Source organism: Bradyrhizobium sp. Leo78 (assembly GCF_059512425.1).
On record NZ_JCAMOT010000014.1, the window covers coordinates 111,412 to 167,620 of the forward strand.

Genomic DNA, 56,209 nt, shown 5'->3' on the forward strand with positions numbered 1-56,209 from the left:
AAGATGACCGAAGTCGAGCGCTTCGAGATGACCCCGCATCCGGTCGAGTTCGACATGTACTATTCGCAGTGAGTTTTTCGGCGGCGCTGCCGCCGATCTCGCTGTCACGACGATGCGAAGGCGCTCCATCCGGAGCGCCTTTTGTTTTTACGGAGTGACGACGACCAGACCAGTCTGTAGCTTTCCCGACGATGGATTCTGGAGGAGAGAACGGACGCTGGCTCAAGCAATCTATCAACCCGCCCTCTGCGCCATAGCGATGATTGGCGCCATCTCGGCCGCCCATGGTCTGAGCCTGAAGGAGATTGGAGCGAAGCTCGAGCGTTATTCGCAAATCCGGGAAATGAAATCCCGAAAGATTACTACTTTCAAGGCCACGAAGAACGGCAAAGTCGTATCGCTCGTTGTTGATTGCAGCGGCCACATCAAAGAGCTTCCATAAGATACTATCTTCGCGACAGCTCGTCGGATTCCGAAGTAGGGCATGCACTCATAAAGGCATAGATGTCAGCTTCTGACGACCCCGCGAAAATCTTCTGCTTAACCAGCGCATACCGCTCGTGACCCCAACCGGACTTCCGGCAAAGTGCAACCAACCACGTCACGTACTAGCGATGTAATCGCGGATCGGGAAGTGTCACAGAAAGAGACTGCACAATCCTACGATTGCGAGAAGGTAGAACAGTGCAGCGATCGGCGCGAAACAATCAAGGTCTACGCCAATCTGGCCGTTCGGCAGCCGCTTGTAAGGAGCAAGCCGGAACGGCTCGGATGAAGTATTCTGCGGCATAAGGATCACTCGACCGCCTGACACCCACGGAAGCAACCGTTTGCCGGTGACCAAGCCACAACCTGCAATAAACCAAATATCGCTTCACCCATTGTGCTGAGCCTTTCTACCACTATCATAGGCTCTCAAACCGTTAAGTACAATTTCGCGAGGCCCATGCCCGTGGAGCTCGTATTTGTGGTTACCTATTGGGGCTGTTACATTGTTTGGCCAGTTCTCTTTGGCTGGGCGGTGATGCTCTGCTATACGATCATTCCAGGGTTTGCGTTGGGTTGGCGGCTGCCATTGCCAATGCGAGCATTCGGACCTATATTTGGTCGGCTGAACTGCTTTTAGTAAGTTTGTTCGCGTCGATTTTGATCATCGAATCTTTTTTCGTTGGCATGCGCCGGTTCGAAAGCATGACTGCTCAGCCGCAAGGAGCGCTCTTGCTTCTTGGCTTCGTTCACGTGATCGGGTTGGTACCGGTGCGCGTTTCGATGTGGCTCGGCTGGCGCGTTGCAACAATGCTCAAGGGACATGCCAACCCTGCGTAAGAAAGCCCACATCGAGTCCGGAATGGCAGTTCCCCGCTGGCCCATCAAGGCGGCCACGATCATCGTGGCGGCGATCGGTGAGGACCAAGTGTGACTCCCGTTGATCCGGTTTGGTGGGGCGTTCTTGCTGTGCTGGGTGCGTCCGTGCTCATGGTGTTGCATCCAAAATGCTTCTTCGGTCGAAAGTTGTCATTGGAGGAAGCGCTCTCGGTTTGCTGGGTTGCGTGGTCGATCTATATGGGGGCGTTCTTAATTTACATAGGGCTAAAGCTACCATTGGGTCTTTCGCGCGATGCGCATGCTCCGGCTGTCGGCGTGGCCGTTTGTTCATCCCTGCCTGCCATTTTGTGGTTGGGGCGGGTCGTTACCGACTGGAAGAGCGCGGTGACCAAATCAATTTTCGGGCTATTGATTCTCACTCTAGTAGTGGTTTCCCTCACGCTTGACTTGGCGCTGTCTCGCAATTGAGAACTCGTGCACTTCTGCAATTGGCCCGTCGGCGAAGTGCCCGCACAGCGCGTCGAAGGCCGGAGTGTGGAGTATAGCAGATTAGATTTGCTCAGATTGAGTTATTCGCATTTTGGACCCGAAGCGGTCACTGACAGGTCTAGCGCACAGTATCAATTTTCGGCATCTAGTCTTCTTCACACATACCGGCTCACTGTCGGAAATGTCCTGAGGAAACCGCCGCCGCGCACACGGCTGGGCCGCCGGACACGAATATCGGCAACAAGTTGCGCCTGACCGTCCTGCGGGAAACCCGAGCTAACCCGACGAGTGCTTCTCCAGAGCCACCGCGATCTTCTCCAGGGCGGCATTCCTGTGCTTCATGTCGACGATCTGTTGTTCGCACATCTCGATCATCGTCCGGCCGGACCAGCGTCTGCGCGCATGCACATCTAATCGGGAACAAAGCCAGCCCGCCACCGCGAAGAGGCCTATCGTGGCGAGCCACGATAGCACCTGCCCCTGACCGAAGTCCGCGATGGCACGGCGGAAATCGCCCCTGGACAGGTACGCGCTGGCGCGACCGCTATGGGCGTCGCTATCGTTCGGATTGAGCGCGATCATCTGATCGTAGTCGGCGATGGCGCGGTCAAGATCGCCCTTGGCTTGATAAGCGTAGCCGCGGTTATAGTAGGCGTCCCTGTATCTCGGATAGAGTGCGATCGCCTGACTGCAGTCGGCGACGACGCGATCGAGGTCACCCGTTGCCCTGTACACGAGGGAACGGTTGTAATAGGCGACCGCATATTTCGGGTCGCGCGCGATCACCTGGTCGTAGTCGGCGATGGCGCGATCGAGGTCGCCTTTGCTATAGTAGGCATTGCCGCGGGCGGTGAGGGCGACATTGTTGTTCGCATCGAGCTCGAGGCTGTCGGTATAGTCGGCGATGGCACGGTCGTTGTCGCCCTTGGCCTGATAGGCGTCCCCGCGCTCGCCGTGTCCGACCCGTTTTCCGTAGTCCGACAGACCGCTTTCGAACGCCCGGTTCACGTCCGCTATCGCCCGATCGTAGTCTTGCCGCTGGTTGTAGATGCGCGACCTGTTGAGCAGTGAGCCGGCGGCTTTCGGTTCGAGCCGGATCGCCTCGTTGTAGTCGTTCAAAGCGCGGTCGACGCGATCGGCGACGCTTGTCCACGACCAGGAATAGCCACGCGCATGATACAAGCTGGACAGATCTTGGTCATCGTAGTCGCCGCTTTCGATCGCGCGGGTACAGGCGGCGATGGTCGTTTCAGCGGTTTCCTTCGATCCGTGCAAGCAGTCCTGTCGATCGTCCGCTGCCGCGGGCCGGATGACGGCAGCGGTCGTTGCGAGTGTCAACGCAACCAGCCAGAGATGCGCGGAAATCGCCAAGCGCATATCGTTCCTCCCCACGATGCGCCAGCGTTCGAGCTCTAACCCGCAGACTGCTTTTCGAGAGCCGCCGCGATCCTCTCCAGCAATGCGTTCGTGCGTTGGGTTTCTACAACCTGCTGTTCGAAGAGATCGACCCAACTCGCTCCGGATGATGCACGCCCATTCCTGCGCGAAAACCACAGCCAAACGCCGATCAGCGCCAGGAACGGCAACCAGGACACGATCAGACTCACCGGCGTACCGCCGCGTGCTGTGAGCGTAAACCAGGCGAAGAAAGCTCCAACGAGAACGATCCACACAGCGGCGGGCAGAAACCAAGAGCGAAGCTTGGTCATTCCAGGCACGGCAGTTCCCTTTGGTTGATCTAGGGATACAGACGCTATCATTGGTTGATTGACCTTTCCATGCCTCCCCTCTGCAGCCGTCGCAATGTGGTTAGCCGTTTCTTTGCGAAGTGCCCTCAGCCACCATGAAAAGCTCGGCGCAAGCTAGCCCATGGCAGCGCACGTCGCTGGCTTGTCGGGCGCCCTCAAGTTTCGTCTACCGGACGTGAGGTCTCCTTGTGGCCCAACTCGGACCTCTGGTGAGATCCGCTATCGCGCCGCTATCAGGCGTACAACGGACATCATACGCACCCTGATCTTCGGAGCCGGATTTATGAGTACGTGCCCTAAGGAACGACACCTCGGCAGGCCCACGCGACGTTCGCAAACGATCTCGGACCGTCGGGCCGGCCGGCCTCGTAGGCATCGTGCACGGCGGCGCTGGTGCGGCCGCGCTCGGCAGCGTCGAGCGTTGCCATGTATTTGCCGAGCGGCCCTTCGCCTGGGCAATCGGCGCCCAGTAGTCGTCGAAGCTGAGGTAATCCATGCGGATCATCAGCTGCCGGCTTCGGGAACGAAGTGAAGCACGAGCAGCGCCAAGGCGCGGTCGAACGTGTCGCTTTCGAAGGGCAGCGCGCAGGCATCGGCTTGCCGGATATCTATCCGCGAATCGGTGTTGCGGCGGATGGCATCCTCGACAAAGACCGGCGAATAGTCGATCGCGGCAATCTCGCTGAGGCCGGCGGCCCTGGCGAGCGCGAAAGTCAGGCTACCAGTCCCGCAGCCGACGTCGAGGATCTTTTCGCCGTCGGCGACCCCCGCGAAACCAATGAATAGGGGCGCGAGCCTTTGGCTCCAACGGCCCATGAGCTGTTCATAGTCAGCGGCGTTGCCGACGTTGAATTCTGAGGCCATCGAAACCTCCTCGGCAAATGCAAATCCCCGAGCGGATGGTTGCCAAGGCGCCAAAGCACCGCACTGCAGGAACAGCCGCTCGCGACACGCTTCATTCAATCCCCCTCACCTGTGTTGCTCAGCGGATCGGTCGCATCAAACAGCGGGACTGATGGCGCTTGTGTGGATTGCTCCCGCTTTCCCTTGACGGATGACTTGCAGAACTGCGAGTGACAACGCAAACTGCAGCAAAATAAAAAAGGGAGTGAAAAGATGAAACGGCGCACATTTCTCGCTGGCCTTGGTGCCACGGTCTTCTCGCCGGCGATTGTCCGCGCCGCCGGAGATACGCCGTTAAAGTTCGGTGTCCTGACGGACATGAATGGACTGTTCGCAGATAATAGCGGTAAGGGATCGGTGGCGGCCGCCCAATTGGCGATCGAGGAGTGTGGCGGCAGCGTCCTGGGCAAACCCATCGAGCTGATTTCGGCCGATCACCAGAACAAGCCCGACCTCGGCGGAAATATTGCGCGGCAATGGTACGATCAGGATGGCGTCGACGTCATCCTCGACGTGCCGGTGTCATCAGTCTGCATTGCGGTCCAGAACTTCGCCAAGGATCGAAACAAGATGTTCATCACATCCGCGGGCGGCTCCGCGGATCTGAGTGGAAAGCTATGTTCTCCTAATTTCATCCAATGGACATACAATACCTACGCACTCGCGAACGTAGCCGGGAAAGCGTTGCTGAAGCGTGGAGCCGACACGTGGTTCTTTGTTGTTGCTGACTACACTTTCGGCCATGCGCTCGAGCGCGATGTTACGGAAGTCGTGACCAAGGGCGGCGGGAAGTCACTGGGGCATGCGCCGCATCCGATCAATACGGCGGATTTCAGTTCGGTCCTTCTGACGGCCAAGTCTTCGGGCGCGAAAGTCATCGCACTCGCGAACGCCGGCGCGGACACTCAGAACGGCATCAAGCAGGCGGAAGAATTCGGCCTCACCAGTGGCGGCCAGCGGATGATCGCCCTCTTGATTGACGTCAATGACATCCAAAGCATTGGCCTGAAGAGCGCGCAGGGCCTGCTTGCGACCATCGGCTTCTATTGGAACATGGATGACCGGACGCGCGAATTCGCAAAGCGCTATGCCGCCAAGATGGGAAAGCCGCCGAGCATGATGCAGGCGGGCGTGTATTCGTCCGCGTTGAACTACATCAAATCGGTCCAGGCCGCGAACACCAAGGATCCTGCCGCCGTGGTCAAGGATTTGCAGGGCCGCACCTTCAATGATGCCTTCGCGCGAAACGGCAAGCTTCGCGCCGACAACCTGATGGTGCACGACATGTACCTCGCCGAGGTCAAGAAGGCGAGCGAGGTGTCCGACCCGTCCGATGTCTTCAGGATACTCGCGACCGTCGAAGGCAAGGACGCATTTCCGCCGCTCTCGAGCAGCGCTTGCCCGATGGTAACGGCGCAGAAGTAATTCGGGCAGCCGCGCAAGCTGTGCTGCAGAATCGTCAAGGTCTACCGCAATCTTTCGCGGTGGACCTTGTTCGTATGGATTACGTTCCGCGGCCCGCTGCAATCTGATCGTGGGCGATAGATCAGGCCTCGCGCGACCGATCAGCGGCGAGCGCGGCCGAGCTGTGATCGTCACTCTTTGTCATCGGCCACGCACGCATGGCCAGCCGGCCAATTTCAGACAATTTCGTCCGCGTAGCCCCATCGCGCGCTTGCACCGCAAGCCCGCGTGCGACCGCGCTGTAGTAGGCGGCCAGCATTTCGCAATCGACATCTCGGGCTACGTCGCCATCCATCACGCCTTTTCGGATGCGTGCAGCCATCGCGCCTTCAGAAAAAGCGCGATGCTCGGCCATCATGTCGCGAATGTTCTTCATTCCCGGTGCGCAATGCGTGCCCGCAAGCGAGATCATGCAGCCGAGCGGATGATCGCCGCGGGTGAACTCTTCTGCGGTCGCCTCGAACAGGCGAGCGAACGCGGTCCTGGTGTCGATTGAAGGATCGTTGAGAATGGAAAAGAACCATTGGCCGGACCATTCGAGAAAGGAATGCGTGGCTTCGCAATAGAGATCTTCCTTGCTGCCGAACGAGTTGTAGAAGCTCGACGCACTGATCCCCATCGCGGCGATGAGGTCGTTGAACGACGTGCCCTCATAGCCGCGCTCCCAGAACAGCTTCATCGCCTCCTGCAGCGCGGCGTCACGGTCGAATACGGCCGGCCGGCCCCGGCCGCGCCTCTCGTCCTGAGCGTTCTTTGCCTGAATTTTCTTCCCTTGATTTATTTTTGGTGTCATCACTCCAAAAATCCTTGAACAGCGCCTCCCCAAGTTTATATCTCGCGAAGCATATTGGAGTTCCCCCTCCAAATTTCAACCCCGAACACAACTTATCCGCTTCCGAAATAACTGCCTGGCGAGACCTCCTCCCGAAACCTGGACTGGCCGGTGTGATTCGGCAGGCCGGCAGAGCTTCGGCCGAACTGCCGGCATGGCAAGGACTGATGGTAGCCTCATGGATCAGATCAGCGATCATTCGAACATTGAACGAGAACCGCTGAAGCCGCCGGCTCCGCGCCGGCGGACATGGAGAACGGCCGCAATCGCTGCAATAGCGGTGCTTGCCGCGCTCCTTGTTTACCTGGGCTTTGCGCCTCGCAACGCAGACCAGGCGGCCGCGTCAGCGCCTCCCCTGCCGGTGACGGTGAGCCAGCCCTTGCAGCGTGAGGTCGATACCAGGGTCGGTTTCCTCGGACAGTTCTCCGCTATCGACCGCGTTGAATTGCGAGCCCAGGTGGGTGGCACCCTGACCGAGATTCATTTCAAGGATGGCCAGATCGTCCACAAGGGCGACCTGCTGTTCGTGATCGACCCGCGGCCCTACGAGATCAGGTTGGCGCAGGCGCAAGCCGCGCTTGAGACCGCAATGGCCCGCGTGGCGCTTGCCAGCAACCAGCTTTCGCGCGCGCAATCGCTCAAGCGCAACGAGTTCGCAACGCAGGAGACGGTCGACCAGCGCACCAACGACCAGGATGCGTCGCGGGCCGCGGTCGAAGACGCCAAGGCGCGGGTGCGGGATGCGCAACTCGACCTTGAATACTGCCGCGTACGGGCGCCGTTCAGCGGGCGCATCGGCGCGCGCCAGGTTTCGATCGGAAGCCTGGTCGCGGGCAGCCGTGCCGCAACCAGTCCGACCACGCTGCTCACGACGCTGGTCTCGCTCGATCCTCTTTATCTCGATTTCGACATGAGCGAATCGGATTTCCTGACGTTCTCGCGCGAGCGCGCCCGCGTTGGCGGTCCGCTCGCCAACAAGGTCGCGATCAGCCTCAGCGACGAGAACAGTTTCATCCGCGAGGGCACGCTGGACTTCATCGACAATGCGCTCGATCGCTCCAGCGGCACGATTCATGCCCGCGCCACGGTGCCGAACCCGGATCTGTTCCTGGCGCCAGGCCAATTCGCACGGCTGCGAGTTGCGATCGCGCCGCCGAGCCAAGTTTATCTCCTGCCGGACGCCGCTGTCATGCTCGACCAGTCGCAGCGGCTGGTCATGACCGTCGGTCCTGACGCGACCGTGAAACCAAAGATCGTAACCACCGGCGATCTTCGCGGCGGATTGCGCGTGATCCGGTCGGGCCTCGAGGCGAGCGACCGCGTCGTCATCGACGGCCTGGTACGCGCCATTCCCGGCACCAAGGTGGCGCCGCAGGACGGCGTCATCCACTACGACGCTGCCGCCGACGGCCAAGGTTGACGGCCAAGGTTAACGGCAAAGGCTAAAAACCAGGACCGAGAAGACAGGAGCTTCCTCGTGACCCACAGCTTCATCGACCGGCCGATTTTTGCGACTGTCCTCTCCGTCTTCCTGACGCTGATCGGCCTCGGCGCGCTCGCCATCCTGCCGATCGCGCAATATCCGGAGATCGTGCCGCCGACGGTCCAGATCACCACCACTTATCCCGGCGCATCTGCCGAGACGGTATCGCGCACAGTGGCGACGCCGCTCGAGCAGCAGATCAACGGCGTCGAGAACATGATCTACATGAGCAGTCAGTCCACTGGCGACGGCAAGCTCACCGTCACCGTGACGTTTCGCATCGGGACCGACCTCAACGTCGCGCAGATGCTCACGCAGAACCGCGTCCAGGATGCGCTTCCCCGGCTGCCGGAGGACGTCCAGCGGCTCGGCGTTCAGGTGCGCAAGTCGACGCCAAACATCCTGCTCGCGGTGCATCTTTATTCGCCCGACTCGTCGCGGGACCTGCTCTACACATCGAACTACGCGACCTTGCACGTAAAGGACGTGCTGGCGCGGCTGCCGGGCGTCGGCGACGTGCAGATGCAAGGTGGACGCGAATACGCCATGCGCATCTGGCTCGATCCCGACAAGGTCGCCGCGCACGACATGAACGCGAGCGAGGTGCTCGCCGCGCTGCGCGCCCAGAATGTCCAGGTTTCGGCGGGCGTGCTGAACCAGCCGCCGGTCGCCTCCAAGCAGGCCTATCAGATCAACGTGCAGACGCTTGGGCGCCTGTCGACACCAGAACAGTTCGCCGCCATCGTCCTGAAGTCGGATAACGAGGGCCGCGTGACGCGGCTGCGCGATGTGGGCCGCGTCGAGATCGGCGCTTCCGATTATGGATCGTCCGCCTACATGGATCGCGAGCCGGGCCTGCCGCTCCTGATCTTCGCCCAGCCGGGCGCCAATTCCCTCGCCGTCGAGCACGAAGTGCTCGATGCGATGGAAAAGCTGGGCAAGGACTTCCCGCCCGGCCTGCAGTACAAGATCATTTACGACCCCACCATTTTCGTTGGCAAATCGGTCGACGAGGTGATCAAGACCATCTTCATCGCGATCCTCCTGGTGGTTGGCGTCGTGTTCCTGTTCCTGCAGAGCTGGCGCGCTGCGATCATTCCGGTGATCGCAATCCCGGTGTCGCTGGTCGGCACTTTCACCTTCCTCTACGCGCTCGGAATATCGCTGAACAACCTGTCGCTGTTCGGCCTCGTGCTCGCGGTCGGCATTGTCGTCGATGACGCCATTGTCGTGGTGGAGAATGTCGAACGCAATCTCGAACGCGGCATGACGCCGGCCCAAGCCGCCCATGTCACAATGGACGAGGTCGGCGGAGCGCTGATCTCGATTGCGCTGACGCTATGCGCGGTGTTCGTGCCCTCCGCCTTCCTGTCGGGTATTACCGGGCAGTTCTTTCGCCAGTTCGCGGTCACGATCGCCGTCTCCACCCTGATCTCGTGCTTTGTCTCGCTGACCCTGAGCCCTGCCCTGTGCGCGGTGTTGTTCAAGGCTCACGAGCACGGCCAGAAGCCGCGCGGCCCATGGATCGCCCGGCTGGTGCAAGCTGGATTTGCGCGGTTCAATCTCGGCTTCGAGTGGCTGTCGACGAGCTACGGACGCCTGACGCGGCGGCTGGTGCAGATCACCAGCGTCGTGCTTGTGGTCTACGGCGGGCTGATCGGCGTGGCCGGCTTTCAATTCGCCCGCGCTCCTACCGGCTTTATTCCGGAGCAAGATCAGGGCTATCTCATCACCGTCGTGCAACTGCCGCCCGGCGCTTCGCTCGAGCGCACGGAGGCGGTGGTCAAGAAGGCGATCGAGATCATCATGACCACGCCCGGTGTCGAGCATGTCGCGCCGTTCGCAGGACTGGATGCAACCACCTTCACCATCGCCTCCAACGCCGGCACGATCTTTTCCGGCCTGCCATCGCTCTATAACCATGATGTGCCTGGCCTGACGGCACCGAGCGTGCTCGCCGATCTGCGCAAGCGCCTCTCGGTGATCCAGGAAGCCTATGTGCTGACGATCCCACCGCCGCCGGTGCAGGGCATCGGCAATGCTGGCGGCTTCAAGATGATGCTGCAGGATCGTGCCGGTCTCGGCTCGGAGGCGCTGTCGAAAGCGGCACAGGCACTGGTCGCAGCCGCCAACAAGGATCCGAGCTTCTCGGGCGTCTTTACTCTGTTCGGTACGCGCTCGCCTTCGGTCTATGCCGATATCGATCGGGAGAAAGCCGAGAAGGTCGGGCTGACGCCCACCGACGTCTTCAACACCCTGCAAGTCTATCTCGGCTCGCAATATGTCAACGACTTCAACTATCTCGGCCGAACCTACCAAGTCATCGCGCAGGCCGACGGCTCGTTCCGCCAGGATCCGCACGACATCGCGCGGCTGAAGGCGCGCAACGCCTCCGGCGAGATGGTGCCGGTCGGCACGGTGGCGCGGTTGAAATCCGAGAACGCACCCTATCGCGTGCCTCGTTACGATCTATTCCCCGCTGCTGAAGTGATGGGCGTCGCGGCGCCAGGCGTCGCGACCGGCACCGCGTTGCACCGCATGGAGGAACTGGCGCACGAGGTGCTGCCGCCAGGCATCGGCTTTGAATGGACCGAGCTTGCTTTCCAGCAGCAACAGCCGGGGACCTCGTCCTTGCTGGTGTTCGGCGCAGCCGCCTTGTTCGTCTTCCTGGTGCTCGCTGCTCAATATGAGAGCTGGAACCTGCCGCTCGCGGTGGTGATGATCGTTCCAATGTGCCTGCTCGCCTCCGTGACAGGACTTTTGATGCGCGGCATGGCGATCGACGTGCTGGCGCAGATCGGCTTCGTCGTGTTGGTCGGACTCGCTGCAAAGAACGCGATCCTGATCGTGGAATTCGCACGGCAAACCGAGGAAGCCGGCGCCACGCCCGGCGAGGCCGCCGTTAGCGCGGCGCGCACGCGGCTGCGGCCGATCTTGATGACGTCGCTGGCGTTCATCTTCGGTGTTGCACCTCTCGTGGTCGCAACCGGGGCGGGTTCGGAAATGCGTCAATCGCTCGGCACGGCGGTCTTCGCGGGAATGCTGGGAGTGACCGCCTTCGGCCTCTTGTTTACGCCGGCCTTTTATACAGTCGTCCGGAAGCTCGGGCGCAAAAAGGCGCTCGCTGCAGCGGAAACAGTTCGGCAAGTCGACGCTGATCGCAACGACCGGGCAAAGGACGTGCCGGCAGCTCGAGCTTAGCTGCTGCAATGCGTCACAACCCGACGGGGCAAATCACCAAAAGTCTGTCCAGTCTTGCTGCGAAAAATATTCCGCTTTCGCCGTCGGGAGAATGCGGATTCACATCCTCACGCTATTTGAAATTTGAATCAGAACCCCACCCCACGTCGTCCGGGCTTGCGCGCCGCGGCGAAGCCGTTGTCGTGTGCTCCGCTGTAACCGCTTGCTCGCGCCACAACACCTTCCTGTGGTTATGGGTCCCCGATCCCGGGCGCAATTGCGCCCTTGGCGGGGACGACAGCGGTGCGAGGTTCATCGGGATCGTAGGATGGGTAGAGCGAAGCGAAACCCATCATCGCGCAACTTGCTCCATCGCGATGGGTTTCGCTTCGCTCTACCCTCCTACGCAATCGCTGTTTGACAATGAATCAGAACCCAATCGCCCTCATGGCGAGCAACGCAGCTACGCCGCCGCGCGCTGCCGTTCGCGCAACGCTGCCCCGAAAGCCTCGAACAACTTCTTGTTGATCGGGTTGCGCTGCGGGTCGTACTCCGCGTGCCACTGCACGCCGAGCGCAAAGGCCGCCGCGTCGGCGATGCGGATTGCCTCGATGGTGCCGTCCTCGGCGACGCCTTCGATCACGACGCGTTCGCCGGGCTCAAGGATGCCCTGCCCGTGCAGCGAATTGACACGGATGGTCTCGCAGCCCAGGAGCTTCGCGAACACGCCGCCCGGTGTGAGCGTCACGTCATGCCGGTCAGCGAACACGACCAGCGGATCCGGATGGATCTCGCCATTCTCCAGCCGCGGCATGCGATGGTTTATGCGTCCCGGCAGTTCGCGGATCTCGGGATGCAGCGAGCCGCCAAAGGCGACGTTCATCTCCTGCAGGCCGCGACAGATGCCGAACAGCGGAATACCGCGCGCGACGCAGGCTTCCGACAACGCCAGCGCAACCTCGTCACGATGGATGTCATAAGGCTCGTGACTGATATGCGGCTCGCACTTGAAGCGGGTCGGGTGCACATTGGCCCGCGCCCCGGTCAGGACCACGCCGTCGACCACGTCGAGCAAGGCGCCGACGTCGGTAATCTCGGGCGAACCGGCGAACATCAGCGGAACAGCGCCGGCGACATCGGTGATCGCGCGCAGGTTGCGCTCCCCAACCATCTGAACCGTGAAACGATCTTCGATGCGATGGGCGTTTCCGATCACGCCGACCACGGGCCGTCTCATTGCTCAGTATCTCGCGTAGGAATGATCTTCTATGTTTGTCATGGTTCCAGAGAGATAATGCCCCCGACTGGATCATGGATCAACATATTATGCTGGCGGAGCACATTGGCACGAGACGCAGGCGCGGCGGGGTCAAGGGACGAACGCGGCCCCGCAGGCTGGCCCGGGCGGCCTGCACCTATCCCGTGGGAAGGCCTGCCCGACCGGCAGCGGCAAACCGGCACACGGCTTGATCCCGACGGGATTTTGGCGACAAGGTGAGATCAATCGATGGCGAAGGAATCAACGTGAGGCTACCCGGCGGCGACCACCTGCAGGCCCGCAACGATCTGGCGTGGGCGATCAGCGTTGGCGGCATCGGCATCGTGCTGTTCGCGGCGCTCTTGGCGCTCGCCTGGCATTACGCGGCGACGCTGTTCCTGATCTTCGCCGGGGTCCTGCTCGGCGTCGCGCTCAACGCCCTCACCAACCTGCTCGGCCACGGAGTTAAGCTGCCCCATGCACTTCGGCTGACCATCGTCTGCCTGGCGCTGGCGGCGCTATTGTCGGGCGTCGTCTTTCTCGGCGGAGCGACCATCGCCCAGCAGGCCTCCGCGCTCAGCGACACCATCAAGTCGCAACTGGTGAACGTGAAGTCCTTCCTCGAGAGCCACGGCATCGACACCAGCTATCTCGATTTCAGCAACCAAGTCTCCGCACCGACGGACTCGACGACACCGACGACCCCAGGCGCGGCGGCGACCCATAATCTTCCGAGCGCCGGCGCGCTCGCCTCCAGCGGCGGCGCGATCATCAGTCAGACCCTCAAGGTGCTGCTCGGCACCGTGAGCGCGGTCGGCAACTTCTTCATCGTGCTGTTTCTCGGGCTTGCCTTCGCCGCCCAACCCAGCATCTACCGCGCCGGGCTATTGTTCGTGATGCCGGCCCGGCACCGCGAGCAGGCCACCATCATCGTCGACCGTATCGGGGACACACTGGAGCGCTGGCTGATCGCCCAGATCATCACCATGGGCGCGGTGTTCTTCGTCACCTGGATCGGGCTCTCGATCATCGGCATCCAGAGCTCGTTCATCCTGGGTATCCAGGCCGGCCTGCTCGCTTTCATTCCGACGGTGGGCGCGATCCTCGCGGGATTGATCGTGGTGCTCGCGAGCCTTGCCTCGGGCTGGATCGCGGCGCTCTCCGCCTTCGTGCTGTTCCTCGGCGTGCACGCGATGGAGAGCTACGTGCTCACCCCGATCATCCAGCGGCAGGCGCTCGATATTCCGCCTGCCACGCTGTTTGCGTTCCAGATCCTGCTCGGGGTGGTGTTCGGCGTCTGGGGGCTCGCGCTTGCGCTCCCCCTGATGGCAATCGCCAAGGTGATGCTCGACCACTTCAAGGCCGAGGAGCCGACTGCGGCGGCGTGAGGAGCCTCAGGCCGTCACGACGATCTCGGTATGCTCGACCTCCGGCGGCGCGGCAAAGAACGGCCCGACCAGCGCCCGCCAGGCGGCGAAGTCTTCCGAGCCGCGGAAATCGACGGTGTGGTTCTCCAGCGTCTCCCACTTCGCAACCAGCCGGTAGCGCGACGGCTTCTCGATCGACTTGTGCAATTCGAACCCCTTGCCGCCCTTGGCGCGCAGAAACAGCGGTCGTGCCTTCTCCACCGCAGCTTCGAAATCCTTCTCGCTGCCGGGCTTGACGTCGATGAGTGCAATTTCGGTGACCATTGGGCTTCTCCCTGGAAAGGGCCCGTCTCTAGCCCAGCTTGTGGAAAAGAAAAAGGCGCCTCGCGGCGCCCTCACCGATACGGGATGTTCCCGTTACCTAATTGAACACGAGCACCGTGCCGAGGACCATCAACGTGATGCCCAGAAACATCAGCATCGGCCAAGGGCTGCGCGGGCGGCCGTAGCGGCCTTGGGCGCGCCGCTCGGCGATCAGCGCGGTCTCGTATTCAGCCGAGCTCGAGAACAGACAGGCGAACCCGCCGCGGGCGGTGGTGGCGGCGGCTTCGAGCGACAGCAGGGCGGATTGGGCATTGTGAAGGCGGGTCGATTCCATGGCCCGGATCATAGGAATCGAATGGTAAATGGAATCCTACCAACATCGCTCAAATCGCTCTCACGCCGCGATCGGCGTCTCGCGCGCCTGCGGTGCGAGACCGGCGGTCTTGCGCCGCCAGTTCTCCAGCGACAGCGGCAACTCTTCCGCGGCCTCGACGCGGTTACGGCCGCCGCGCTTGGCTTGGTAGAGCGCGGTATCGGCGGCCGCCAGCAGCACCTCGAGCTCGGTGCCTGCCGGTCCACCCGCAACGCCGATGCTGACGGTGGTGTCGACCGCCCCCTCGTCGCAGACGATGCCGGAGGCCTGGAAGCACTCGCGCACGCGCTCGGCGGCGAGCACGCCCTCCTCCAGCGAGCACGGCAGCAGCGCCGCGAATTCCTCGCCGCCAATGCGGCCGGAGAGATCGCTGATGCGGAGGTTGTTGACGACGACGGCCGAGAACAATTTCAGGATCTCGTCGCCGGCGGGATGGCCGAAACGGTCGTTGATCGATTTGAAGTGGTCGATGTCGAAGATCATCACCGTCACCGGCCGGCCGGCGCTTGCCTCGCGTTCGATTACCCGCGTGCAGGCCTCGGCAAAGCCACGGCGGTTGAACATGCCGGTCAGAGGATCCATCGAGGCCGCCGTCTTGTGCGCGGTCACCTCGCGGTCCGATACCAGCATGAAGATCACGAAGACGGTGCCGATCGCATAGAGGATGAGTTCGACAGCGAATACCGTCACCCAGGTGCTGTCGCCGAACGCCGCATCATGCGGGCGCAGGAAATTGCCGACCAGGATCGGCAGCAGCAGCACGCAGCCGTGCAGCACGGGCACCGCGAGTGCGGGCCATCGCCTTTGGGTCGCGCGCCGCCGCTCGCTCCACAATTCGGCTGCCGTGAGGCATGCGTAGATCGCGATGATCGCGGCGCCGATGGTCAGCTTCAGCGTGGGCAGCTCAGGCGGCAAGGTCAGCGCGGCGCCGACCCAGGCGATCGCGCCGAGCACGAGACCGGCGACATTCGGCTTGCGGCCATGAAACACGCGTGCCGCGTTCCACACCATGCCGCAGGCGATGAAGCCCACCGCATTCAGCGCCAGCGAAGCAATTTCGCCCAGCATCGAGCCCGCGATGGTCGATGCCGCGACCGCAGCAGCACCGAGCAGATACGCGCTGCCCCACCACTTCAACGCCGGAATCTTCTCTTGATTGCCGAAGAACAACAACATGGCGCCGAGCATTCCGGCCACCATGGTGGCAAACAGATAAAGCGTCGAAGTATCGAACGACATGAGCCCTGCCTGGTGCGTGCGATGAAAGCGTGTGATGCCACGATCTCAAGGGCGCGATCCGAAAAGGATTGCGCGCCGTTAATGCTGCTCAGGCTATGCGTGGCGCGTTGGCAATCCGTTTGCGTGCACACAAAAGTTTTCGGGAAAAACTGCGACAATTGATGCGCAAAGGCGCAGCAAAAAGGGCGCCTCGCGGCGCCCCTTCGCAATTGGTGCAAATTGCAGTGAAGCGGTTAGCGCTTCGAGAACTGGAACGACTTGCGCGCCTTGGCGCGGCCGTACTTCTTGCGCTCGACCGTGCGCGAGTCGCGGGTCAGGAAGCCGCCCTTCTTCAGGACGCCGCGCAATTCCGGCTCGAAATTGGTCAGCGCCTTGGAGAGACCGTGGCGCACCGCACCGGCCTGGCCGGACAGGCCGCCGCCGGTGACCGTGCAGATCACGTCATACTGGCCGGCGCGGGCGGCGGCGACCAGCGGCTGCTGGATCATCATCCGCAGCACCGGACGGGCGAAATAGACTTCGACGTCTCGGGTGTTGACGGAGATCTTGCCGGAGCCCGGCTTGACCCAGACGCGGGCAACCGCGTCCTTGCGCTTGCCGGTGGCATAAGCGCGGCCGTACTTGTCGATCTTCTTCACATATTTCGGCGCATCGGGAGCCGCCGGCTTCAGCTGCGCAAGCTGATCGAGAGACTGCATGGTATCGGACATCTTATGCGGCCCTCATGTTCTTGCGGTTCTGCGAGGCGAAATCGATTTTCTCGGGGTTTTGCGCTTCATGCGGATGCTCGGCGCCGGGATAGACGCGCAGATTGCCCATCTGCATGCGGCCGAGCGGACCGCGCGGGATCATGCGCTCAATGGCCTTCTCGACCACGCGCTCCGGGAAGCGACCCTCGAGGATCTGCTTCGCGCTGCGCTCCTTGATGCCACCGATATAGCCGGTGTGTTTGTAGTAGACCTTCTGGTCGCGCTTGCGACCGGTCAGCACAACGTGAGCGGCGTTGATGATGATGACGTTGTCGCCGCAATCGACATGCGGCGTGTAGGTGGGCAGGTGCTTGCCGCGCAGGCGCATCGCGACCATGGTGGCGAGCCGGCCGACCACCACACCCTTGGCGTCGATCACGACCCACTTCTTCTGCACCTCGGCGGGCTTGGCCGAAAAGGTTTTCATGTGAGCTGTCCGTGGAAAGGAGTTTTCGGCGCAAGACTGCCGCGCCGGACTGGCGGCTTTCTAGAGAAGCGAACGAAATTCGTCAACGCCAATTGGCGCGATTTATATTAGTCAAAACAATGGCTTATAAATAAGGTGTAATAATACCTTCAGAAACTCTATTTATTTGGAATGGAATAGGTCGCCGTCACATGCGCAATCGGATCCGCCGAATCGCCCGAAAGCAGGTTGACCTCCCCGACCGCCAGCCGCTTGCCCAGCTTCAGCAGCCTCGCCGCCGCCAGCACGTCCCGCCCCGGCTGCCCCTTGCGGAGGAAATTGATGTTGAGATTGGTGGTGACCGCCAGACCCACCGGGCCGATCGCCGACAGCAGCACCACATACATCGCGAAATCGGCCAGCGCCATCAGCGTCGGACCCGACACGGTGCCGCCCGGCCGCAGCATCCGCTCGCTGTAGCGCTGGCGCAAGAGACAGGTCTCGCCGTCGGCGCTCTCGATGATGATGTCGTTCCCGCTGAACGCCTGCGGAAACTCCTCGCGGAGGAACCTCTCCACTTCAGCCACGCTCATTTTCGCCAGCGCCATGCCGTCCCCACCCTCGATTCAGTCAGCGTGTTACATTAAGTTGTAGCCAAGCCTTAATTGACAAAAAGCCTTAGTGGAAATCTGGAGATGCCCCAAGCAGCCCGTGCCGTCGCGCCGCAATCGCCGATCCTCCTGCGCGAGCAGGTCGGCAGCATCGGCGTGCTGACGCTCAACCGTCCCGCCGCGCGCAACAGCCTCTCCGAAGGCCTGATCGCCGAGCTGCATGGCGCGCTGAAGGCAATTCATGACGATCCAGCCGTGCGCGGCGTGGTCATTGCCGCCAACGGCCCCGCCTTCTCGGCCGGCCACGACATGAAGGAACTCACCGCGCGCCGCAGCGATGCCGATCGGGGCCGCGCCTATTTCGCAGAGATCATGAATGCCTGCAGCGCGATGATGCAGGCGGTCGTGCGCCTGCCGAAGCCTGTGGTCGCTTCCGTCCAGGGGATTGCGACCGCCGCCGGCTGCCAGCTTGTCGCAAGCTGCGATCTAGCGGTCGCCTCTGAGACTGCGACCTTCGCGACGCCCGGCGTCGATATCGGCCTGTTCTGCTCAACGCCGATGGTGGCGCTGTCGCGCAACGTTCCGCGCAAGCAGGCCATGGAGATGCTGCTGACCGGCGAGCCGATCTCGGCCGCGACCGCGCAGACCATCGGCCTCATCAACCGCGTCGTGCCTGCCGGCACCGAACGCGAGGCCGCGATTGCGCTGGCGCAAAAAGTGGCGCTGAAATCCGCCTACACTGTCAAGCTCGGCAAGGAGGCATTCTACCGCCAGGCCGAGATGACACTCGCGGACGCCTATCGCTACGCCGCCGAGGTGATGACCGAAAACATGATGGCGCGCGACGCCGAGGAAGGTATCGGTGCCTTCATCGAGAAGCGCGAACCGAAATGGCAGGATAGATAGTTTCCCGTCATTGCGAGCGAAGCGAAGCAATCCATCCATCCGCTTGCTGAAGCATGGATTGCTTCGTCGCTTCGCTCCTCGCAATGACGCAGCTGACATAAAGACTAGAGATGAACCACGACAGCTACCCCGATAACTACATCCGCGGCATTCTCAACGGCGTGAAGTCGATCGCGATGGTCGGCGCTTCGCCGGTCAATGTGCGGCCGAGCTATTTCGCCTTCAAATATCTGGCGGAGCGCGGCTACGACATGATCCCGGTCAATCCCGGCCATGTCGGCAAGAGCCTGCTCGGCAAGCCCTTCGTCGCGTCGCTCGCCGACATCGGACGCCCGATCGACATGGTCGACATCTTTCGCAACTCCAGCCACATCATGCCGGTTGTCGAGGAGGCGCTCAGGCTGTCGCCCTTGCCGAAGGTGATCTGGATGCAGCTCGGCGCACGTGACGATGCGGCCGCCGCAAAGGCCGAAGCTGTCGGCATCAAGGTCGTCATGAACCGCTGCCCGAAAATCGAATATGGCCGCCTGTCATCAGAGATTTCCTGGATGGGCGTCAATTCGCGGACGCTCAGCTCCAAGCGTGCGCCGATGCCGACGCAGGGCATGCGGCTGTCGCTGAATCGGATGAGCGTCGGCGGCGGCGAAACCGCCGCATCCGATCGTGCCGCAAAGAACAAGACCGAGACGACGTGACGCAACGGCGAAACAAATGTTTCGACATCGCGTCATAACGAAGCACGCTGTTCCCAACGCGCATATGGCTCGCAACTCGCCTTGACGGCCGTCGTTGCTGCCATCAGCATGCCGCGCATTTCATTTCCGATCCAAACACAGGACACTCAGAATGACCGATCGCCTTCCGGGATTTTCGACCCTCGCCGTGCATGCCGGTGCGCAGCCCGATCCCACCACCGGCGCGCGGGCGACGCCGATCTATCAGACGACGTCATTCGTGTTCAACGACGCCGACCATGCGGCCTCATTGTTCGGCCTGCAGTCGTTCGGCAACATCTATACCCGCATCGGCAACCCGACCAATGCGGTGCTGGAGGAGCGCGTCGCCGCCCTCGAAGGCGGCACTGCCGCACTCGCGGTCGCATCGGGACACGCCGCGCAGGTCGTGGTGCTGCAGCAGTTGATGAAGCCGGGCGACGAGATCATCGCCGCGCGAAAACTCTATGGCGGCTCGATCAACCAGTTCACCCATGCCTTCAAGAGCTTCGGCTGGAACGTCGCCTGGGCCGATCCGGACGAGATCGAAAGCTTCGAGCGCGCGGTGACGCCGCACACCAAGGCGATCTTCATCGAATCGATCGCAAATCCCTCCGGCAGCATCACCGATATCGAGGCCATCGCCGCGGTGGCGCGCAAGGCCGGCGTGCCGCTGATCGTCGACAACACGCTGGCAACGCCGTATCTGATCAAGCCGATCGACCACGGCGCCGACATCGTCGTGCACTCGCTGACCAAGTTCCTGGGCGGCCACGGCAACTCGCTCGGCGGCATCATCGTCGATGCCGGCACCTTCGACTGGTCGAAGGACAACAAATATCCGATGCTGAGCGAGCCGCGCCCGGAGTATCACGGCATCAAGATCCAGGAGACCTTTGGCAATTTCGCCTTCGCGATCGCCTGCCGCGTGCTCGGCTTGCGCGATCTCGGCCCGGCGCTGTCACCGTTCAACGCCTTCATGATCCTGACCGGCATCGAGACGCTGCCGCTCCGCATGCAGAAGCATTGCGACAACGCCAAAGCGATCGCGGAATTCCTGGCCGGCCATCCCGCGGTGGCGTCGGTGAATTACGCCGGGCTCTCCGGCGACAAGTACAACAATCTCGCGCGCAAATATGCGCCGAAGGGCGCGGGCGCCGTGTTCACCTTCAGCCTCAAGGGCGGCTATGACGCCGGCGTCAATTTGGTGTCGAACCTCAGGTTGTTCTCGCACCTCGCCAATGTCGGCGACACCCGCTCGCTGGTGATCCACCCGGCGTCCACCACCCACAGCCAGCTCGACGATGCCGCGAAGATCAAGTCCGGCGCCGCCCCCGACGTGGTCCGGCTCTCTATCGGCATCGAGGACAAGGACGACCTGATCGCCGACCTCGACCAGGCGCTGCGGGCTTAAGGTCCCCGTGTGCGGAACGCGCCAAGTTCTCTTCGTCATGCCCGGGCTCGTCCCGGGCATCCACGTTCTTGGAAGTGGCGAACAAGAGGACGTGGATGGCCGGGTCAAGCCTGGCCATGACGGTGAAGGCGCTGGTCTGATGTCGCGAGCCTCTCATTAACGGTCATTCCGCTATAAGGTGGCATTCTGTCGCCCTCTCGATTCGGAGACGACGATGCTACGCTCGATATTGTTCTCTTCGATCGCCCTGCTTGCGATTGATGCCGCCGTTGCCGCCGACGGCCCGGTTGCAACCAAGCGCGCGGCCTACCGCGCCGCCCGCCAACTGCCGCCCGGCCTGCCGCGCCCGCACTACAAATACCGAACGTCAGTGACATCAGCCCCCTATATCCGCCGTGGCCGCCAGATCGTCGTAGTCGAACAGGATCCGGACGTGCTGTTCACGCCTGCGGCCGTGATCCCTTACGTGCCATTCGTCAGTGGCGAGCCGATCCTGCCGGGTTCGTCGACCCTGCCCGGCTATTACGGCAATCACTTCTCCTACAGCTATGACGGTCCGTATTATGGGGGCCCCTACTACGGCGGTCCCTACTGGAACCGCCTGCCGTACGCCTGCGGCGTTTACGGCTATTGCTAGCCGCGACAGGACTCCCGCTTGGCAAAGGCATCGCGAAAAGCCGAAACATCGATCGACGCGATCGCCGCCGACCTCGTCGCCGTCCTGGTCGCGGTGACCGAGAGCGAGCCGAAGATCATGACGATCGCGAATGCGACCGCGCTGCCGAGCGGTCCGTTCCAGTTCGGGCACCGCTCGCTGCAGACCGGCCTGCGGGCCTGGGTCGAGGCGCAGACCGGACACCCGCTCGGCTATGTCGAGCAGCTCTATACCTTCGCCGATCACGGACGCACCGGCGACGCCAGAGCGCCGCATCGCATCTCGATCAGCTATCTCGGCCTGACCCGCGAGGACCAAGTCAGAGAAGGCTCGGAGGGCCACTGGTCCGGCTGGTATGAATACTTCCCGTGGGAAGACCATCGCGCCGGCACCCCGCCCCTGATTGCAAAGATCGTGGCGCCGAAGCTGCGGGCCTGGGCCAAATCGGCGGAGAGTACCTCCGTGCAGAAAGCGCGCTGGCAGCGCGCCGCCATCACCTTCGGCCTCGACGACCGCACCTGGAACGAGGAACTGGTGCTGCAGCGCTATGAGCTGCTCTATGAGGCCTCCCTGATCCCCGAAGCAGTTCGTGCCAAGGGCACCGGGGATGCCGTCGTACCCGGCCGCGCCATGATCTCGGATCATCGCCGCATTCTGGCCACCGGCATCGCGCGGCTGCGTGCCAAGATCAAATACCGGCCGGTCGTCTTCGAGCTGATGCCGGCCGAATTCACCCTGCTACAACTGCAACGCAGTGTTGAGGCCCTTGCAGGCCGCACTGTGCACAAACAGAATTTTCGGCGCCTGATCGAGCAGCAGGAACTCGTTGAAGAGACAGGCGCAATGGCTGCCGAGACGGTCGGTCGCCCCGCCAAGCTATTCCGCTTCCGTCACGGCATTGTGGCCGAACGGGCCGTCGCCGGCACCAAGCTTCCACTCTCACGCTCTTGACTTCCATTATGCTCAGGATAAGTATAATGCGAAATATACTCAAGGAGAGCATAAATGGCTGCAATCTCATCCGGTGCGCTCGCGCGCACCGCGCCGCTCTATGACCGCGTCAAACGGGTGATCCCGGAATTCGAATGGGCGACCTTCGCCGATGATGTCGACGCCATCCTAGAACTCAAGCGCACGCGCAATGCGGTGGTGCTGGCGCACAATTATCAGACGCCGGAAATCTTCCACGGCGTCGCCGACATCGTCGGCGACAGCCTCGCGCTCGCGCGCGAGGCGACCAAGGTCGATGCCGACGTCATCGTGCTCGCCGGCGTGCACTTCATGGCGGAGACGGCAAAGCTGCTCAATCCCGAGAAGACGGTGCTGATCCCCGACCTCAAGGCCGGCTGTTCGCTCGCGGAGTCCATCACGGCGGCCGATGTACGGCTGATGCGCGAGCGCTATCCGGGCGCCCCCATCGTCACCTATGTCAACACCTCGGCCGCGGTGAAGGCGGAGTCCGACATCTGCTGCACCTCAGGCAATGCACTCGCTGTGGTGCAATCGCTCGGCGTCGAGCATGTCATCATGCTGCCGGACGAATATCTGGCGCAGAACATCGCCGCGCAGACCAAGGTGAAGATCACGGCCTGGAAGGGCCATTGCGAAGTGCACGAGCTCTTCAATGCCGAGGATGTGCGCCAGCTTCGCGAGAATCATCCCGGCGTCACCATCCTGGCGCATCCGGAATGTCCGCCCGAGGTGGTGGCTGAGGCGGATTTCTCGGGCTCCACCGCAGCCATGTCCGGCTTCGTCAGCAAGGAGCATCCGGCACGCGTGGTGCTGCTGACGGAATGCTCGATGAGCGACAACGTCGCGGTGCTCCATCCCGACGTCGAGTTCATCCGCCCCTGCAATCTCTGCCCGCACATGAAGCGGATCACGCTGAAGAACATTCGCCACGCGCTCGAGACCAACGAGCACGAGGTCACGATCGATCCTGAGATCGCTGAGCGCGCGCGGCGCTCCGTCGAAAGGATGCTGGCGCTATGAGCTTGGATGTTTCGGCCTTGGCCGGGCAACCGGTGATCATTGGCGGCGGCGCCGCTGGATTGATGACGGCCCTGCAGCTTGCGCCCGCACCGGTCGTGCTGCTGTCGAAATCGCCGCTCGGGGCGGAGGCCTCCAGCATGTGGGCGCAAGGCGGGCTCGCAGCGGCGGTCGGTGACGACGACACCCCTGCCCTGCATCTGCAGGACACCATCGCCGCCGGCGCCGGCCTTTGCGACGAAGAAGCCGCGGGCCGCATCGTGGATGCAGCGCCCGCTGCCGTCGAGCGTCTCGCGCGGCTCGGCGTCGGCTTTGATCGCAGGCCAGACGGGAGCTGGCAGCTTGGACTCGAAGCCGCGCACAGCCGCAAGCGGATCGTTCACGCCACCGGCGACGGCACCGGGCGCGAGATCATGCGCGCACTGATCGCCGCCGTGCGGCGCTGCCCGTCGATTACGCTGATCGAGGGTTTTGAGGCGCGCCAACTCATCGTCGGGGACAACGCAGTCGAGGGCGTGCTTGCTGCAAACGAGCGTGGCTCGCTCGTCATCCCGACTAACCGCGTCGTGCTGGCGACCGGGGGCATCGGCGGCCTGTTCCAGGACAGCACCAATCCGATGGGCTGTTTCGGCCAGGGGCTGGCGCTCGCCGGCCGTGCCGGCGCCGTCCTCTCCGATCTCGAATTCATCCAGTTTCACCCCACCGCTTTCGACGGGCCGTCGCGACCGATGCCACTGCTGACCGAAGCGATCCGCGGCGATGGCGCGATCCTGATCGACGAGACCGGGCAGCGTTTCATGGCGAACGAACCGGGCGCCGAGCTCGCGCCGCGCGACATCGTGGCGCGCGCGGTCTGGCGCCGCCGCGCCGAGGGACACCGCGTCTTCCTCGATGCACGGCAGCATCCAGGCAAGAATTTCGCGCAGCGCTATCCCGTCATCAGCGCGTTCTGCAAGATGGCCGGTATCGATCCGGCCGACGATCCGATCCCGGTCCGTCCGGCGGCGCATTATCACATGGGCGGCATTGCCGTTGATGGCGAAGGCCGCAGCACGGTGACGGGCTTGTGGGCCTGCGGCGAGGTCAGCCGCACCGGCCTGCACGGCGCCAATCGGCTCGCTAGCAATTCGCTGATGGAAGCCATCGTCTCTGCGCAATGGGTCGCCGAGAGCGTCAATGGCGTGGCTAGCGGTGCCGCTCCTCTGCGCACGCCGACCGCGCTCCCGCCTGCATCAGATCCATCGACGGTGCGGCCGTTCGTCTCGCAGGCCCTCGGCGTGCTTCGTGATCGGCCCTCGATCGAGCGCGCCATTCGCAATCTCTATCCGATGGCCAGGGGGAGCGGCTCCGCCGCCGATCCGGCGCTGGTCGGATTGATGATCGCCGTCGCAGCGTCAAGGCGCGAGGAAAGCCGCGGCGGCCACTACCGCACCGACTTTCCGGACACGTTGCCCAAGGGCGTGCCCTCCACTTTCACCCTCGCAGGTGCACTCAGTATCGCCGGCGAGATCATCGAATCCGAACTGCCGATCAGGAGCGCTCAGTCGTGACACTCAATCCCCTTCTGCCCCTGATGTACGAACCCCTGGTGCGAACCGCGCTGCTTGAGGATCTCGGCCGTGCCGGCGACATCACGGCGGACGCGATCGTGGCCGCCGACCAGCGCGCTTCGCTCGCGTTGCGGGCACGCCAGCCGGGCGTCGTCGCCGGCCTCGATGTGGCGCGCTGCGCCTTTCAAACGATATCACCAGCGATCCGAATCGAGATCGAACGGCCCGATGGCAGCGTCGTCGCGCCCGGCGACACGATCGCGACCATCAACGGCCCGGCGCGCGCGCTGCTGACGGGCGAGCGGACCGCACTCAATTTCCTTTGCCACCTCAGCGGCGTCGCAACGGCAACGGCGTCGCTGGTTACTGCCGTGAAAGGCACGCGCGCGCAGATCGTCTGCACTCGCAAGACCACGCCCGGCCTGCGCGCATTGGAAAAATACGCGGTGCGCGCCGGCGGCGGTAGCAATCACCGCTTCGGCCTCGACGATGCCGTGCTGATCAAGGACAACCACATCGCGCTTGCCGGCAACATCCGCACCGCGATCGAGCGTGCCAAGGCGCATGTCGGCCATCTCGTCAAAGTCGAGGTCGAAGTCGACACGCTGGCGCAGCTCGAAGAAGCTCTGGCGCTCGGGATCGACGCGGTCCTGCTCGACAACATGACGATCGACGATCTCAGGCAGGCCGTGACGATGACGCGCGGCAAGGTTATCACGGAAGCATCGGGCCGCATCACGGCCACCACTGCGCCCGCGATCGCGGCGACCGGCGTCGACCTCATTTCCGTCGGCTGGGTCACGCACTCCTCGGCCGCCCTCGATATCGGGCTGGATTATCTCTAGCGGGTGATGAGGCTGCGTTTCGGGCACTCTGTCAAAGAGCTGCCCGCGCGCCTTCCTTGCGATAGTAGAAAACCTGCCGCGCCCTGACCTCGTTCTCAACAACCCCGATCAGACCGACCAGCTTTTCGGAGGTGCGAACCTGCACAATGTCGGGCGTAACCACGAATACCGTCGCCTCATCGTAGGGATTGGCGCTCATAATCATATGGCGCGTTTCAGCGACGACGTTTGCCCATGCCTTGGCGTGGCGCTCGGACCTCGCGAAATATGAGGTGCATGTCTTGAGCGCCAGATCATAGGTCGCTTCCATGGACGGAATTGCCATCGACGGATATTCCCGATCGAAATAGACCAGCGCTTCGGTCAAATCTGATGTCACCGAGGGGCGGAGCGCTTCGGCGAGCGCCTGCGCGTGGTTGAAGCAGACGTTGTTGAACATCCACGACCGCTGCGCAAAACTTGTTTCTGCGAACGCGGCTGCCGCCTTGGGCACGAAACTGAACCACCAGCGCGCGATCTCGAGTAGCTGGAATCGGACGTTGTATTGCTCCCGCTCGAAATCGCCGGGCGCAAGTACGGCAAGCGCCGCGATGCGATCCGTATCGAGCACGCGCAGGCTGGTCGCCGCAACCGTGGCGGCGGCTCCGAGATTGATCAACAGGGCCGCGGCGCGATCGGGCTCCTCAAGCATCGAATCGTTGAAGGCATCGGCAGCCAGGAACGAATCCCACAGCGCATTGGCCATAATGAGCCGGATCAGGGAATGCTCCTCGGTAGCCGCCAGGAGCGGAGACGAGGCACGCGGAACGTAGCTCACGAGAGAGGGATTGTGCCCGACATAGGGACAGGTGATCGCCGTGTTGATCCGTTTCGATCCGGCCGTGAAGCTGCCCCAGAAGGCATTGAACGCAGGCGACAAAAAGTTCGCCAATATGGTCTCACGGGACTGCGCTAGCGATGCCGATGTCCTCTCGCCCGCAGCCGATCTCATCCGCTCGCGAATATCACGCGATGTCGCATCGATCAGCGCCCGGCGCATTTCGCCGTCGCCGACGAGTGCAGGATAGGTATCGCGCGTTTCGAAGAAATACTGGCCGCGCAGCGACCCGTTGTCCCGCAGCACGGCGATGCCATGTCCCATCACAAGCATGCGCGAGCCGGCCGACGTGCTCAGCGTCCAGGCGATCTGACCATCGCCCACCGGTAGGCCCGCATTCACGCCTTCGAAGGCGATGCGCTCCTGCGCGCAGGTCGCACGCGCTGCCACCTGGATCGGGTCAGAGGCGCTGAAACGCGCTTTGGCCCGCCGCAGATAGTCCTGGCGGGCGGCAAGCAGGGAATTGCGCACAATGACCGCTTCGCGCTCGGCCGTGAGCCGATCGTTTGGCAGCGATCGCAGGGCCGGCAGCGTGCGCAGCCAGGCTGCGTTGAGCTTGGTCATGTCGCCGAGCGCAAAGAAGCGTTTGTCGAGCAGTTCGATCGCGGGATCGATTTTCCCAAAACCGCTGCCATCCTGTATGGCTTTTGCCCGACGCGGATCGCCCTCCATGATGGCCATGAACTCGTCGAAGATCGCGACGTAATCCTTTGCGCCCATCGCGACGAGCCCGCGGCGACAATTGTCGAGCGTCTGCTCGCTCATTCCACCGTTATGGGCAAACTGGCCATGGCCGCCGTTGTTGACCTGGGCCAGATAATAGTCGGCGTGATAGCTCCAGAATGCCTCCGCGACGATCTCGCCGGAGACCAGGTGGGCCGGGCCAATCGCCCAATTCACGAAATCGACGACGGTGGCGACCAGATCGCCGTCCTCTGCCACATCGGCGTCGGGGATAAGGATTTCACGTGCAATCACCCCCTGAGGCTGAAGCGCGCGCCGAGCCTCCTCGTTCTCAATCATCTGCATGCACCGCCCCAAGATGCCCCCTCTTCTACAGACACTTCAGCGACGCGGAATCCGCAATACAAACGAGAAAAAAATGTCACATGGTGTTTTGATACCGCGAAAGGTCGGAGCGGCCCCCTTTCGCGGCCATTCGCAGCGCGGCGGAACCGGCGGCGCGCGATCTTCGGGCTGGATCGATGGCGTGTGAGATTATTCAGCTGCTGCGCTGGTCGACGCCTTGCTCTGGCGCGTCAGGCGACTGTTGCGCTGGAACACCGAATAGGTCCCGAGCGCGAACAGGATCACGAGGAGCTGCAGCGACAGCGCTTCCAGCGTCGGGTTCAGGCCGAGATCGGCGAGCCAGGACAGGCTCTTCAGTTCCGTGAACGGCAGCAGAGCCTGCTCCTGGAATTCCTGCACGGCCTCGCCGATGAACTTGATCGCCATCACGAACAGGAAAGCCGAGGTCAGGATGAACAACGGCCGCAGCGGAATCTTCTGGGCGATCAGGTTGATGAAATAGAACAGCACCGCAAGCGCAATGGTGGCGGCGCCGAGGCCGGCAAACAGGCCTGCGCTCCAGCCGCCTTCCGTAGTGGCCAGCGCGTTGATGAACAGCACGGTCTCGGCGCCCTCGCGGAACACCGCGAGGAAAGCGAGCGCGCCGACCGCCCACACCGTGTCCTGCGCCAGCGCCGTGTCGGCCTTGTGCGCGAGATATTCTTTCCAGCCCTGCGGGTCCTGCTTCACCATCAGCCAGCCGCTGACATAGAGCATGAGGCCCGCGGCAAAGAGGATGATGACGCCCTCGAGGATGTCGCTGTGCTCGCCCGAATTCAGCACCGCGAACAGCCAGGCCGCGATGATGCTGGCGCCGACCGCAGCCAGCGCGCCCCCATAGAGCGCCTGGATGCGATGACCGGCGCCAACCTTCGACAGGTAGCCGGCGAGCGCGGCGATCACCAGCATCGCCTCTAGGCCTTCGCGTAGCAGGATGACCGCGGCCTGAATGAATGCAGACGACATGAGCGAACCCATTTTTCGCTCGTTCTATCGCCAGGGATTTTCAAGTAAAGCGATGTCGGGCCGCACGATTTCGTCAACTGCCGGAACATTCAAAAAGCCCGTGCAAAACGGGCACCTCTGGCGGCAACGATAGATTAGAATAGCTCCACTCAACCGGGTTGACCGACCGGCACGGCAAGCTTTGGCCGTCCCACTTCGCGGCGTCGCGGCAGCAGCCGCTCGACCTGCAGGACCGCCAGCGTGAGCACCACGATCGCCACGGCCTGGTGCATGAGCGCGAGATCGATCGGCACCTGGTTCAAGAGCGTCAGGATCCCGAGCGTCGCCTGTAGCGTGATCGCCGCCACCAGCCACCAGGCGCCGGCGATAGCCGCGCCGCTTGCGCGCGAACGGATGGTGTCGATCGCATGCAGGATCGCCAGCACCAATAGCGCGTAAGCAGTCATGCGGTGCTCGAACTGCACCGTCAGCGTATTGTCGAACAGGTTGCGCCACCAGGGCTGCTCGAACAACAGACGCCCCGCGGATGGAATGAAAGCGCCATCGATCTCTGGCCAGGTGTTGTAGACCTTTCCCGCGCGCAGCCCCGCGACCAGCGCGCCGAAATAGAGCTGCAGGAAGGTCAGCGCCAGCAGCAGCAAAGCGGTGATCTTCAGCCGGAGCGGCGCCGGATTTGGCGGCCGGTCGGAAAGCCGCCGCAGCGTCCAGACGATCGCCGAATAGATCAGCAGCGCCAGTATCAGATGGACAGCGAGGCGATATTGCGAGACCTCGACCTTCTCGGAGAGGCCTGAGGCGACCATCCACCAGCCCACCGCCCCCTGCAGCGCGCCGAGCCCGAAGATCAGCCAGAGCCGCCGCTTCAATTCGCCGTCGGTGACGGCGCCGCGCCACAGGAAATAGAGGAACGGCAGCAGATAGGCGATCCCGATCACGCGCCCGAGCAGGCGATGGCTCCATTCCCACCAGTAGATCGTCTCGAACTCAGCGAGCGTCATCCCGGCATTGAGCTCGCGATATTGCGGGATCTTCTTGTAGCCCTCGAAGGCTTCCGCCCATTGCGCCTCGGTCAGCGGCGGCAGCGTGCCGGTGACCGGCTTCCATTCCACGATCGAAAGCCCGGATTCGGTGAGCCGGGTGGCCCCGCCGACCAGCACCATGATCGCGATCAGGGCTGCGACCGAAAGCAGCCACCAGCGAAGGTGAGCATTTTGGGAGGGCTCGGGGGCGGAACGTGCGGTCATCGGTCCTGCTTGATCGGATTGGCGCGCCCCTTATAGTCCGCCTCCTCGCAGGCGCAAGGCGCGCTTTGCCTCACGAGTTATCGATCGACCGGCCATGAATATACGCACCCGCAAGCTGCTTGGAACCATCTTCCTGCTGATGCTGGTGGTGGTGTGGTCGCTGCTCGGCATGACGGTCGCGCAGACGCCTTGGCTCGCCAATTCGGGCTTGCTGCAGGCGATTTTCTATGTCGTGGCCGGGCTCGGCTGGGTGCTGCCGGCGATGCCGATCGTGGCCTGGATGTCGCGGCCCGACCGCATCTAGAACATCAGCCCCGACAACAGCACGCGCATCATCCGCAGCGAGCGCTGGCGCCCGTCCCAGCACATCCGCGGCAGCGCGTGCAGGTTGGTGCGCGCCTGCGCTTCCACGATTCCTCCGATGCTCGACACCGCGCTGTCAAAACCGGCCTCGCCCGCCATCAGCACGTGCTGACGGCGAAAGCTCTCGCGGTCTCCGAACGGATAGGCAAAATGCCTGACCTCGCGGCGGATGCCGGCCTCGAGCACCGCCTTGCCCATCGCCGTCTCGCGCTTTGCATCGACATCGCGCAGGTTCGACAGCGCCGGATAGTTCACGGTCGCGCTGCCGATCGTGACATTGGGATCGGAGGCGAGCATCGTGAGATCGCTCCAGTCCATGGAGGCGCCGCGCGAAAGCGCAGCCAGATCGACGCCGTAGCGCTTGCAGAGATCGTTGATTGCGACGGAGAGATCCGGCAGCGCCAGCGTCCGCATCCATTTCGCCAGGAAGTCGTAGAGCTCGTATTTCTCGGCGACATCGGAAACCGAAAAATGCAATTCCTTGCGCTCGATCACGAGGCTGATGCGGCTCTCGCGCGCGATGATCTTCTCGAGCGCCAGCCACCACGCCTCCCCCAGCCCATCCGGAAACGCACTCGGCAGGTAGATGGCGAAGGGCACGCCATACTTCGACAGCACCGGATAGGCGTTCGTCGCCAGATCCTTGTAGCCGCCGTCGAACGTCAGGCAGGCAAAGCGGCGCGGCAGCGGCAAGGTGACGGCACGGCGGCAGGCTTCGTCGATCGAAACGATATCGTAGTTCCAGCGCCTCAGCGCCCGGATCGTGCGATCCAGGAACCGAGGGGTGATCTCGCGCGAGGCCAGCGGCTGAAACCGGTCCCGACGGCGCGCACGCACGCGCTCGAAGCGCAGGATGGCGCCGGCCCCGCCGGCCTGCCGTTGCCGCAACCGCGCATAGCCAGAGAAGTAAGCGAGCTCCATCTGTGCCCGCTTCAAGAAAGTGATTTCCGACACCACGTCCCGCCCCCCGATCCGGCGGTTCCCCGGCGCCGTCTAATGATTGTTATTACTCTTTGTTGACATTTCCCTGCGAAGGTCGCCCGAGCGGAATTGTAAACAATCGATTAATACCGGACTCGGCAATGACCATGGCTGCCGCGATCGAAGCACGAACGGCGGAGTTGGAAGCGTGGTCGAAAACAAGCCGCGTCGCCGGTGTCGAGATCATTCGCGATCTCGAAGCCGCCGAACCGACATGGCGTGCCTTCGAAAAGCAATTCTGCACGCCGTACCAGCGCTTTGATTTTCTCGCCGCCTGGCAGCGGCAGGTCGGCGCACGCGAGGGCGTCGCCCCATTCATCGTGATCGGCCATGATGACGAACGCCGGCCGTTGTTCGTGCTGCCGCTGACGCTCGAAAGCGCGCTCGGCGTGCGCTGTGCTAAATTCATGGGCGGCAAGCATGCGACCTTCAACATGGCGCTGTGGGACCGCGACTTCGCCGCGGGCGCCACGGCCGCCGATCTCAGGACCATGGTGTCGGCGATCGCGGCACGCGGCGCGGCCGACGTGCTCGCCTTGCAGCAGCAGCCGCTCAACTGGCGCGATCTGCCCAACCCGCTGGCCCTGCTGCGGCACCAATCCTCGGTCAACGACTGTCCCGTGCTCGCCATCGAGCCCGGCGCCGACCGCACCACCCTCATCAGCAATTCGTTCCGGCGGCGATTGAAGGGCAAGGAACGCAAGCTGCAGCAGCTAGCCGGCTATCGCTATCAGATCGCCGCCACGGACGCCGATGTCACACGAGTCCTGAACTGGTTCTTCCGCGTCAAGCCGCAGCGCATGGCCGAACAAAAGCTGCCCAACGTCTTTGCCGAGCCGGGCGTCGAGGATTTCATCCGCTCCGCCTGCCTCACCGGGCTTCCCGGCGGCGGCCGCGTCATCGACATCCACGCGCTCGAATGCGACGACGAGGTGATCGCGATCTTCGCCGGCGTCGCCGACGGCCATCGCTTCTCGATGATGTTCAACACCTACACGATGTCTGCCAGCGCCAAGTTCAGCCCTGGCCTGATCCTGATGCGCAACATCATCGATCACTATGCCGCGCTGAACTACCGCGCCATCGACCTCGGCATCGGCTCGGATGAATACAAGCGGCTTTTCTGCAAGAGCGACGAGCCGATCTTCGACAGCTTCATTCCGCTCTCCTGGCGCGGCAGGCCAGCTGCAAGCGCCATGTCCGGCCTCGTCAGCGCCAAGCGGCTGGTCAAGCATAATCGCGCGCTGTTCGATATCGCGCAAAACCTGCGCGGCATGTTCCGCTAGAGCGCGTTTTCGAGCGAAGTGGACACCGGTTCGCGTGAAGAAAACGCGTCAAGACTAGAATCTAGGGCAACGGTTCTGATCCAGTCAGAACCGATGCCCTAGAGCTTCATCTATTACACCGACGTGCAGCTCATTGCTTGTGGGCCGTCGATTTGCCTGCCATCGACTTCGCGACCTCGCGAACGCACGCGACGAATATCTCGGCAGCCGGGCTCAACGTGCGGTTCTTCAGCGTTACAATGGCCGCCGACACAGCCGACGCTCGCGGCAGCTTGACCGGAAGTCTCTTCAGCGACAGATCGCGGCCGCTGAACTGCACAATCGAGCTTGGAAGCAAGGTGACGAAGCTCCCGGTCGCAGCGAGCCTGCAGCAGAGGTGAAGCGACAGCGTCGTGACCGGCGTGCGAGGCACGCTCAATCCGCTTTCGCGAAACAGATCAGCCGTGGCGGAGCCTGGGAAGGTGTCCGGCGGCGGCAGGATCCAGGCTTCATCGGCAAGATCGGCCAGGCTGACCTTGGAACATCGCGCCCATTTGCTTCGCTGCCCGACAACCACGACCCGCGGGTCACTCAGCACACGCTCCACCGCCAGATCTTCCTCGGCGAACGGCGTCGGGATCCAGCCCAGCAACAGATCGATGCTCCGCTCGCGCAGTTCGCTGTAACGCGTGGTGCCAAGCACCATCTGCGCGACATTCAGGCGGATGCCTGGATGGCGCCGCGTGAAGCGATCGATGACTGCCGGAAGCAGGCCAGCCGCAACGCTTTCCGAACTACCGATGCGGAGCTGTCCGATGGTTGGATCGGCAAGAAATTCGAGTTCTTCCAGCCCTTGCATCAGCTCGTCGAAAATCGCTGTGCCGCGCTTGACGAGGGCGCGCCCATACGGCGTGGGCTCGATGCCGTTGCGGCCGCGGTCGAGAAGCCGAAGCCCGAGTGCATGCTCCATGTCGGCGATCGCTCTCGAGACCGCAGGCTGAGAAATCGCCAATTCTGCCGCGGCCTTTGCCATGCTGCCCCGTTGCGCCACGACGAGCAGGATATGGAGATCGCGCAGCTTGATGCGGCGCCGGGCTCGCTCAATGGATTGCATGTCCGATCCTTATCAAAACAGTTATGAAACCCTCACATACTAGCATTGGACGGATATGCCCGCCTCAAGCATCCTCTCGACCCAGTCGTTTCAGACGCGGAGGATCCGATGGCCTGGATGGTGATGACGCGCCGCGAAATGCTGGCAATGTCAGGCGCCGGCATTGCTTTCTCCGCCGCCGCTCTCGTGCCGCACAGCATCGCCGAGCCGAGCCTGAAGGCCGCGCATATACTGACAGGCTTCACGCCCGGGCTTCCCGATGCCGTGGCGAGGCTCGTTGCCGATCAGATGAAGGATTATGCGGCGTCGATCGTGGTCGAGACCCGGCCAGGTGCGAGCGGGCGCGTCGCGGTGGAGGCCGTGAAGGCGGCTGCTCCCGATGGATCCGTCCTTCTGCTGGCGCCGCTTGGCTTCTTGACGCTGTTTCCTCACGTCTACAAGACGCTCAGATACGAGCCGCGTGATTTTATTCCGGTCTCGACCGTCGCCTCATTCCCGACATTGCTGACGGTGGGTCCGAAGGTGCCGCGCGAGGTAAAGACGCTGGCTGAATTCATCACATGGTGCCGCGCCAATCCGACGCAGGCGACCTACGGCACGGCGGGTGCTGGATCGACGCTGCACTTCATCGGGGCGATGCTGGGCCGCACTGCGCGGTTCGAGTATCTCCACGTGCCCTATCAAGGCAGGGCCGCGATACAGGATCTCGTGAAAGGCGAGATCGCCTCGGCCATCATGCCGCTCGGCAGTTCCGTTGGCCTGGTCCAGTCCGGAGAGCTTCGTGCGCTGGCGACCACCGGTCCACGCCGCAGCGCGTTTCTTCCCGATGTGCCCACGATGGCCGAAGCCGGTTATCCCTCGCTTCAGGACCTTACATGGTTTGGGTTTTTCGTGCCGGCAAAGACCCCGGCGGTAACAGTCGAAAGGCTCAATGGCTCGATCCAGGCGGCCTTGCGCACCGACGAGGTCAAAGCCGGCATGGCAAAACAGTTCGTCGAGATCGACGCAATTCCCCTCGCCGACTTCGCCCGGCTCATCACATCCGAATCCGAGCGCTGGAAAGCGATCGTGCAGGCAACCGAGTTCACGCCGACCGATTGAAGGTCTCAGCTACCCTCGGGCGTCGTCAGGGCTATCGCATATAACTGTTTGGAGGCTGTGGACGATGCGGGCCTCATGGTTCTCCGAGCGATGCGCAGCATCGTCTCGAGACGCGCCGCAAGCGGCGCTCCTCACCATGAGGGTCTAAGATTCCACCGCGAAATCAGACCTCATCCTGAGGAGCCGCGCAGCGGCGTCTCGAAGGATGGGCTGCGAAGGGATCGCCCACCAAGTTCTATTTCATATGCCACAGCCCTGCGGGCGCCGCTGGTCTACGCTGCGACCACGCGCGGGCCCGGCTCGACGGCGTCCGATGGCTCGCACGGCTTCGTCAGCATCGTCACTTCCGAGAAGCCAACCGCGGCAAGCTGCTCGCGCATCAGGCGGCGGGCATCGTCGGCCATCGAGGCGTCCGGCACCACGACGGCGCGGGCGTGCGCCGTCAACAGATCGGCCGGCAGGTCGGAAGCCGTGCCGGCATCGAGCAGCACGTGGTCGTAGACGCTGAGCAGCGCGTCGATCGCGAGCGTCAGCCGCGGCGACTGCAGTTGCGCGCGATCGAATCCGGGGCGGCCGGCACTGACCAGATTGACCCGCGACAGCCGGTCGCGCGTGATGATCTCCGAGAACGTCGCCTGCCCCTGCATTAATTCGGCAAGCCCCGGCGCGCCGGGATCGGTCGAGACCGCCGCTATCGTCGGCGACGCCGCTGCAAGGTCGACGACGGCGACCTTGGCTTCGCGCGCCATCAGCCGCGCCAGCGTCAGCGTGCTCAGCGCGATGCTCTCGCTCGAGGCCGTCCCCAGCACCGTAATCTTGCGTGCGTCGGCGCCAGCCCGGCGCAGCTTCTCGGCGAGCTCTTCGATTTCTCCGATGGCAGTGGCGGCTTCAGGCTGCGGCGCGATGGATGCGGCCTCGACCTCGGGCTCGGGCTCCGCTTCCCGCTCCAGCTCCGGTTCCTGCTCGTCGTCGCTCTCGACGGCGGCAGCGCGAACCGGCGCCCGCGCCGTTATCGGCGGCACGACCGGTGCCGCGGCTGCGCGCGGCGCGGTCATGCGCAAGAGCTCGCCAGTCACGACCAGGCCCGAAGAAAGCAACAGCGTCGCCAGCGTCGCGATCAGCACGATCGGCAGCTTCTTCGGATAGGCCGGCGTATTGGAGACCGACGCGCGCGAGATGATGCGGCCATCGGACGGTCCTGCGTCAATGTTCTCGCGCGTATTGGCTTCGCGATATTTCGCCAGATAGGACTCAAGCAGGTCGCGCTGCGCCTTGGCTTCGCGCTCCAGCGCGCGGAGCTGGACGTCCTGGCCGTTATAGGACGATGCCTGCTTCTTCAATTGATCGAGGCTCGCGCTCAGCGCCTCGACGCGGCCACCGGCAACGCGCGCGTCATTGTCGAGCGTGCGCGAGATCTTGCCCGCCTCCTCGCGCAACTGCCGATCGAGATCGGCGAGCTGCGCCTTCAATTCCTTGATGCGCGGATGATTGTCGAGCAGCGTCGACGATTGCTCGGCGAGCTGCGCGCGCAGCGTCACCCGCTGCTCGCTCAGGCGGCGGATCAGTTCGGAATTGAGCACTTCGGAAGCTTCGATCGGCTTGCCGCTCTGCAACATCTCGCGGATCAGCCGCGCCTTGGTCTCAGCGTCGGCCTTCAGTGCACGCGCATTATTGAGCTGCGTGTTGAGCTCGCCCATCTGCTGGTTGGACAGCGAGGTATTGTTGGTGCCGACGAACAGGCTCGACTTGGAACGGAAATCCTCGACGCGGGATTCGGCGTCGGCGACTTTCTTCCGCAAATTCTCGATCTCGCCGGCCAGCCACTGGCTCGCCGTTCTCGCCTGCTCCTGCCGCGCATTCTGCTGCAGCACCAGATAGCCTTCGGCGATCGAGTTGGCGACCCGCGCGGCAAGCTCGGGATCGCGCGACTGGAATTCGACGACGATGACGCGCGACTTGTCGACCGCATAAGCCTGCAGCCGGTCATAATAGGCTTCCAGCACGCGCTCTTCCGGCGTCAGCGAGAACGGGTCGCGCCCGATGCCGAACAGCGCCAGCAGCGATTTCAGCGGCGAGAAGCCCTGCAGCACCGGATCGAATTCCGGCCGCTCGGCAAGCTTGTTCTTCTTGATGATCTCGCGCGCGAGGTCGCGCGACAGCAGGAGCTGCACCTGACTGGTGACGGCCTCCGGATCGACGACGTTGCGCTCTTCGTTGCGCTCGCCGCTCGGCCGCAGGAACACGTTCTCGCGGCCGTCGATCAGAATGCGCGCTTCCGACTTGTAGCGCGGCGTCACCATATTGACCGCGGCAAGCGACAGCGTGAACGCCAGCACCGTCGGCACGATGATCCAGCTCCGCTTGCGCATCAGCGCCCGACCGAGCGCAGGCAGGTCGAGATCGCCTACGGGCGACGCGGCAACGGTCGCAGCCGACGCGGGCTTTGCAAGCGCGCGCTGGACCACGGCCCTGTCCTTTCCTGCACGCCAGAACGCAAAACGCATTGTTCACTCCCGCGGGGACGCCACTCAATCTGCTTCGGCCGGCGCGATTACACTCCATTAAGGTTGCCGCTGGGTTAATCGGCCCGCTTGACGAACAGCATGACGCACACGCCCGCGCGTCACGCTTTGTTAACCATGGGCGTCCTTAATCGGCCGCGATATTTTGTCGGGATTCCCAGAATGCGCCGCCTGCGCGCCGCTGTCTTTCGCCTGCTTTCGATGCTTGCGCGCGGCGCCTCAGCCGGCGATCGCATATTCATTAGCGGGCGTGGGCTGTGACCATGGATTCCGACCAGCCGCTCCGCATCCTGCATGTCGTGCGCGCCCCTGTCGGCGGGATCTTTCGTCATATCCTCGACGTCGCCAACGGACAGATCGAGCGTGGCCATCACGTCGGCATCGTCACGGACAGCATCACCGGCGGCGAGCGCGCCGCCACCGCGCTTGCGGAAATCGAGCCGCGCCTGAAACTCGGCGTCCGCCGTGTGGCCATTCGCCGCGAGCCGCGGTTTGCCGATGCGATGGTCTGGGCGCAGATCGCCGGCCTGATATGGAAATGGAAGCCGGACGTGCTGCATGGCCACGGCGCCAAGGCCGGCGCTTACGTCCGCCTGCGGCCGCACTCCAAGCAGACGATTCGCGTCTACACGCCGCATGGCGGCTCGCTGCACTACCCGCTCGATACGCTGAAAGGCAATTTCTACAGCCGGCTCGAGCGCGCGCTGATGAACAGCACCGACCTGTTCCTGTTCGAAAGCGCCTTCGCACGCGACACCTATCAACGCACGGTCGGCACGCCGACCAGCGGCGTGGTGCGCTGCGTGTTCAACGGCGTGACCGCGGAAGAGTTCGATGCGATCGATCGCACTGATGATGCCACCGACATCGTCTATGTCGGCGAGTTCAGGCACATCAAGGGGGCGGACCTCTTGATCGACGCCGTGGCGAAACTGCGCGCCGAAGGCAAGCCGGTGACGCTGACACTGGCCGGCGACGGCGAGGAGTCGGAGAAGCTGAAGGCACAGGTCAAACAGCTTGCGCTTGGCGATGCCGCGCGCTTCATCGGCCATGTCAAAGCGCGCTACGGGTTCTCGAAAGGCAAGCTGCTGGTCGTTCCCTCTCGCGGCGACTCCATGCCCTATGTCGTGATCGAGGCTGCGGCCGCGGGGATCCCGATGGTAGCCGCCAATGTCGGCGGCATCCCCGAGATCTTCGGCCCGCACACGGATGCGCTGTTTGCACCGAGCAATGCTGCTGCCATGGCGGAAGCGATCAGCCGCGCGCTCGACGATCCTGCCGCGACATTGGCGCGCGCAACGGCGCTGCGCGAGCGCATCTTTGCGCATTTCTCGCAGAAGGCGATGGTCGAGGGCGTGCTCGCCGGCTATCGCGACGCGTTTGCCAATCGTTAACCACAAGTTACCCACGTAACCGTTTGTTCCGATTTCTCCCCTAATCCCTGACGCGGGGCAATTCCGCAGCGGCCTTTGCACCCCTATCTGCGGCCGCAAGAGCATGATCCGGAAAAGTGGGCACCGGTTTTCCGAAAAGATCATGCTCAAACAACGGACGTAACGACGTGGAACCGATTAACGCACGCTCGATGCTGGACGCGACAGCGACCGCCGGTGGCGGCCGTCCGCCGGTCGAACGGCGCCGCCGGCTATCGCCCGCCGCGCTCACCATCACCAATGAAAGGGTCCGCGGCGCCTATTCGCCGGTTGTCATCACCGGCATCGTTCGCCTCGTCGATTTCATCCTGCTGAGCCTGGTCGGCGTCGCGCTTTACCTCTGGTACGTGATGCCGCTCTCCGGCTTCCGCTGGGAATATGTCGCGGCGATCCTTGCCATGACGATATCGGCGGTGGTCTGCTTCCAGGCTGCCGATATCTACGAAATCCAGATGTTCCGCGGACAGTTGCGGCAGACGACGCGCATGATCTCGTCCTGGGCGATCGTGTTCCTGCTGTTCATCGGCGTGTCGTTCCTGGTCAAGCTCGGCGGCGAGATCTCGCGGGTATGGCTGACGGCATTCTTCTTCGCGGGTCTTGCCGCCCTGATCGCCGAGCGGCTGATCCTGCGCGGCCTGGTGCGGCGCTGGGCGCGCGACGGCCGGCTCGACCGCCGCACCGTGATCGTCGGCGCCGACGAGAACGGCGAGCAGCTCGTCGAAGCGCTCAAGGCACAGTCTGACACCGACATCCGCGTGCTCGGCGTATTCGACGACCGCAACGATGATCGCGCGATGGATAGCTGCGCCGGCAGCCCGAAGCTCGGCAAGGTCGACGACATCGTCGAGTTTGCCCGCCGCACCCGCGTCGACCTCGTGCTGTTCGCGCTGCCGATCTCGGCCGAGACCCGCATCCTGCAAATGTTGAAGAAGCTCTGGGTGCTGCCGGTCGATATCCGCCTGTCGACGCACACCAACAAACTGCGTTTCCGTCCCCGCTCCTATTCCTATCTTGGGAAGGTGCCGACGCTCGACGTGTTCGAGGCCCCGATCACCGACTGGGACCTGGTGATGAAATGGCTGTTCGACCGCATCGTCGGCGGCCTGATCCTGCTCGCCGCGCTGCCGGTGATGGGGCTGGTGGCGCTCGCGGTGAAGCTTGACAGTCCGGGCCCGGTGCTGTTCCGCCAGAAGCGCTTCGGCTTCAACAACGAGCGGATCGACGTCTACAAGTTCCGCTCGCTCTATCATCATCAGGCCGATCCCACCGCCTCGAAGGTCGTCACCAAGGACGATCCGCGCGTCACCCGCGTCGGCCGCTTCATCCGCAAGAGCAGCCTCGACGAATTGCCGCAGCTCTTCAACGTCGTGCTGAAAGGTAATCTCTCCCTGGTCGGCCCGCGCCCGCATGCGGTGCAGGGCAAATTGCAGAACCGCCTGTTCGATGAAGCCGTCGACGGTTATTTCGCCCGCCACCGCGTCAAGCCCGGCATCACCGGCTGGGCTCAGATCAACGGCTGGCGCGGTGAGGTCGACACCGACGAGAAGATCCAGAAGCGCGTCGAGTTCGACCTTTATTACATCGAGAACTGGTCGGTTCTGTTCGACCTCTACATCCTCCTGAAGACGCCGTTCTCGCTGCTGACCAAGAACGAGAACGCGTATTGAGGGCCGTCGGTTTGGTTGCGTGAGTTCGCAATGGCGTATGCGACGACAGCCGAGAGTTCATTTCCGCAAGCCGCGCCCGGCGTGCTGGCGCTGCAGCGCGCGATGGTGTGGCTGGCGGGCGCCTCCGGCGCGATCGTCTTCATCGAGCCGAGCCCCTACGAATTGGTCACGCTGACGGCGGTCATCATCTTCTTCGCCACCGGCCTGCGAATGCGGCTTGCCATCATGCCGCTGCTCATGATGCTCGTCGCGCTCAATGTCGGCTACAGCATCGGCGCCATCCCGGTCCTCGACAGGCCGGAGATCGCGACCTGGATCGCGACATCCTGGTACATGGCGGTCACCGTGGTGTTCTTCGCCATGGTTACTTCCGAAGATACTGAGGCGCGCCTCGATATGCTCCGGCGCGGCCTGGTCGTCGGCGGGATGATCGCGTCGCTCGCGGCGATCGGCGGCTATTTCCACCTCGTGCCCGGCGGCTACGATCTCCTGACCCTGTATGAGCGCGCGCGCGGCACCTTCAAGGACCCGAACGTGCTCGGCGCCTTCCTGATCCTGCCGGCGCTGTTCTCATTGCAAAGCGTCGTCTCCGCCCCTCCCGCCAAGGCTTTCCGCAACACCATCGCCTTCGGCATCATGTCGCTCGCGATCCTGCTCGCGTTCTCGCGCGCGGCCTGGGGCGGCCTCGTCATCACCGCGGCCTTCATGCTGGCGTCGATGGTCTTGACCAGCCGCTCGCAGACAGAACGCTCGCGCATCATCGTGATGGCGCTCGTGGCCATCGTCCTCGCGGTCGCGCTGGTCGCGATCCTGTTGTCGTTCGACTCGACCGCGCAGATGTTCAAGCAGCGCGCGAGCTTCGACCAGAGCTATGACGAAGGACGCTTCGGCCGGTTCGGGCGCCACATCCTTGGTGCCGAGATGGCGCTCGATCTGCCCTTCGGCATCGGGCCGCTGCAGTTCCGCAACTACTTCCCCGAAGACACCCACAATTCCTACCTGAACGCGTTCATGTCAGGCGGCTGGATCTCCGGCCTCGTCTATCCGGCGCTGGTCTTCGTTACCGTGATGACGGGCTTCCGCTATGTCTTCCTGCCCGTACCCTGGCAGCGGACTTATCTGGCAATCTTCTCGGCTTTCCTCGGCACCGTCGGCGAGAGCTTCATCATCGACACCGATCACTGGCGGCACTTCTGGATGATGCTTGGGGCGATGTGGGGCATGTATGTCGCTGCGGCGCACTACCGTCCCGCTATCGAGCCGGCACTCACCGCCGAGGCGGACGCCCGCGCTTCTTAGCCGGCTTCTCCTCGGGCGTATCGAGCAGCCCCTTGAGCTTCTCGGTCGCTTCCAGCACGGACTTGTAGCCCTCGTTGGCGAAGCGCAGCAGCAATTGCAGCTCAGCTTCCGAATAGGTGCTCCAGAGCCGGTGCATCGCCTCCTGCATCGGCAGGTAGTAGCGCCCAATCCTGGCAGCATTCTCGGGCACAGTGACGATATAGACCTTGCGGCGATCGGTCTCATCACGCTCGCGGCGCACGAAACCGGCCCTCTCCAGCCGGTCGACCACGCCCGTGATGGCGCCGGTGGTGAGCCCGGTGACCTCCGCAAGCCGGCCCGCCGTTACGCGGCCTTCGAGATTGAGGAAGTCGAGGCATTCGAGGTCGGAACCAGAAATTCCCGCCACATTGGCAACGGCTTGCCCGTACAGCACGCCCTGTGCGGAGGACCGCCGCATTGCCTCCTCCAGTTCCTGCATCAACGCCGCGCGCGGCTTCAACCTTGACAAGGCTTCTCCCATCTCTTAGTAAACATATATCTTATAAACTAAGACAATTAATTACTCACATTTCCTAACGCACGCAACCGAACGGAGCAAGCCATGCCGCGCCGTCCCCGCAAGGCCCTGATCATTGGCGGCGGCATCGCCGGCCCCGTCGCTGCGATCTTCCTCAAGCGTGCCGGCTATGACGTCGAAGTCTACGAGGGCTGGCCACATTCGAGCGGCATCGGCGGCGGCCTGCAGATCGCGCCGAACGGCATGCAGGTGATGGCCGAACTCGGCCTCGCCGACGAACTGATCCGTCAGGGCTCGATCGCCGAATCCTTCGATTTTTATTCGCAATCGGGCCGGAAGCTCGGCTCGATCAACCGCGACATGGAGAAGCGCTTTGGCCAGCCGGCGGTGAATCTGCGTCGCGCCACACTGCAGGCGATCCTCTTCAACAAGGCTTGGTGCTCGAACGCCGAGCTCTATTTCGAGAAGCGCCTGATCAAGATCATCGACCGCCCCGACCAGCCGATCGTCGCCTATTTCGCCGACGGCACGACCGCCGAAGGCGATTTCCTGATCGGCGCCGACGGCATGCACTCGAAGGTGCGGCGCCATGTGGTGCCGGATGGTCCAGAACCCTTCGACACCGGCCTGATCGGTTTCGGCGGCTTCGTGCCTCGCTCCGTGCTCGAAGGCAGATCGATCGGCGGACGCGTCGAGACCACATTCGGCCAAAGCGGCTTCTTCGGTTACGGCTTCTGCAGCTCCGACCCCACCGACGGCGTGATGTGGTGGAGCACGCAGCCCTCGCACGGTGTCGACGCCGCCACGTTCCGTGCCATGGATCAGGCGGCGTTGAAGCAGCATTTAAGCGACTTCCATCAAGGGTGGCACGATCCGATCCCCCGCATCATCGAGGCCGCCGACAACATGGTGGTGACCGACACGCTCGATGTCGCAAGCTTGCCAACCTGGTCGCGCAAGCGCTCGCTCCTCATCGGCGACGCCGCTCATGCCACCAGCCCGCATGCCGGCCAGGGTGCTTCGCTGGCGCTGGAAGACGCGATGCGGCTCGGCAAGCTCATGCTGGCCGGACAGGAACTCGGCATGACCTTCCAGAGTTTCGAGCACGAGCGCCGCCCGCGCGCGGAAAAAATCGTCGCGATCGCCCGCCGCAACGGCAACAGCAAGCGCGAATTCAGCGCCGCGGGCGCATGGGTTCGTGATCAAGTGCTCAGCCTGCTGCTGCCCGTGACCTCGCGCTGCATGGATTTCATGTACGTCTATGATCCGCGGGCGGCGTAGTTCGTAGGGTGGGCAAAGCGAAGCGTGCCACCTTTCTTGCACCGATCGTGGATGGTGGGCACACGCTTCGCTTTGCCCACCCTACGATTCGCGGCTTCTAATTCTCCACCGCGAACGTCAGGCCGGCGTGATCGACCAGCCGCTTGATGAGCTTGTCCTTCATCGCAGCGCCCGGCGTCCAGATCCCGGCGGGAACATCCGGCGCATCGCGCAGCAGGCAGATCGCGCATTCCGAGATCATCTTCGCTGTCGATCCATAGCCGGGATCGCGGTCGCCCTTCACCGACGCGCGCACCTGACGCCCATCCGGCGCAATCGCGACATAGAGGAGATCGTAGCGGCCGTTCTCGCGTTCTTCCTGCGAAGGCCCCTCGCCCGGCTTTGGCGCGTTCGGACCGGTCTTCTCGGCGTTCGCGGCCATCACCAGCTTGGCGTTGGCTTCGCCCTTCTCGCCGGCACCGGTCAGCACCATCTCGTCGTAGATGAATTCCTTGCCGTAGGGGAAACCCATCAGCATGTTCGAGCGATGGACGTTGCGCGTGTTGATCAACGCCATCATGAACGGCGCCGCCCATGACTGCAGGTCTTCCTCGTAGACCGGCCTGTTGCCTTGCGGTTGTTTGGGGCCTTTGAATCCGGGCGTCAGCGCAAAGGGATCCTTCAGAATGGCCACGAGGCTAAGATCCTTGGCAACAGCATCGAAGGTCGCCTTGGCGCTTGCCGCGGTGCCGCCCGAGAGCGTGCCGCTAAGGTCGCGCACGCGGCCCTTGACGCGCGATGCCGGCGTGCCGAACACGCGTTTCGCCTCCTCCTGTACGAAGAACGCGCCGAGCTCGAACGGCACGGAATCGAAGCCGCAGGAAAACACGATGCGCGCACCGCTCGCCTTCGCCGCAGCCTCGTACTTGTCGATGATCTGCCGCATCCAGATCGGCTCACCGCAGAGATCGAAATAATCGACACCCGCCTCCACGCAAGCTGCGACTAGGTCGTTGCCATAGAGCTGATACGGGCCGACCGTGCTGATCACGGATTTGGTCTGACCAACCATGGCTTTCAGCGACGCGACGTCGCTTGAATCGGCGACGATCAGCGGCGTGTCCGCAGGCGCGCCAATGGCGTCGCGCACCGCAGCGAGCTTGTCCTTGCTGCGCCCGGACATCGCCCATTTCAGGCTGTCGCCCTTGTAATGCTCAGCGAGATATTCGGCGACGAGCTGGCCGGTGAAGCCGGTTGCGCCATAAACGACGATGTCGAACTTCGACGACATAGGATGACTTTCCCTGAAACGAACGATTGCCCCTTCTTGTCATTGCGAGCCAAGCGAAGCAATCCATTTCACCGCTTGTGGGGACATGGATGGCTTCGTCGCTGGCGTTCCTCGCAATGACGGCAGGAGTTCCTATTTCTTCGCATACGACACGCCCATGCCGGCACGTACGTCGGCCTGGATGCCGTAGGGCGCGATCGGATAGCGCAGGCCGTTCTTGGCGAGCTGTTTCATGCCGGCAATCGCCTTGGCGAGATCGGCCGGCGGCAGCGCCATCAGCATCTCCTCATCAGGCACGCCGCCATAGCGCCGCTCGGCAAAGCAAGGCAGCGACAGCGACGGCTCGCGCGTCTTCAGCGCCCGCCCCCAGGAATCCGCACAGGCGGTTTCGCCTACCACGCCCCATTCGAACTTCTTGTAGCCAGTATATTGCAGGCCGTTGATCAGGATGATCATCTGCCCCGGCGTCGCATAAACGAGGCAGATGTCAGGCGGATTGAGCCGGCCGCTCGCAAGCGGGCTTGCCACGAACGCCTTGTACTGGCCATAGGGCACCACATCCAGCGCCTCCTGGCGCCTGCGCGCATCTTCCGCCGTGCCGTGCCAGACGCCGACATAGGATTCGCCCGCCAGCCATTTCTCGTCCTGTGGCGCCAGCCCGATCACGGCGCGGCATTGCGCGCCGACGAGATCGTCGGCAGTGACGCCGACCGTCCAGCCGAGCCGCGAGGCCATGCTCACGATCTGGTCCGTGGTATGGACCGCGGTCGGGCGCCGGATCTTCGGGATCGCCATCATGTCCTCGACCCGCTCGAACAGCTTCAGGCCGATCACGGTCGTCTTCAGCCTGAGCAGGCTGTTGAGATCGGCCACCATGGTGGCCGGATCGAACTGTTCGGGCGGTGTCTGCTGTTGCATGGCGTAAGCTCCCGGCTTGTTTTGCCCGATCTTAGCCCGATCGACAGCCGGTTGCGACCCACGTTCCAGGGCGTCACGACGGCGGATAGACCAGTGATGCGCCGTCCTTGCGCGCCGCGGCGGTCATTCTGGCAATTTCAGCGCGCGCCGGTCCCATCAAGTGGAAGACATCTCGTCCATGGTGGAGAAGGTAATCGGCGACGAACCGTCGATGGCAACGCCACCAGACGGCTTCCGAACACATGATCGCGCACCTCCGCTCCAAACTTAATTGCTCCAGTTGCGACAACCCCTTGCGAAACTCGTCAGAGAGCGCGTAGTCCGCATAGTTGTGGAAGCTCTGGTTGATCCAGAAGCCATTGACTTCGGGTGGCACCGCTTTCGATTTTGGTCGTCGGCCGCCGAGTTCCTCGATCCAAATATAGCCGATCTGCCAAACCGAAAGCGCCTCAGGCAGCTTGTCGATATTGAACTGCGGGTTGGCTCGTGACCGCGGGAAGCTACGGATGTCCACGACCATCCCGACTGAACCGACTTTCAGGAGCTCGACGAATTCGACGATGCTGCGCGTCGCGTGACCGACCGTGTAGATGGGATTGACTTCGACCTGCATCATGCAAATGGAGATCGCTCGGCGTTGCTTCACACGATGAAGATAGACCGTTAAAATGCGTTTGGTAGTGGCCTGCACTGTTCGCTAAACAAGGAGGCTGCGGATGGCTGAACGATTCAAGGTCGGCGATCGAGTCCGGTGGAACTCGGAAGCCGGGCATGTCAGCGGCACGATCATCCGGGTTCACATCAAGGATTTCAACTACAAAGGCCATACGCATCACGCGAGCCCGGAATCACCGCAGTACGAGATCAAGAGCAGCAAGACAGACCATATTGCCGCTCATAAGGGTGAGGCACTTACCAAGCTGCCTGAGTAGGCGGCTTAACCTTGCGCTTATAATCTTGGCCCAGACGCCCGCTCGTCGGAAGCGAACGAAGCGATCGTAACAAGTGGTGTAAGGACCGAAGTCATCCGGCAGGTCGCGCCGCGGCGCCCCGGATCGCAAGACCCAGAAGATAGCATTGAGGACACGACGTCGTTCACCCCTGGCACGCCGCGTGGCTTGTTCGGCGGCAGCGGCTTGAGTCCATTCATGGCCTAATTTGACATGTGTGCACTTGTGGACATACGCGAGACTTAAGCAGTAGTACGCCTTTAGCCATCACCGCACGGTCCTGTGGCATTTATCGGTGATGAGAACGCCGGTTGCGCTCCCGCCCTCCCGGAACCGAGGAGCCGCCATGCAGCAGCGACGCCGTTTCAAACAAACTACATCTTTAGATCAGCGCTTGATCGACGAGGCTCAGCGCTTGCGAAAAGAGGCGCGAGGCACCCCGCACGGCGTCCAGCGCGAACGGCTTATCCGAAGAGCTCGTCAGGCCGAAACCGCCGCGCACATAAACGAGTGGCTCCGGTCACCCGGACTGAGGGCACCCACATAACCCATCCAGTCAGCTGTACGCCTGCACCATCGAGGACGAAAACCACATCCGGATCGTTGAGATCATCTGCGATGATGACGACGCGGCCAAACCTCATGCGAAGCAGTTAGTGAGTGGACGCTATAGAGCTATGGCAGGAGGCGCACAACGAGTGGGCTGACTGTTGTCACCTGGACGTGCGGATCGGCACCGTTTTTGATCTCTGGGCGCGCTAGCTCAACGTTCGTTGGTCGGCGTTGCTACTAGATCTAAGTTCATGCGGGAAAATCCCTTAGTCGCGTTAGGAACGCTACACCGCAAGGCCTGTTGTTGTCTTTTCAGAAATGACCGTTGTGGTCGACCATTCTCTTGGAGCGTCAGATGAGTAACCGTAAACGAGCGATAGCGTCAAAGCCCGCCCGCGGCCCTAGAAAAGCCGCACGGGCCCAACGGAAAAAGCAGGCTGTTGTTAGAAGCCCGAAAGACAACCTTCTGCACTCTGATGCCGCAGGCTCGACTGAACCGCCCAAGCTTCATGACGATTCAAAACAAAAGGCTCTCACCGTTGAGAATCGGGTGGCTACCTTACAAGATGCCTTCCATCAGACGATTAGGGACAAGAATCCAAAGGAAGGATTTGATCTTTCTTTAGTGACGGCAAACCTGCAGGCTTATCAAGCGAAGCTTCTGGAAATGGCACAAGCCAACATGCAATTTGCTTTTGAATTCGGCCAGAGGCTTGTGACGATCAGGTCACCATTCGAATTTTTCGCCGTCATTGCAGAATTTACAAGCAAGCAAATCGACATATTCCGGAAGTATTCGAAGGAGATGGCTGCGTATCCATTTTTGGGGCACGCGACCCCTTAGTGGTCGTGCGCACCGGCCGTGAGTCGTAGGGCGGGAGCGAATCCGTCAGGTCCCGGTTGTTCCGCCGATTCGAAGTACCCCGCCAGCGCGGACCATCGAAGGGTTGACCCGATGTCCAACGGAGACCGTGCTGCTGATCGTTTTGGCCGGACCTGTCGTTCTGATCCTCGGCAACATCGCGTTTAAGCAGACCGGCCGTACTCTCTTCTTCCGACACCAATCTCTTCTTCCGACACCAATCTCGCAGCTTGAGTGGACGAAGTCGGCTGCGCGTTCCGCTGGTTTACCGGCCGACTTCTTCCATAACGAACTGCGGCAGACGCCTGCTCTGCACTGCACCCGCAGCGATAATAGCGGCCCAGTAGGGCTCCATTGGAAGGAACACGCGAAAAGTTCCTGCACCGGGGGTAGGATAATCAGGTTGCTGGGGAGAAACTATTTCAGTTTCTGAGCAGCGCTTTAACATTGATCACGGGCGAGCTGTTAAAGCTCGTGCCGGTAGAGCGTCTATTCAGACTCACCCGAGACAAGTTAATGAAGATCCCGGCATTTGCCTGGGCCTATGCGAGGTTCCAGCAAGCCAAAGCGTGGTTAGAAGCCACGGAGGCTTGGCGAACCATACCGTCCTTGAGCAGGGCGGCCCGCAAGTACGCTGCACGTATGAAAGCAACGATATGGTGCCACTTCGCCACTTTTGAGGGCGATAGAAATCGGAGCTGAATCCCTGGGCCACAGCTCCACGACTTGTCCGCCTAATCCGCAGTTTTGGACCGGAGCTCGCGCGGACGATCACAGCCGGGCGATCACGTCCCTTGTGATCGTCGCGTGGTGGTTCTGATCGCCCTCGCACTTCTCTCAGCACCGTAAGGCTGCCCTGGTCGGTGGCCTTTTTCACATGTACGGCACCAGTTAACGTCTCCTATTGTGAAGGGTTTCGGATGCCGGCCGCTTGAGAGAGAGCGCCGCGTATTCGGCGGCCGGCGTCCGAAACCCGTCACACAAGCGGACGTCAAACAACCGTACTCCGGGGGTACTCAGTTTATGAGTACACGACCTAGCTAGCGGACTGGCCCCGGCAGCAACGCGTCGGTTCGGCCAACGGCGCGATAAGCGATCAGGCCCATCCACTCGCGCACCGCAAGATCGGTCCGCGACAATCCATCGAGTGCGGTGTTGGTGAACCAGAAGACGTCGTTGCCTGTCCCGACCCGCCAGTCGACAGGATAAGGCTCAACCAGAAATCCCACCTTCCGGAACAGCCCAACCGATCGCGGCATGTGAAATGCTGAAGTGACCAGTAGCCAGCGCTCGCCCGGTTTCGGCGCCACCAGCGCCTTGGAGAATTTGGCGTTCTCCCACGTGTTGCGCGATTGCCGTTCCATGGTCAGCCGCGATTTCGCGATGCCGAGGCCTTCGAATATCTCCGCCACGTAATCAGCTTCCTTGGCGTCATTGGAAATCAGGTTGGCGTTGCCGCCGGAAAACACGACACGGGCATTCGGATATTTTCGCGCGAGCGCGGCCGTGGCGATGATGCGATCGGCCGCGTTACGCACAATCGGCGTATTATGTGACGCCGAAACGTCGGAATCGACCGGGCCGCCAAGCACGATGATGCCATCGGGCGCGCCCTCCGCGGGATTCCACGGCGGAAAGCGCGCCTCGAGCGGATAGAGCAACAGGTTTCCAAGCGGCGAGAACCCGGCCACGACAAGCAGCACCATCACCGCGACCAAAAGCTTGCGGCCAAGCGCGGCAAACCGCGTCGCGAGCAGGATGGCCCCGAGCACGCCGATGCCAATCAGGAAATTGCCCGGCAGCAGCATGACGCCGAGCGTCTTCGACAGCACAAAAAACACCCGCGGTGGCCTCCGATCCGATCAACGGACAGCGCCATAGCACAAACCGACCGGCATTCCATCTCGCGTGGATACGCATGGTGCTGATCCGCTTCATGGCCGCGGCATCGGCTCAAACAATAATTTCCGCCGGAAGTGATCCGGCAACGATTGATCTGACTGCAAAAGCCCATTCTAAATGCGATGCGCGTCACACGTTACATGCTCGCCCGAGAAATCCCATGACTCACCATCATCTCCCTGCGAGCCCCGAGACCTGCCACTGGGGCTTCTTCGAAGCAAAACTCAAGCCGGTGCTCGCGATCAAGAGCGGCGACGAGGTCACCATCGACACCGTCAGCGGCGGCCCCGACGTGGTGCCCGACCGGACCAAATTTCACATCCCGCCGGAGCTTGCGGACATCCATGCGAGGTCCGAGCGGATGCTGCCGGGCCACATCCTCACCGGCCCGATCGCGGTCGAGGGTGCCGAGCCCGGCGATGTGCTGGAGGTCGATATCCTTGACGTCGGGCTGCGGCAGGATTGGGGCTACAACCTGATCAAACCTCTCTCCGGCACCCTGCCCGATGATTTCCACGAGCCGCGCATCCTCAACATCCCGCTTGACCGCGAGCGCATGGTCGGCCGCCTGCCCTGGGGATTGGAGCTGCCGCTGAAACCGTTCTTCGGCGTGATGGGCGTGGCGCCGCCGCCGGCCTGGGGCCGCATCACCTCGCTGATCCCGCGCGCGATGGGCGGCAATCTCGACAACAAGGAGCTCGGACCGGGCGCCAAGCTCTATTTGCCGGTGTTCGTGCCCGGCGCGCTGTTCTCGTGCGGCGACGGCCATGGTGTACAGGGCGACGGCGAGGTCTGCGTCACGGCGATCGAGACCGCGCTGCAGGGCCGCTTCAAATTGACGCTGCGCAAGGACCTGCGGCTCAACTATCCCCGCGCCGAGACCGCCGATCACTACATGACGATGGCGATGGACCCCGACCTCGACCAATGCGTGGTGCGCGCGCTGCGCGACATGATCGCGCTGCTCGGAGAGAAGCGGAATCTGTCGCGCGAGGATGCGTACACGCTGTGCAGCCTCGCCGCCGATCTGCGGGTCACGCAGACCGTGAACGGCGCCAAAGGTATCCACTGCATGATCGCAAAGGCGATCGCGCACGGTTGACCTGCCGCGCTCATTCCGGGGCGCACGAACGTGCGAGCCCGGAATCGCCGGCGTGCTCTGTTTCGTGACCGCGAGATCTCCGGGTTCGATGCTAGGCTTCGCCCGGGAATGACCGATTGCCGCACTTGTGCTTCGCAAGCTGCGCTCGATACAATCGACCCGATACAATCAAATAACGAAAACAAAAACGACAGGGAGACACATGCTGAAAGAGAGGCTATCGCCGGCCGAAGAAGCCGCCCGCGAACAGGAAATGCGGCAGGAGCTTGCCGCCTGCCCGCGCATCCTCGATCTGATCGCCCGTGGCCCGCTCGGCGATCCCAATGCGGAGTGCGTCATCTATCTGCGCTCGCCCCTCGATCCCAATCCGGTCACCCTCTCGAACGATCAGCTCATGGGCTCGGTCAAGGCGGCGGAAAACTTCTTCCGTCGTGAGGGTGTCGGCAAGGAGGATGCGGTCGCGATCCTGCTGCCGAGTTGCCCGGCCGCGATCGCCGCGATCTGGGGCGCGGCCGCCTGCGGCATCGCCGAGCCGCTCAATCTCCTGTTCACGCGCGAGGCCATCATCGCCCAGCTCAATGCCATCAGGGCAAAATTGTTGCTGGCACCGCCACCGGGCATGCCGGGCGGGCTCTACGAGAAGATCGAGGGCCTGCAGGGCGACGTGCCGTCGCTGAAGCGCATCGTGATCGCGCCGCTCGACGGCACCATCTCGTTCGATGGTGAGGTGCTCAAGCCCGATCCGGCGTGGCGTGACGATTACGGCCAGTCAAAGGATTTTTCCGAAGCCGACCGCGTCGCCGTGATGCTGCCGACCGGCGGCACCACCGGTCATCCCAAGGTGGCGCGGCTCACCAACCGCGCGATGGTTGCTTCCACGGTCTCGTCGCGCATGGCGCTCGACTTCCGAAAGGGCGAGCGCTGCACGGTCACGCTGCCGCTGTTCCATGTCGGCGGCCTGTTCTGCACGGTTGCCAACAGCCTGTCGGCCGGCGCGACCATGTTCATCCCCGGCCCCGCCGGCGCGCGCGATCCGGCGCTGATCACGAATTTCTGGAAGATCGTCGAGAAGTACCGCGTCAACGTCAACGGCAATGTCCCGACCGCGCTTGGCGCCATCGCAGGCGTCCCGGTCGGCGACGCCGACATCTCGTCCCTGCGGGTGACCGCCACCGGCGCCTCGATCTGCCCGCTGGAGATCGAGCGCCGCTATCTTGCGGCCTGGGGCGGCCCCTGCATCCAGCAGCTCTACGGCATGACCGAGCTTGCCGGCGCCATCACCCATGACGTCCACGGCATCAAGCCGCGGCCCGAAGCCGTCGGCACTCGCAATCCGCTGGTCGAGCTTGCGATCCTCGCGGGCGGCAAGCTGCACACCGGCCCGTGGCCTTCGCCGGTCGGCGAACTCTTGACGCGCGGGCCGCAAGTGTTCGCGGGCTATGTCGACAAGAAGCAGACCGAAGACGCTTTCCACGATGGCTGGCTGCGTACCGGAGACATCTGCCGGATCGACGCCGACGGCTTCGTCTACATCATGGGCCGCGCGAAGGACGTGATCATCCGCGGCGGCCACAACATCGATCCGCGCTCGATCGAGGACGCGGCGCTGCAGTTTCCGGGCGTCGCGCTCGCCGCGGCGGTGGGACGCCCCGACGCCTATGCAGGCGAGGTGCCGATGCTGTTCGTATCGACCCAGCCCGGCGTCCAGGTCGATCCGCAGGCGCTTGCCGCGTTCGTCCAGGAGAACATCCCCGAGCCGCCGGCGCGGCCGCGCGCGGTCTCGGTGATCTCGGAAATGCCGGTGACGCCGGTCGGCAAAATCTTCAAGCCGAAGCTGCGCGAGATCGCCGCCGGAGACGCCGCGCGCGAATTGCTTGCCGCGGAAGGCCTCGCCAAGGAGGTGAACGTGGAAGCGATCACCGATCCGTCGCGCGGGCTTTATCTGCGCGTCAGCGCCGCGCCCGACAAGGCGGAGACGGCCGGCCGGTTGCTGCAGAAATTTCCGGTGAAGGTCGAGGTCGAGGCGTCCTAGAGCATGATCGGGAAAAGTGGAAACCGGTTTTCCGAAAAGGTCATGCTCAAACAAAGAGAGGAGATCATGATCCGATTCCGTCTAATCGGATCATGATCTACGCCTCATAGCTTCGATCGCAGCATCAGCCTGGCAACGAACATGACGCTGGTCTTTCCGACCAGCGCCGTTCCACTCACCTGCGCGGTGTCAGTCGAATAGAGACCGGTGAAGCCGCAGGTCACATCGCGCCCGCCGAACAACGGCAGGACGCCGGCGGACTTGGTGTGCTCGCTGGTGGTGAGCTCACCGCGCCATTTGCCGTGATCGGCGCTGTACGAGCCCGAGTAGTAGAAATACGAATCTCCGCCCGCGATCCTGCCGTCGTGCAGCACGATGACGCCGTTGGCGCGGCCCTGCCCGCCCTCGGTCATCTCGATCTGAATGGTGTAGAGCCCGTTCGTTACTGTCATTGCGCCCGAATTCCAGACCGCATCATCGTCGGCCTGGGTGACAGGAAGCAATCCCATAAATCGTGAAATCCTCGCGCGTTTCGCCGCGCCCTCGCCGCCTGGCTCTAGGCGCTGTACACGGGGCGCGCGCGTTATCCCCAGAACACCATGAAATTTTCTCATTATTTTACAATAGGATAGCGCGCAAAAAGCGAATCAGTTTGACTCACCGGTGCAAAACTAAATAGAGTCTGAATAGATACTTTTCTGTACAGGCGTAAAAGGCTAGCGTTTTGCCATGGCCACGGAGAAAGCCGAGACCGATCGCATTCCCGTCACTTTGGCGCTCTCGACCATCGCTTACATGGAGAAGCTGGTGAGACAGGGCACCCATGGCACCAGCGTCCCGGGAGTCGCCCGGACCTTGATCGAGGAAGGCATCCGCCTTGCGATCAAGGATGGGCTGTTGTCGATCCGCGACAACGGCAAGCCGTGAAGCGAGGCGTCAGACGGTCCGGCTGAAGGGTGGTCAAGCCAACCCGGAAACTTTCCGGCAACCTGGGACCATCGCCATGACCGCCATCCTATCGATCTGGACCCCCGAACGCGTCGAACAGCTCAAGCGCTGCTTTGATGCCGGACTGACCTGCCGCGAGATCGCCGTCGACATCGGCGTCAGCCGCAACGCCGTGATCGGCAAGCTCTCGCGCCTCAATCTGACACGGGAGCCGCGCGACGACGCCGAACGACCCGCGCGAAAGCCTTCTCCCCGTGCGCCGCGCGCGAGGACAGTGCGGCATCAGATCCGGATGCTGCAGGCCGAATACGGCGAGGCGCCGCCGGAGGAGCCAATCGCGAACGGCCATTGCTGTTCGCTGCTCGAACTCGACGAGCAGCGCTGCCGCTGGCCGGTCGAGACGCCTGATGCCAGCGATTTCCGCTTCTGCGGCAACCGGCCGGTCGACGGCCTGCCCTATTGCGCAGGCCACGCCCGGCTCGCCTATCAGCCCAGCCCTCGTGCGCGAGTTGCGCGCGGCTAACCCAGCCGCCAGCCGACGTCCGCCTTGATGCGATCGAGGAATTCCGGCGTGTAGGCCTGTTCCGGCGTTTGGCGCACGCGCTCGTCCAACACATGGGCGTCCTCGCCGACCAGGATGCGCCAGCGATCGGCCTTGACGCCGTCGAGGATGATTTTGGCCGCGGCGGCCGCCGTGGTCGGCGCATCATCATGAAAGGTCCGCGCGCGATCGAGCGCGGCCTGCTGGATCTCCTGGTCCGACATCGCATCGACATCGATCCCTGCGCCCTTCATCCGCTGGCGCGCCTGCAGGATTTCCTGCTCGGTGAGCTGGTCGGATTCCGTGCCGATCTGCACCTTGCGTGAGTTGGAGACGATCGAGGTGCCGATATGGCCGGGCATCACCACCGAGCACTTGATATGCGGCGCATTCAGCCTGAGGTCGTTCATCAGCGCCTCGGAGAATCCCTTCACCGCGAATTTCGCCGCGCTGTAGGCAGTATGCGCCACGCCCAGGCCGACGCTCGCCCAGAACCCGTTGACGCTGGAGGTGTTGACGATATGCCCCTCGTCGGCCTTCACGAGCAGCGGCAGGAAGGTGCGGACACCGAGATAGACGCCGCCCCAGCAGATGTTGAAGGTGCGCTCCCACTGCTCGCGCGTATTGGTGAACAGGCTGCCACCGCCGCCGATGCCGGCATTATTGAACAGCAAGTGGATCTTGTCGGTCGCCTGCTGCTCGATCACCTCGTCGCGAAAGCGCTTGAGATGATCCTCGATCGAGACGTCGGCAATATGAGTCGTGACGCGCAATCCCTGCGGCAGCTTCTCGGTTTCGCAGAGCCGCTTCGTCTCCGCCATCGCCTCCGCTGAGACGTCGCACATCGCGACATTGCAGCCCTCCGCCACGAGCTGACGCGCGAGCTCGCGTCCCATGCCCGTGCCGCCGCCCGTGATCACGGCAATCTTCCCTGCAAATTCCTTCATTGGAGACGCTTCCCCTGCTTCTTGTTGTTGGTTGATGCGTCCCATTCCACAAGGCGGGAAATCGACGCCCAGCGTTTGTTGTGCCGGTGACAGCGAGACTAGCGAATGTCGAAGCCGCGATCCAGTTGTGGCGCGTTCAGCTAGCCGCTACATCGCCTCGCGATCAGCCTCAGCCACGGCCCCGAGTGGAAGGCGCTCATCAGCACGTACATCGTGACCATTCCCGCGAACGGCGACGTGACTTGCGAGCAGAGCATATCGGGCGCGCCGCCGACGACGGCGGTGAGCAACGCCATGACCGCGAAGGTCGGCGCGGCCGCAAGCGATAACCGATCGGCTGCCGACATCTTCGTTGTGACGCTCGAACGTTGCGACGGCGAAGCCTCGTTCGCGGTCTCGACGTCGAGCTTTGGGCAATGTGCCGTCATCGTCATTCCCTGTTCTCGATATCGCTGGTCGCGTGGCCCGGGCCGACCGTGAGCACCGTGACGACAGCCTCCGCCCACTCCACCGTGGCGGTGAGGAATGTTGGGGAAAGGATCGTCCAGTCGACCATGAGCCGATCTCCTCGCTGCGTACTGGTCTGTCACGGTGAGGTAGACTACGACCGGGCCTGAACGGGTGAGAGTGACAAGTGTGACGGGATTCCGATGGACTCGCTGATCACGGCCGCCGCGCGTG

At 62.8% G+C, this 56,209-nt stretch carries 54 protein-coding genes and 2 pseudogenes (2 of these 56 running past the window's edge); 30 read left to right on the plus strand and 26 right to left on the minus strand.

Annotated elements, in window-relative coordinates; genetic code table 11:
• The 4 genes from glnA to AC5ZG1_RS19545 all read left to right on the plus strand — a co-directional run.
• Positions 1-72 carry the 3' portion of a type I glutamate--ammonia ligase gene (glnA, locus tag AC5ZG1_RS19530; RefSeq protein WP_456642325.1) on the plus strand. It extends 1,338 nt beyond the left edge of the window, so 72 of the gene's 1,410 nt are visible here — the last part of the coding sequence; its start codon lies beyond the left edge, outside the window; its stop codon occupies positions 70-72.
• A gap of 187 nt (positions 73-259) precedes the next feature.
• On the plus strand, positions 260-442 hold the full coding sequence (locus AC5ZG1_RS19535) for a hypothetical protein (RefSeq protein WP_456671193.1): 183 nt from the start codon (positions 260-262) through the stop codon (positions 440-442).
• A gap of 620 nt (positions 443-1,062) precedes the next feature.
• Complete coding sequence (locus AC5ZG1_RS19540) at positions 1,063-1,326, plus strand: hypothetical protein (protein ID WP_496133790.1); 264 nt, start codon at positions 1,063-1,065, stop codon at positions 1,324-1,326.
• A 90-nt stretch (positions 1,327-1,416) separates the two neighbouring features.
• A complete protein-coding gene (locus tag AC5ZG1_RS19545; protein ID WP_456642323.1) occupies positions 1,417-1,794 on the plus strand; it encodes a hypothetical protein in 378 nt (125 codons plus the stop codon).
• 297 nt (positions 1,795-2,091) lie between these two features.
• On the opposite strand, the gene AC5ZG1_RS19550 is transcribed toward AC5ZG1_RS19545, so the two are convergent.
• A complete protein-coding gene (locus AC5ZG1_RS19550; protein ID WP_496133823.1) occupies positions 2,092-3,369 on the minus strand; it encodes a tetratricopeptide repeat protein in 1,278 nt (425 codons plus the stop codon).
• A 490-nt stretch (positions 3,370-3,859) separates the two neighbouring features.
• Positions 3,860-4,427 (minus strand): annotated as a pseudogene (locus AC5ZG1_RS19555) (class I SAM-dependent methyltransferase).
• Positions 4,428-4,679: 252 nt separating this feature from the next.
• Here AC5ZG1_RS19555 and AC5ZG1_RS19560 point away from each other — a divergent pair.
• Positions 4,680-5,891, plus strand: a complete 1,212-nt coding sequence (locus AC5ZG1_RS19560; protein WP_456642320.1) for an ABC transporter substrate-binding protein — start codon at positions 4,680-4,682, stop codon at positions 5,889-5,891.
• 121 nt (positions 5,892-6,012) lie between these two features.
• Here the strand turns inward: AC5ZG1_RS19560 and AC5ZG1_RS19565 are convergent, their stop codons facing one another.
• Positions 6,013-6,723, minus strand: a complete 711-nt coding sequence (locus AC5ZG1_RS19565) for a TetR/AcrR family transcriptional regulator (protein WP_496133791.1) — start codon at positions 6,721-6,723, stop codon at positions 6,013-6,015.
• A 217-nt stretch (positions 6,724-6,940) separates the two neighbouring features.
• Here AC5ZG1_RS19565 and AC5ZG1_RS19570 point away from each other — a divergent pair, with 217 nt between their 5' ends.
• Positions 6,941-8,182 carry an efflux RND transporter periplasmic adaptor subunit gene (locus AC5ZG1_RS19570; RefSeq protein ID WP_496133792.1) on the plus strand — a complete coding sequence of 414 codons (1,242 nt, stop codon included), beginning with the start codon at positions 6,941-6,943 and terminating at the stop codon, positions 8,180-8,182.
• Between the two features lie 57 nt (positions 8,183-8,239).
• The gene (locus tag AC5ZG1_RS19575; RefSeq protein WP_496133793.1) at positions 8,240-11,446 is read left to right on the plus strand and encodes an efflux RND transporter permease subunit; all 3,207 of its coding nucleotides are present in this window, start codon (positions 8,240-8,242) and stop codon (positions 11,444-11,446) included.
• Positions 11,447-11,888: 442 nt separating this feature from the next.
• Here the strand turns inward: AC5ZG1_RS19575 and AC5ZG1_RS19580 are convergent, their stop codons facing one another.
• On the minus strand, positions 11,889-12,662 hold the full coding sequence (locus tag AC5ZG1_RS19580) for a gamma-glutamyl-gamma-aminobutyrate hydrolase family protein (protein ID WP_456642317.1): 774 nt from the start codon (positions 12,660-12,662) through the stop codon (positions 11,889-11,891).
• 287 nt (positions 12,663-12,949) lie between these two features.
• Here AC5ZG1_RS19580 and AC5ZG1_RS19585 point away from each other — a divergent pair, with 287 nt between their 5' ends.
• Positions 12,950-14,071, plus strand: coding sequence for an AI-2E family transporter (locus AC5ZG1_RS19585; RefSeq protein WP_496133794.1), 1,122 nt, complete (start codon positions 12,950-12,952; stop codon positions 14,069-14,071).
• 6 nt (positions 14,072-14,077) lie between these two features.
• Here the strand turns inward: AC5ZG1_RS19585 and AC5ZG1_RS19590 are convergent, their stop codons facing one another.
• The 6 genes from AC5ZG1_RS19590 to AC5ZG1_RS19615 all read right to left on the minus strand — a co-directional run bounded on the left by AC5ZG1_RS19590 (position 14,078) and on the right by AC5ZG1_RS19615 (position 17,749).
• Positions 14,078-14,374, minus strand: coding sequence for an antibiotic biosynthesis monooxygenase family protein (locus tag AC5ZG1_RS19590; RefSeq protein WP_028162832.1), 297 nt, complete (start codon positions 14,372-14,374; stop codon positions 14,078-14,080).
• Between the two features lie 97 nt (positions 14,375-14,471).
• On the minus strand, positions 14,472-14,708 hold the full coding sequence (locus tag AC5ZG1_RS19595) for a hypothetical protein (protein WP_028162833.1): 237 nt from the start codon (positions 14,706-14,708) through the stop codon (positions 14,472-14,474).
• A gap of 60 nt (positions 14,709-14,768) precedes the next feature.
• Complete coding sequence (locus AC5ZG1_RS19600; RefSeq protein ID WP_130228816.1) at positions 14,769-15,986, minus strand: GGDEF domain-containing protein; 1,218 nt, start codon at positions 15,984-15,986, stop codon at positions 14,769-14,771.
• Positions 15,987-16,219: 233 nt separating this feature from the next.
• Positions 16,220-16,696: a 30S ribosomal protein S9 gene (rpsI, locus tag AC5ZG1_RS19605; protein WP_028162835.1), complete on the minus strand. Its 477-nt coding sequence runs from the start codon at positions 16,694-16,696 to the stop codon at positions 16,220-16,222.
• A 1-nt stretch (position 16,697) separates the two neighbouring features.
• Positions 16,698-17,162, minus strand: a complete 465-nt coding sequence (rplM, locus tag AC5ZG1_RS19610) for a 50S ribosomal protein L13 (RefSeq protein ID WP_028162836.1) — start codon at positions 17,160-17,162, stop codon at positions 16,698-16,700.
• A gap of 158 nt (positions 17,163-17,320) precedes the next feature.
• The gene (locus tag AC5ZG1_RS19615) at positions 17,321-17,749 is read right to left on the minus strand and encodes a PaaI family thioesterase (protein ID WP_130228815.1); all 429 of its coding nucleotides are present in this window, start codon (positions 17,747-17,749) and stop codon (positions 17,321-17,323) included.
• Positions 17,750-17,836: 87 nt separating this feature from the next.
• Here AC5ZG1_RS19615 and AC5ZG1_RS19620 point away from each other — a divergent pair, with 87 nt between their 5' ends.
• The 8 genes from AC5ZG1_RS19620 (at position 17,837) to nadC (ending at position 25,824) form a co-directional block, all read left to right on the plus strand.
• Entirely contained in the window at positions 17,837-18,658 is an 822-nt protein-coding gene (locus tag AC5ZG1_RS19620; RefSeq protein WP_496133795.1) for an enoyl-CoA hydratase, read from the plus strand.
• Between the two features lie 110 nt (positions 18,659-18,768).
• Complete coding sequence (locus tag AC5ZG1_RS19625; protein ID WP_130228813.1) at positions 18,769-19,353, plus strand: CoA-binding protein; 585 nt, start codon at positions 18,769-18,771, stop codon at positions 19,351-19,353.
• A 151-nt stretch (positions 19,354-19,504) separates the two neighbouring features.
• Positions 19,505-20,785, plus strand: a complete 1,281-nt coding sequence (locus AC5ZG1_RS19630; RefSeq protein ID WP_028162840.1) for an O-acetylhomoserine aminocarboxypropyltransferase — start codon at positions 19,505-19,507, stop codon at positions 20,783-20,785.
• A gap of 214 nt (positions 20,786-20,999) precedes the next feature.
• Positions 21,000-21,422, plus strand: a complete 423-nt coding sequence (locus AC5ZG1_RS19635) for a hypothetical protein (protein ID WP_496133796.1) — start codon at positions 21,000-21,002, stop codon at positions 21,420-21,422.
• Positions 21,423-21,440: 18 nt separating this feature from the next.
• Positions 21,441-22,391, plus strand: a complete 951-nt coding sequence (locus tag AC5ZG1_RS19640) for an NUDIX hydrolase (RefSeq protein WP_130228810.1) — start codon at positions 21,441-21,443, stop codon at positions 22,389-22,391.
• 54 nt (positions 22,392-22,445) lie between these two features.
• On the plus strand, positions 22,446-23,432 hold the full coding sequence (gene nadA, locus AC5ZG1_RS19645) for a quinolinate synthase NadA (RefSeq protein WP_496133797.1): 987 nt from the start codon (positions 22,446-22,448) through the stop codon (positions 23,430-23,432).
• Positions 23,429-24,979 carry an L-aspartate oxidase gene (locus AC5ZG1_RS19650; RefSeq protein ID WP_496133798.1) on the plus strand — a complete coding sequence of 517 codons (1,551 nt, stop codon included), beginning with the start codon at positions 23,429-23,431 and terminating at the stop codon, positions 24,977-24,979. Before nadA ends, AC5ZG1_RS19650 begins: the two co-directional genes overlap by 4 nt.
• Positions 24,976-25,824 (plus strand): carboxylating nicotinate-nucleotide diphosphorylase, encoded by an 849-nt coding sequence (gene nadC / locus AC5ZG1_RS19655; protein WP_130228807.1) that lies wholly within the window; start codon positions 24,976-24,978, stop codon positions 25,822-25,824. Before AC5ZG1_RS19650 ends, nadC begins: the two co-directional genes overlap by 4 nt.
• Positions 25,825-25,855: 31 nt before the next feature.
• Here the strand turns inward: nadC and AC5ZG1_RS19660 are convergent, their stop codons facing one another.
• The 3 genes from AC5ZG1_RS19660 to AC5ZG1_RS19670 all read right to left on the minus strand — a co-directional run bounded on the left by AC5ZG1_RS19660 (position 25,856) and on the right by AC5ZG1_RS19670 (position 29,979).
• The gene (locus tag AC5ZG1_RS19660) at positions 25,856-27,730 is read right to left on the minus strand and encodes a DMP19 family protein (RefSeq protein WP_496133799.1); all 1,875 of its coding nucleotides are present in this window, start codon (positions 27,728-27,730) and stop codon (positions 25,856-25,858) included.
• 189 nt (positions 27,731-27,919) lie between these two features.
• Positions 27,920-28,735, minus strand: coding sequence for an FTR1 family iron permease (locus AC5ZG1_RS19665; protein ID WP_130228820.1), 816 nt, complete (start codon positions 28,733-28,735; stop codon positions 27,920-27,922).
• Between the two features lie 149 nt (positions 28,736-28,884).
• Entirely contained in the window at positions 28,885-29,979 is a 1,095-nt protein-coding gene (locus AC5ZG1_RS19670) for a COX15/CtaA family protein (protein ID WP_496133800.1), read from the minus strand.
• A 94-nt stretch (positions 29,980-30,073) separates the two neighbouring features.
• On the opposite strand from AC5ZG1_RS19670, the gene AC5ZG1_RS19675 reads away from it, so the two are divergent.
• On the plus strand, positions 30,074-30,283 hold the full coding sequence (locus AC5ZG1_RS19675) for a DUF2842 domain-containing protein (RefSeq protein WP_394567086.1): 210 nt from the start codon (positions 30,074-30,076) through the stop codon (positions 30,281-30,283).
• Here the strand turns inward: AC5ZG1_RS19675 and AC5ZG1_RS19680 are convergent.
• Positions 30,280-31,299 (minus strand): polysaccharide deacetylase family protein, encoded by a 1,020-nt coding sequence (locus AC5ZG1_RS19680; RefSeq protein ID WP_496133801.1) that lies wholly within the window; start codon positions 31,297-31,299, stop codon positions 30,280-30,282. The genes AC5ZG1_RS19675 and AC5ZG1_RS19680 overlap by 4 nt on opposite strands.
• 125 nt (positions 31,300-31,424) lie before the next feature.
• Between AC5ZG1_RS19680 and AC5ZG1_RS19685 the strand changes: the two genes are divergently transcribed.
• Positions 31,425-32,609 carry a GNAT family N-acetyltransferase gene (locus AC5ZG1_RS19685; protein ID WP_496133802.1) on the plus strand — a complete coding sequence of 395 codons (1,185 nt, stop codon included), beginning with the start codon at positions 31,425-31,427 and terminating at the stop codon, positions 32,607-32,609.
• Between the two features lie 130 nt (positions 32,610-32,739).
• On the opposite strand, the gene AC5ZG1_RS19690 is transcribed toward AC5ZG1_RS19685, so the two are convergent.
• Positions 32,740-33,702, minus strand: coding sequence for a LysR family transcriptional regulator (locus AC5ZG1_RS19690; protein ID WP_496133803.1), 963 nt, complete (start codon positions 33,700-33,702; stop codon positions 32,740-32,742).
• A 108-nt stretch (positions 33,703-33,810) separates the two neighbouring features.
• On the opposite strand from AC5ZG1_RS19690, the gene AC5ZG1_RS19695 reads away from it, so the two are divergent.
• Positions 33,811-34,803 carry a Bug family tripartite tricarboxylate transporter substrate binding protein gene (locus AC5ZG1_RS19695; RefSeq protein WP_496133804.1) on the plus strand — a complete coding sequence of 331 codons (993 nt, stop codon included), beginning with the start codon at positions 33,811-33,813 and terminating at the stop codon, positions 34,801-34,803.
• Positions 34,804-35,075: 272 nt separating this feature from the next.
• Here AC5ZG1_RS19695 and AC5ZG1_RS19700 read toward each other — a convergent pair whose 3' ends face one another.
• The gene (locus tag AC5ZG1_RS19700; protein ID WP_496133805.1) at positions 35,076-37,307 is read right to left on the minus strand and encodes a GumC family protein; all 2,232 of its coding nucleotides are present in this window, start codon (positions 37,305-37,307) and stop codon (positions 35,076-35,078) included.
• A gap of 281 nt (positions 37,308-37,588) precedes the next feature.
• Here AC5ZG1_RS19700 and AC5ZG1_RS19705 point away from each other — a divergent pair, with 281 nt between their 5' ends.
• From AC5ZG1_RS19705 to AC5ZG1_RS19715, 3 genes are all read left to right on the plus strand, one after another.
• Complete coding sequence (locus AC5ZG1_RS19705) at positions 37,589-38,719, plus strand: glycosyltransferase family 4 protein (RefSeq protein ID WP_130228422.1); 1,131 nt, start codon at positions 37,589-37,591, stop codon at positions 38,717-38,719.
• Positions 38,720-38,886: 167 nt separating this feature from the next.
• Positions 38,887-40,425, plus strand: a complete 1,539-nt coding sequence (locus AC5ZG1_RS19710) for an undecaprenyl-phosphate glucose phosphotransferase (RefSeq protein WP_496133806.1) — start codon at positions 38,887-38,889, stop codon at positions 40,423-40,425.
• A gap of 30 nt (positions 40,426-40,455) precedes the next feature.
• On the plus strand, positions 40,456-41,724 hold the full coding sequence (locus AC5ZG1_RS19715; protein ID WP_130228421.1) for an O-antigen ligase family protein: 1,269 nt from the start codon (positions 40,456-40,458) through the stop codon (positions 41,722-41,724).
• On the opposite strand, the gene AC5ZG1_RS19720 is transcribed toward AC5ZG1_RS19715, so the two are convergent.
• Positions 41,693-42,184 (minus strand): MarR family winged helix-turn-helix transcriptional regulator, encoded by a 492-nt coding sequence (locus tag AC5ZG1_RS19720; protein WP_245474924.1) that lies wholly within the window; start codon positions 42,182-42,184, stop codon positions 41,693-41,695. The two genes, AC5ZG1_RS19715 and AC5ZG1_RS19720, sit on opposite strands and share 32 nt — an antisense overlap.
• Positions 42,185-42,307: 123 nt before the next feature.
• Here AC5ZG1_RS19720 and AC5ZG1_RS19725 point away from each other — a divergent pair, with 123 nt between their 5' ends.
• On the plus strand, positions 42,308-43,504 hold the full coding sequence (locus AC5ZG1_RS19725) for an FAD-dependent oxidoreductase (protein WP_496133807.1): 1,197 nt from the start codon (positions 42,308-42,310) through the stop codon (positions 43,502-43,504).
• 97 nt (positions 43,505-43,601) lie between these two features.
• Here AC5ZG1_RS19725 and AC5ZG1_RS19730 read toward each other — a convergent pair whose 3' ends face one another.
• The 3 genes from AC5ZG1_RS19730 to AC5ZG1_RS19740 form a co-directional block, all read right to left on the minus strand.
• The gene (locus tag AC5ZG1_RS19730; RefSeq protein WP_496133808.1) at positions 43,602-44,774 is read right to left on the minus strand and encodes a saccharopine dehydrogenase family protein; all 1,173 of its coding nucleotides are present in this window, start codon (positions 44,772-44,774) and stop codon (positions 43,602-43,604) included.
• Between the two features lie 132 nt (positions 44,775-44,906).
• Positions 44,907-45,692 (minus strand): DUF169 domain-containing protein, encoded by a 786-nt coding sequence (locus tag AC5ZG1_RS19735; RefSeq protein WP_130228417.1) that lies wholly within the window; start codon positions 45,690-45,692, stop codon positions 44,907-44,909.
• Between the two features lie 73 nt (positions 45,693-45,765).
• Entirely contained in the window at positions 45,766-46,308 is a 543-nt protein-coding gene (locus AC5ZG1_RS19740; RefSeq protein WP_496133809.1) for a DUF488 domain-containing protein, read from the minus strand.
• 100 nt (positions 46,309-46,408) lie between these two features.
• Here AC5ZG1_RS19740 and AC5ZG1_RS19745 point away from each other — a divergent pair, with 100 nt between their 5' ends.
• Positions 46,409-46,624, plus strand: a complete 216-nt coding sequence (locus tag AC5ZG1_RS19745; protein WP_496133810.1) for a hypervirulence associated TUDOR domain-containing protein — start codon at positions 46,409-46,411, stop codon at positions 46,622-46,624.
• A 12-nt stretch (positions 46,625-46,636) separates the two neighbouring features.
• Here AC5ZG1_RS19745 and AC5ZG1_RS19750 read toward each other — a convergent pair.
• Positions 46,637-46,842 (minus strand): annotated as a pseudogene (locus AC5ZG1_RS19750) (transposase); the annotation flags it as partial.
• A 707-nt stretch (positions 46,843-47,549) separates the two neighbouring features.
• On the opposite strand from AC5ZG1_RS19750, the gene AC5ZG1_RS19755 reads away from it, so the two are divergent.
• Positions 47,550-48,038 (plus strand): phasin family protein, encoded by a 489-nt coding sequence (locus AC5ZG1_RS19755; protein WP_496133811.1) that lies wholly within the window; start codon positions 47,550-47,552, stop codon positions 48,036-48,038.
• A gap of 1,058 nt (positions 48,039-49,096) precedes the next feature.
• Here AC5ZG1_RS19755 and AC5ZG1_RS19760 read toward each other — a convergent pair.
• On the minus strand, positions 49,097-49,897 hold the full coding sequence (locus tag AC5ZG1_RS19760) for a YdcF family protein (protein ID WP_496133812.1): 801 nt from the start codon (positions 49,895-49,897) through the stop codon (positions 49,097-49,099).
• 221 nt (positions 49,898-50,118) lie between these two features.
• Here AC5ZG1_RS19760 and AC5ZG1_RS19765 point away from each other — a divergent pair, with 221 nt between their 5' ends.
• Positions 50,119-51,060, plus strand: coding sequence for an acetamidase/formamidase family protein (locus tag AC5ZG1_RS19765; protein ID WP_496133813.1), 942 nt, complete (start codon positions 50,119-50,121; stop codon positions 51,058-51,060).
• A gap of 202 nt (positions 51,061-51,262) precedes the next feature.
• A complete protein-coding gene (locus AC5ZG1_RS19770; RefSeq protein WP_496133814.1) occupies positions 51,263-53,092 on the plus strand; it encodes an AMP-binding protein in 1,830 nt (609 codons plus the stop codon).
• Between the two features lie 104 nt (positions 53,093-53,196).
• Here AC5ZG1_RS19770 and AC5ZG1_RS19775 read toward each other — a convergent pair whose 3' ends face one another.
• A complete protein-coding gene (locus AC5ZG1_RS19775; RefSeq protein WP_496133815.1) occupies positions 53,197-53,601 on the minus strand; it encodes a GrlR family regulatory protein in 405 nt (134 codons plus the stop codon).
• A gap of 220 nt (positions 53,602-53,821) precedes the next feature.
• Between AC5ZG1_RS19775 and AC5ZG1_RS19780 the strand changes: the two genes are divergently transcribed.
• Together AC5ZG1_RS19780 and AC5ZG1_RS19785 are read left to right on the plus strand one after the other, a co-directional pair.
• On the plus strand, positions 53,822-54,019 hold the full coding sequence (locus AC5ZG1_RS19780) for a hypothetical protein (protein WP_027580595.1): 198 nt from the start codon (positions 53,822-53,824) through the stop codon (positions 54,017-54,019).
• Positions 54,020-54,095: 76 nt separating this feature from the next.
• Positions 54,096-54,563 (plus strand): GcrA family cell cycle regulator, encoded by a 468-nt coding sequence (locus tag AC5ZG1_RS19785; RefSeq protein ID WP_496133816.1) that lies wholly within the window; start codon positions 54,096-54,098, stop codon positions 54,561-54,563.
• On the opposite strand, the gene AC5ZG1_RS19790 is transcribed toward AC5ZG1_RS19785, so the two are convergent.
• The 3 genes from AC5ZG1_RS19790 to AC5ZG1_RS19800 form a co-directional block, all read right to left on the minus strand.
• The gene (locus AC5ZG1_RS19790) at positions 54,560-55,528 is read right to left on the minus strand and encodes an SDR family oxidoreductase (protein WP_496133817.1); all 969 of its coding nucleotides are present in this window, start codon (positions 55,526-55,528) and stop codon (positions 54,560-54,562) included. The genes AC5ZG1_RS19785 and AC5ZG1_RS19790 overlap by 4 nt on opposite strands.
• A gap of 140 nt (positions 55,529-55,668) precedes the next feature.
• A complete protein-coding gene (locus tag AC5ZG1_RS19795; protein ID WP_496133824.1) occupies positions 55,669-55,875 on the minus strand; it encodes a hypothetical protein in 207 nt (68 codons plus the stop codon).
• 83 nt (positions 55,876-55,958) lie between these two features.
• Positions 55,959-56,084, minus strand: coding sequence for a hypothetical protein (locus AC5ZG1_RS19800; protein WP_283814853.1), 126 nt, complete (start codon positions 56,082-56,084; stop codon positions 55,959-55,961).
• Between the two features lie 94 nt (positions 56,085-56,178).
• On the opposite strand from AC5ZG1_RS19800, the gene AC5ZG1_RS19805 reads away from it, so the two are divergent.
• Positions 56,179-56,209, plus strand: partial view of a helix-turn-helix domain-containing protein gene (locus tag AC5ZG1_RS19805; protein WP_496133818.1) — the 5' end (the start) only. It continues 1,190 nt past the right edge of the window; 31 of the gene's 1,221 nt are visible here — the first part of the coding sequence; it begins with the start codon at positions 56,179-56,181; its stop codon lies beyond the right edge, outside the window.

Bases quoted from the DNA above. Each gene is read 5' to 3' on its own strand.
- AC5ZG1_RS19535 (WP_456671193.1), top strand. From the start codon at position 260: ATGATTGGCGCCATCTCGGCCGCCCATGGTCTGAGCCTGAAGGAGATT.
- AC5ZG1_RS19560 (WP_456642320.1), top strand. From the start codon at position 4,680: ATGAAACGGCGCACATTTCTCGCTGGCCTTGGTGCCACGGTCTTCTCG.
- AC5ZG1_RS19565 (WP_496133791.1), bottom strand. From the start codon at position 6,723: ATGACACCAAAAATAAATCAAGGGAAGAAAATTCAGGCAAAGAACGCT.
- AC5ZG1_RS19570 (WP_496133792.1), top strand. From the start codon at position 6,941: ATGGATCAGATCAGCGATCATTCGAACATTGAACGAGAACCGCTGAAG.
- AC5ZG1_RS19580 (WP_456642317.1), bottom strand. From the start codon at position 12,662: ATGAGACGGCCCGTGGTCGGCGTGATCGGAAACGCCCATCGCATCGAA.
- AC5ZG1_RS19590 (WP_028162832.1), bottom strand. From the start codon at position 14,374: ATGGTCACCGAAATTGCACTCATCGACGTCAAGCCCGGCAGCGAGAAG.
- AC5ZG1_RS19595 (WP_028162833.1), bottom strand. From the start codon at position 14,708: ATGGAATCGACCCGCCTTCACAATGCCCAATCCGCCCTGCTGTCGCTC.
- AC5ZG1_RS19600 (WP_130228816.1), bottom strand. From the start codon at position 15,986: ATGTCGTTCGATACTTCGACGCTTTATCTGTTTGCCACCATGGTGGCC.
- rpsI (WP_028162835.1), bottom strand. From the start codon at position 16,696: ATGTCCGATACCATGCAGTCTCTCGATCAGCTTGCGCAGCTGAAGCCG.
- rplM (WP_028162836.1), bottom strand. From the start codon at position 17,162: ATGAAAACCTTTTCGGCCAAGCCCGCCGAGGTGCAGAAGAAGTGGGTC.
- AC5ZG1_RS19615 (WP_130228815.1), bottom strand. From the start codon at position 17,749: ATGGCGCTGGCGAAAATGAGCGTGGCTGAAGTGGAGAGGTTCCTCCGC.
- AC5ZG1_RS19620 (WP_496133795.1), top strand. From the start codon at position 17,837: ATGCCCCAAGCAGCCCGTGCCGTCGCGCCGCAATCGCCGATCCTCCTG.
- AC5ZG1_RS19625 (WP_130228813.1), top strand. From the start codon at position 18,769: ATGAACCACGACAGCTACCCCGATAACTACATCCGCGGCATTCTCAAC.
- AC5ZG1_RS19630 (WP_028162840.1), top strand. From the start codon at position 19,505: ATGACCGATCGCCTTCCGGGATTTTCGACCCTCGCCGTGCATGCCGGT.
- AC5ZG1_RS19635 (WP_496133796.1), top strand. From the start codon at position 21,000: ATGCTACGCTCGATATTGTTCTCTTCGATCGCCCTGCTTGCGATTGAT.
- nadA (WP_496133797.1), top strand. From the start codon at position 22,446: ATGGCTGCAATCTCATCCGGTGCGCTCGCGCGCACCGCGCCGCTCTAT.
- AC5ZG1_RS19650 (WP_496133798.1), top strand. From the start codon at position 23,429: ATGAGCTTGGATGTTTCGGCCTTGGCCGGGCAACCGGTGATCATTGGC.
- AC5ZG1_RS19660 (WP_496133799.1), bottom strand. From the start codon at position 27,730: ATGCAGATGATTGAGAACGAGGAGGCTCGGCGCGCGCTTCAGCCTCAG.
- AC5ZG1_RS19665 (WP_130228820.1), bottom strand. From the start codon at position 28,735: ATGTCGTCTGCATTCATTCAGGCCGCGGTCATCCTGCTACGCGAAGGC.
- AC5ZG1_RS19670 (WP_496133800.1), bottom strand. From the start codon at position 29,979: ATGACCGCACGTTCCGCCCCCGAGCCCTCCCAAAATGCTCACCTTCGC.
- AC5ZG1_RS19675 (WP_394567086.1), top strand. From the start codon at position 30,074: ATGAATATACGCACCCGCAAGCTGCTTGGAACCATCTTCCTGCTGATG.
- AC5ZG1_RS19685 (WP_496133802.1), top strand. From the start codon at position 31,425: ATGACCATGGCTGCCGCGATCGAAGCACGAACGGCGGAGTTGGAAGCG.
- AC5ZG1_RS19690 (WP_496133803.1), bottom strand. From the start codon at position 33,702: ATGCAATCCATTGAGCGAGCCCGGCGCCGCATCAAGCTGCGCGATCTC.
- AC5ZG1_RS19695 (WP_496133804.1), top strand. From the start codon at position 33,811: ATGGCCTGGATGGTGATGACGCGCCGCGAAATGCTGGCAATGTCAGGC.
- AC5ZG1_RS19700 (WP_496133805.1), bottom strand. From the start codon at position 37,307: ATGCGTTTTGCGTTCTGGCGTGCAGGAAAGGACAGGGCCGTGGTCCAG.
- AC5ZG1_RS19705 (WP_130228422.1), top strand. From the start codon at position 37,589: ATGGATTCCGACCAGCCGCTCCGCATCCTGCATGTCGTGCGCGCCCCT.
- AC5ZG1_RS19715 (WP_130228421.1), top strand. From the start codon at position 40,456: ATGGCGTATGCGACGACAGCCGAGAGTTCATTTCCGCAAGCCGCGCCC.
- AC5ZG1_RS19720 (WP_245474924.1), bottom strand. From the start codon at position 42,184: ATGCAGGAACTGGAGGAGGCAATGCGGCGGTCCTCCGCACAGGGCGTG.
- AC5ZG1_RS19725 (WP_496133807.1), top strand. From the start codon at position 42,308: ATGCCGCGCCGTCCCCGCAAGGCCCTGATCATTGGCGGCGGCATCGCC.
- AC5ZG1_RS19730 (WP_496133808.1), bottom strand. From the start codon at position 44,774: ATGTCGTCGAAGTTCGACATCGTCGTTTATGGCGCAACCGGCTTCACC.
- AC5ZG1_RS19735 (WP_130228417.1), bottom strand. From the start codon at position 45,692: ATGCAACAGCAGACACCGCCCGAACAGTTCGATCCGGCCACCATGGTG.
- AC5ZG1_RS19740 (WP_496133809.1), bottom strand. From the start codon at position 46,308: ATGATGCAGGTCGAAGTCAATCCCATCTACACGGTCGGTCACGCGACG.
- AC5ZG1_RS19745 (WP_496133810.1), top strand. From the start codon at position 46,409: ATGGCTGAACGATTCAAGGTCGGCGATCGAGTCCGGTGGAACTCGGAA.
- AC5ZG1_RS19755 (WP_496133811.1), top strand. From the start codon at position 47,550: ATGAGTAACCGTAAACGAGCGATAGCGTCAAAGCCCGCCCGCGGCCCT.
- AC5ZG1_RS19765 (WP_496133813.1), top strand. From the start codon at position 50,119: ATGACTCACCATCATCTCCCTGCGAGCCCCGAGACCTGCCACTGGGGC.
- AC5ZG1_RS19770 (WP_496133814.1), top strand. From the start codon at position 51,263: ATGCTGAAAGAGAGGCTATCGCCGGCCGAAGAAGCCGCCCGCGAACAG.
- AC5ZG1_RS19775 (WP_496133815.1), bottom strand. From the start codon at position 53,601: ATGGGATTGCTTCCTGTCACCCAGGCCGACGATGATGCGGTCTGGAAT.
- AC5ZG1_RS19780 (WP_027580595.1), top strand. From the start codon at position 53,822: ATGGCCACGGAGAAAGCCGAGACCGATCGCATTCCCGTCACTTTGGCG.
- AC5ZG1_RS19785 (WP_496133816.1), top strand. From the start codon at position 54,096: ATGACCGCCATCCTATCGATCTGGACCCCCGAACGCGTCGAACAGCTC.
- AC5ZG1_RS19790 (WP_496133817.1), bottom strand. From the start codon at position 55,528: ATGAAGGAATTTGCAGGGAAGATTGCCGTGATCACGGGCGGCGGCACG.
- AC5ZG1_RS19795 (WP_496133824.1), bottom strand. From the start codon at position 55,875: ATGTCGGCAGCCGATCGGTTATCGCTTGCGGCCGCGCCGACCTTCGCG.
- AC5ZG1_RS19800 (WP_283814853.1), bottom strand. From the start codon at position 56,084: ATGGTCGACTGGACGATCCTTTCCCCAACATTCCTCACCGCCACGGTG.